The 40,759-nt window shown below is 73.0% G+C and carries 38 protein-coding genes and 1 pseudogene (1 of these 39 only partly in view); 17 read left to right on the top strand and 22 right to left on the bottom strand.

Annotation, left to right across the window (positions count from 1 at the left end):
- Positions 1 to 73 precede the first annotated feature (73 nt).
- The 3 genes and pseudogenes from ABD198_RS11060 to ABD198_RS11050 all read right to left on the bottom strand — a co-directional run bounded on the left by ABD198_RS11060 (position 74) and on the right by ABD198_RS11050 (position 2,584).
- Entirely contained in the window at positions 74 to 583 is a 510-nt protein-coding gene (locus ABD198_RS11060) for a hypothetical protein (RefSeq protein WP_343999878.1), read from the bottom strand.
- Positions 584 to 664: 81 nt separating this feature from the next.
- Entirely contained in the window at positions 665 to 1,090 is a 426-nt protein-coding gene (locus tag ABD198_RS11055) for a universal stress protein (protein WP_343999876.1), read from the bottom strand.
- Between the two features lies 1 nt (position 1,091).
- A pseudogene (locus ABD198_RS11050) lies at positions 1,092 to 2,584 on the bottom strand (APC family permease).
- Positions 2,585 to 2,789: 205 nt separating this feature from the next.
- On the opposite strand from ABD198_RS11050, the gene ABD198_RS11045 reads away from it, so the two are divergent.
- The 3 genes from ABD198_RS11045 to ABD198_RS11035 all read left to right on the top strand — a co-directional run bounded on the left by ABD198_RS11045 (position 2,790) and on the right by ABD198_RS11035 (position 6,113).
- Positions 2,790 to 4,235 (top strand): SpoIIE family protein phosphatase, encoded by a 1,446-nt coding sequence (locus tag ABD198_RS11045; RefSeq protein WP_343999874.1) that lies wholly within the window; start codon positions 2,790 to 2,792, stop codon positions 4,233 to 4,235.
- Positions 4,232 to 4,426: a hypothetical protein gene (locus tag ABD198_RS11040; RefSeq protein WP_343999872.1), complete on the top strand. Its 195-nt coding sequence runs from the start codon at positions 4,232 to 4,234 to the stop codon at positions 4,424 to 4,426. The genes ABD198_RS11045 and ABD198_RS11040 overlap by 4 nt, the downstream gene beginning before the upstream one ends.
- A 124-nt stretch (positions 4,427 to 4,550) precedes the next feature.
- Entirely contained in the window at positions 4,551 to 6,113 is a 1,563-nt protein-coding gene (locus tag ABD198_RS11035) for an MFS transporter (RefSeq protein ID WP_343999870.1), read from the top strand.
- A gap of 29 nt (positions 6,114 to 6,142) precedes the next feature.
- Here ABD198_RS11035 and ABD198_RS11030 read toward each other — a convergent pair whose 3' ends face one another.
- Both ABD198_RS11030 and ABD198_RS11025 read right to left on the bottom strand, forming a co-directional pair.
- Positions 6,143 to 7,021 (bottom strand): DMT family transporter, encoded by an 879-nt coding sequence (locus ABD198_RS11030; protein WP_343999868.1) that lies wholly within the window; start codon positions 7,019 to 7,021, stop codon positions 6,143 to 6,145.
- On the bottom strand, positions 7,018 to 7,563 hold the full coding sequence (locus tag ABD198_RS11025) for a DUF2243 domain-containing protein (protein ID WP_343999867.1): 546 nt from the start codon (positions 7,561 to 7,563) through the stop codon (positions 7,018 to 7,020). The genes ABD198_RS11030 and ABD198_RS11025 overlap by 4 nt, the downstream gene beginning before the upstream one ends.
- Before the next feature lie 348 nt (positions 7,564 to 7,911).
- Between ABD198_RS11025 and ABD198_RS11020 the strand changes: the two genes are divergently transcribed.
- The 6 genes from ABD198_RS11020 to ABD198_RS10995 all read left to right on the top strand — a co-directional run bounded on the left by ABD198_RS11020 (position 7,912) and on the right by ABD198_RS10995 (position 15,954).
- On the top strand, positions 7,912 to 9,465 hold the full coding sequence (locus tag ABD198_RS11020; RefSeq protein ID WP_343999865.1) for an SDR family oxidoreductase: 1,554 nt from the start codon (positions 7,912 to 7,914) through the stop codon (positions 9,463 to 9,465).
- Positions 9,466 to 9,523: 58 nt separating this feature from the next.
- Positions 9,524 to 10,897, top strand: coding sequence for a cryptochrome/photolyase family protein (locus tag ABD198_RS11015; RefSeq protein ID WP_343999862.1), 1,374 nt, complete (start codon positions 9,524 to 9,526; stop codon positions 10,895 to 10,897).
- A gap of 199 nt (positions 10,898 to 11,096) precedes the next feature.
- Positions 11,097 to 12,269 (top strand): polyprenyl synthetase family protein, encoded by a 1,173-nt coding sequence (locus ABD198_RS11010; RefSeq protein ID WP_343999861.1) that lies wholly within the window; start codon positions 11,097 to 11,099, stop codon positions 12,267 to 12,269.
- Complete coding sequence (gene crtI / locus ABD198_RS11005; RefSeq protein WP_343999860.1) at positions 12,266 to 13,906, top strand: phytoene desaturase family protein; 1,641 nt, start codon at positions 12,266 to 12,268, stop codon at positions 13,904 to 13,906. Before ABD198_RS11010 ends, crtI begins: the two co-directional genes overlap by 4 nt.
- Positions 13,893 to 14,909, top strand: a complete 1,017-nt coding sequence (locus ABD198_RS11000) for a phytoene/squalene synthase family protein (RefSeq protein ID WP_343999858.1) — start codon at positions 13,893 to 13,895, stop codon at positions 14,907 to 14,909. Before crtI ends, ABD198_RS11000 begins: the two co-directional genes overlap by 14 nt.
- Positions 14,902 to 15,954: a DUF5914 domain-containing protein gene (locus ABD198_RS10995; RefSeq protein ID WP_343999856.1), complete on the top strand. Its 1,053-nt coding sequence runs from the start codon at positions 14,902 to 14,904 to the stop codon at positions 15,952 to 15,954. Before ABD198_RS11000 ends, ABD198_RS10995 begins: the two co-directional genes overlap by 8 nt.
- 82 nt (positions 15,955 to 16,036) lie before the next feature.
- Here the strand turns inward: ABD198_RS10995 and ABD198_RS10990 are convergent, their stop codons facing one another.
- The 5 genes from ABD198_RS10990 to ABD198_RS10970 form a co-directional block, all read right to left on the bottom strand.
- Entirely contained in the window at positions 16,037 to 17,533 is a 1,497-nt protein-coding gene (locus ABD198_RS10990) for an FAD-dependent oxidoreductase (protein WP_343999892.1), read from the bottom strand.
- A gap of 77 nt (positions 17,534 to 17,610) precedes the next feature.
- Positions 17,611 to 18,378, bottom strand: coding sequence for a class I SAM-dependent methyltransferase (locus tag ABD198_RS10985; protein WP_343999854.1), 768 nt, complete (start codon positions 18,376 to 18,378; stop codon positions 17,611 to 17,613).
- The gene (locus ABD198_RS10980; RefSeq protein ID WP_343999852.1) at positions 18,375 to 19,613 is read right to left on the bottom strand and encodes a lycopene cyclase family protein; all 1,239 of its coding nucleotides are present in this window, start codon (positions 19,611 to 19,613) and stop codon (positions 18,375 to 18,377) included. Before ABD198_RS10980 ends, ABD198_RS10985 begins: the two co-directional genes overlap by 4 nt.
- A gap of 108 nt (positions 19,614 to 19,721) precedes the next feature.
- Positions 19,722 to 20,477, bottom strand: coding sequence for an SOS response-associated peptidase (locus ABD198_RS10975; RefSeq protein WP_343999850.1), 756 nt, complete (start codon positions 20,475 to 20,477; stop codon positions 19,722 to 19,724).
- A 52-nt stretch (positions 20,478 to 20,529) separates the two neighbouring features.
- Positions 20,530 to 20,955, bottom strand: a complete 426-nt coding sequence (locus tag ABD198_RS10970; RefSeq protein WP_343999849.1) for a VOC family protein — start codon at positions 20,953 to 20,955, stop codon at positions 20,530 to 20,532.
- A 206-nt stretch (positions 20,956 to 21,161) separates the two neighbouring features.
- Between ABD198_RS10970 and ABD198_RS10965 the strand changes: the two genes are divergently transcribed.
- From ABD198_RS10965 to ABD198_RS10955, 3 genes are all read left to right on the top strand, one after another.
- A complete protein-coding gene (locus tag ABD198_RS10965) occupies positions 21,162 to 22,583 on the top strand; it encodes a Gfo/Idh/MocA family protein (RefSeq protein WP_343999847.1) in 1,422 nt (473 codons plus the stop codon).
- A gap of 98 nt (positions 22,584 to 22,681) precedes the next feature.
- Positions 22,682 to 23,272: a sugar O-acetyltransferase gene (locus tag ABD198_RS10960; RefSeq protein WP_343999845.1), complete on the top strand. Its 591-nt coding sequence runs from the start codon at positions 22,682 to 22,684 to the stop codon at positions 23,270 to 23,272.
- Between the two features lie 10 nt (positions 23,273 to 23,282).
- Entirely contained in the window at positions 23,283 to 23,846 is a 564-nt protein-coding gene (locus ABD198_RS10955; RefSeq protein ID WP_343999843.1) for a TetR/AcrR family transcriptional regulator, read from the top strand.
- A 115-nt stretch (positions 23,847 to 23,961) separates the two neighbouring features.
- Here ABD198_RS10955 and ABD198_RS10950 read toward each other — a convergent pair whose 3' ends face one another.
- Both ABD198_RS10950 and ABD198_RS10945 read right to left on the bottom strand, forming a co-directional pair.
- On the bottom strand, positions 23,962 to 24,165 hold the full coding sequence (locus ABD198_RS10950; protein ID WP_343999841.1) for a cold-shock protein: 204 nt from the start codon (positions 24,163 to 24,165) through the stop codon (positions 23,962 to 23,964).
- Between the two features lie 196 nt (positions 24,166 to 24,361).
- Complete coding sequence (locus ABD198_RS10945) at positions 24,362 to 24,724, bottom strand: helix-turn-helix domain-containing protein (RefSeq protein ID WP_343999839.1); 363 nt, start codon at positions 24,722 to 24,724, stop codon at positions 24,362 to 24,364.
- A 467-nt stretch (positions 24,725 to 25,191) separates the two neighbouring features.
- Between ABD198_RS10945 and ABD198_RS10940 the strand changes: the two genes are divergently transcribed.
- Positions 25,192 to 25,395 (top strand): cold-shock protein, encoded by a 204-nt coding sequence (locus ABD198_RS10940; protein ID WP_167996684.1) that lies wholly within the window; start codon positions 25,192 to 25,194, stop codon positions 25,393 to 25,395.
- Positions 25,396 to 25,571: 176 nt separating this feature from the next.
- The gene (locus ABD198_RS10935; protein ID WP_343999836.1) at positions 25,572 to 27,104 is read left to right on the top strand and encodes a DEAD/DEAH box helicase; all 1,533 of its coding nucleotides are present in this window, start codon (positions 25,572 to 25,574) and stop codon (positions 27,102 to 27,104) included.
- A gap of 230 nt (positions 27,105 to 27,334) precedes the next feature.
- Here the strand turns inward: ABD198_RS10935 and ABD198_RS10930 are convergent, their stop codons facing one another.
- The 6 genes from ABD198_RS10930 to ABD198_RS10905 all read right to left on the bottom strand — a co-directional run bounded on the left by ABD198_RS10930 (position 27,335) and on the right by ABD198_RS10905 (position 35,767).
- Positions 27,335 to 28,138: a VOC family protein gene (locus tag ABD198_RS10930; protein ID WP_343999834.1), complete on the bottom strand. Its 804-nt coding sequence runs from the start codon at positions 28,136 to 28,138 to the stop codon at positions 27,335 to 27,337.
- An 83-nt stretch (positions 28,139 to 28,221) separates the two neighbouring features.
- A complete protein-coding gene (locus ABD198_RS10925; protein ID WP_343999832.1) occupies positions 28,222 to 28,800 on the bottom strand; it encodes a TetR/AcrR family transcriptional regulator in 579 nt (192 codons plus the stop codon).
- A gap of 151 nt (positions 28,801 to 28,951) precedes the next feature.
- Complete coding sequence (locus ABD198_RS10920) at positions 28,952 to 32,326, bottom strand: pyruvate carboxylase (RefSeq protein ID WP_343999830.1); 3,375 nt, start codon at positions 32,324 to 32,326, stop codon at positions 28,952 to 28,954.
- Between the two features lie 142 nt (positions 32,327 to 32,468).
- Positions 32,469 to 33,674: a S8 family peptidase gene (locus ABD198_RS10915; protein ID WP_343999828.1), complete on the bottom strand. Its 1,206-nt coding sequence runs from the start codon at positions 33,672 to 33,674 to the stop codon at positions 32,469 to 32,471.
- Positions 33,675 to 34,015: 341 nt separating this feature from the next.
- A complete protein-coding gene (locus tag ABD198_RS10910; protein ID WP_343999826.1) occupies positions 34,016 to 35,053 on the bottom strand; it encodes an amidohydrolase family protein in 1,038 nt (345 codons plus the stop codon).
- 111 nt (positions 35,054 to 35,164) lie between these two features.
- Positions 35,165 to 35,767 (bottom strand): DinB family protein, encoded by a 603-nt coding sequence (locus tag ABD198_RS10905; protein ID WP_343999824.1) that lies wholly within the window; start codon positions 35,765 to 35,767, stop codon positions 35,165 to 35,167.
- Positions 35,768 to 35,911: 144 nt separating this feature from the next.
- On the opposite strand from ABD198_RS10905, the gene ABD198_RS10900 reads away from it, so the two are divergent.
- Positions 35,912 to 36,379, top strand: a complete 468-nt coding sequence (locus ABD198_RS10900) for a DUF488 domain-containing protein (RefSeq protein WP_425580451.1) — start codon at positions 35,912 to 35,914, stop codon at positions 36,377 to 36,379.
- Positions 36,380 to 36,496: 117 nt separating this feature from the next.
- Positions 36,497 to 36,574 (top strand): 50S ribosomal protein bL37, encoded by a 78-nt coding sequence (locus ABD198_RS30895; RefSeq protein WP_375256634.1) that lies wholly within the window; start codon positions 36,497 to 36,499, stop codon positions 36,572 to 36,574.
- A 39-nt stretch (positions 36,575 to 36,613) separates the two neighbouring features.
- Here ABD198_RS30895 and ABD198_RS10895 read toward each other — a convergent pair whose 3' ends face one another.
- Positions 36,614 to 37,171, bottom strand: a complete 558-nt coding sequence (locus ABD198_RS10895; RefSeq protein ID WP_343999820.1) for a TetR/AcrR family transcriptional regulator — start codon at positions 37,169 to 37,171, stop codon at positions 36,614 to 36,616.
- Positions 37,172 to 37,266: 95 nt separating this feature from the next.
- Between ABD198_RS10895 and ABD198_RS10890 the strand changes: the two genes are divergently transcribed.
- Complete coding sequence (locus ABD198_RS10890; protein WP_343999818.1) at positions 37,267 to 37,881, top strand: DUF2867 domain-containing protein; 615 nt, start codon at positions 37,267 to 37,269, stop codon at positions 37,879 to 37,881.
- A 48-nt stretch (positions 37,882 to 37,929) separates the two neighbouring features.
- Here the strand turns inward: ABD198_RS10890 and ABD198_RS10885 are convergent, their stop codons facing one another.
- The 3 genes from ABD198_RS10885 to ABD198_RS10875 form a co-directional block, all read right to left on the bottom strand.
- Positions 37,930 to 38,502: a GNAT family N-acetyltransferase gene (locus tag ABD198_RS10885; protein ID WP_343999816.1), complete on the bottom strand. Its 573-nt coding sequence runs from the start codon at positions 38,500 to 38,502 to the stop codon at positions 37,930 to 37,932.
- A 91-nt stretch (positions 38,503 to 38,593) separates the two neighbouring features.
- Positions 38,594 to 39,892 carry a flavin-containing monooxygenase gene (locus ABD198_RS10880; protein WP_343999814.1) on the bottom strand — a complete coding sequence of 433 codons (1,299 nt, stop codon included), beginning with the start codon at positions 39,890 to 39,892 and terminating at the stop codon, positions 38,594 to 38,596.
- Positions 39,893 to 40,013: 121 nt separating this feature from the next.
- Positions 40,014 to 40,759 carry the 3' portion of an ABC transporter ATP-binding protein gene (locus tag ABD198_RS10875; RefSeq protein WP_425580450.1) on the bottom strand. 235 nt of this gene lie beyond the right edge of the window, so the window shows 746 of its 981 coding nt (coding positions 236-981); its start codon lies off the right edge, out of view; it ends in the stop codon at positions 40,014 to 40,016.

Below are 40,759 nucleotides of genomic sequence, written 5' to 3'. Positions count from 1 at the left end.
GCAGTCGGATCGAACGTCACCGTTCATCCAACCGCCCCAACCACCAACCCGGCGAACCTATGCGGTCACAGCACTAGGCGACGTCGTGGATGACGAGTTTGAACTCGGCGAGTGTCAGCCGCCGGGGGCCCGAGTCGTTGTGGGTGACGCGCAGGGCCAGGGGGGTGTCGGGGTCGACGAAGATGCCGTGGCTCTTCACGTAGTACTGGCCGCCGGGCGTGGGCCTGCGATGCTCGGTGGCCGTCGTGTCCTCGGGGTCGGGGGTCAGGCCCAGCGGGTCGCGGACGAACTGGTCGCGCAGCTCGGTGTAGCCGCCGGCCTCCCACTGGAGCATGGCGTACAGGTGTCCCCAGCCCGGCTTGGACGGCCATATCAGTCCGCTGCGGTCGTCGTTCGCCCAGTCGTCCACCACATGGCCGTCGGGCTGCTCGGCCTGGTGCATCCCGAAGCGGTCGTACGGCTCCGCCGACCCGAACGGGAATCTGACGACCTGGTAGGTCGTGCCGGGCCGGATCCGCTGGGGAGTGTGGGCCTTCAGGGAGCAGACGTGGACGCCGGAATCAGCGTTCGCGTTCGTTTGCATGAGGCAAGGCTGCCCGGCTGCGGCGGTCGCGATGCCGCCCGCTCACTCCTCTCCCCCACTCCTCCCCCTCACTCCTCTCCCTCACTCCTCTCCCTCCTCCATCGGCACGCAGATGACCGGCACCGGCGACAGGTGGAGCAGCTTGTGGGGTGTCGAGCCGAGGAGGGCGCCGCGGACCGGGCTTTCCCCCCAGCTGCCCACCACGATGAAGCGGGCGCCGTGGCGCAGGGCGGCGTCCAGCAGGGCCTGGGCCGGTTTCTCGTCGAGCACCTCCACGGTCGTCGGAACGCCCGCGCCCTCGGCCACGCCGACCGCATGGCCGAGCACCTTGCGGCCGGCCTCGTGCAGGGCCTCCAGATGGGTGCGGTACTCCTCCCCCAGCGCGCCCGGCGCGGCGGCGCCGTAGACCAGCACCAGGGGCTCGTGGAGCGCGGCCGCCAGCTCGATCGCGACGTGCAGGGCGCGGACGGCGCCGGGGGACTCGTCGTAGCCGAGGACCAGGGACATCTCAGGACTCCTTGCGGTGGACGAGTTCCGGGTCGGCGACCGTGGGGCGTTCCGACCAGAAGACCGGTGACACGAACCGCATGACGATCATGAGGACGACTCCGGCGAGGGAGATGCCGATGCCGATGACCAGGGGCGGGCCGAGGCCGAACCAGGAGACCCCGCTGTAGGAGTTCGCCGGGTCGGCCATGTCGATGACCGACTCCACCAGCAGCCAGGTGAGCAGTCCTGCGCCCACCACCGGTCCGACGCCGATCAGGAAGAACTGCTTGACGCTCTCGGTGAGATGGCGGAGTAGAAGACGGCGCAGGCCAGTCCGGTGAGGGCGTAGTAGAAGGCGATCAGCAGCGAGAGGGCGGTGAGCGAGTCGAACAGGGCGTTCTCGCTGATCTGGGCGACGACCACGTACCAGACGATGGCGATGGCGGCCACCCACCAGGTGCTGACGTCCGGGGTGCGGAACCGCGGGTGGATGCGCGCGAAGTGATGGGGCAGCGCGTGCCTGCGGGCCATCGACAGGGCGGTGCGGGATGCGGGGATGATCGTGGTCTGGGTGGAGGCGATCGCGGAGGTGGAGACGGCGAGCAGGACGATCCAGTCCCAGCCGCCCATCGCCTCGTCGGCGAGCAGGGAGAAGATGAACTCCTCCTCGTCGGCGTTCTCGGTGAGGAAGGCGGTGCCGGCGTAGGCAACGACGGCGATGGCGACCGACAGGTAGGTCACCAGCAGCACGACGGTCGACCAGACGCCGGCCTTGCCGGGGGCGCTGACGGAGTTCTCGGTCTCCTCGGTCAGATTGACCGCCGACTCCCAGCCCCAGTAGATGAACACGCCCAGCAGCAGCGCGCCCGTCAGTGAGGCGCCTCCGGCGCCGAAGGGGTTCAGCCAGTCGATCGACGGTTCGGTGGATCCCAGGGAGCCGGTGCCGGCGTACACGCGGTACAGGGCGACCACGGCGAAGATCAGCAGGCAGACCACCTGGGCCACGATGAGCACGTTCTGCACCCGGGCGGACACCTCGGTGCCGATCACGCACACGGCCGTCATCACGATGATCAGCAGCACGGCGAGTGTCTGCCGGGCCGCCTCGTTCTCCACCCAGCTGTCCAGGCCGACCGCGAGCAGGGCGAAGGTGACGGCGACGTCGGCCAGTGAGCCGACGACCAGGACGCCGGTCATGGTGATGGCCCAGCCGCCGAGCCAGCCCGCCCAGGGGCCCATGGCGCGGGTGACCCAGGAGAAGGTGGTGCCGCAGTCCTGGTCGACGCGGTTGAGGTAGTAGAACGCCGAGGCGATCAGCAGCATCGGGACGAACGACGCCAGCATCACGCCCGGGGCGTAGACCCCGACGAGCACCGCGATGGGGCCGACGACGGCGGCCAGGGAGTAGGCCGGGGAGGTCGCGTTGAGCCCGATGACGAGTGCGTCGAGGAACCCGATCGCGTCGGGCTTCAGTCCCTCCGGCCGGTCCGCCTCCGCCGTCGCGTTCGTCATGCGCCCTCACTTCGGTCGTGCGTCGGGATGAATCCAACCGGCCGGGCGGGGACTTTCCGCGTCGCGAGCGCCGTTGCGCACCGTGTGTCACCCGAGTGCATGCACCGTTCCTGAGCGCCGGGGGCGGGTGAGGTGCGGCGGCCGAGTTGCCGTGGCGGGACGATGCGAGAAGGTGAGTGCGGGGCGGTGGTGAAGGGAGGACGTCATGGACCCCGATGCCGTGGACGACTCGCTCATACTGGACGCGCTGTTCGGCAATTCGCCCCAGGGGCTGTATGTCCTCGACTCCGAGCACCGGGTGCTGAGGTACAACTCCGCCGGGCGCGGGGTGCGGGACCTCCCGCCCGAGGACATCATCGGGCACACCGTCGACGAGTTCGCCCCCGAGTTCGCGCCGGACGAGATCAAGGAGCTGATGGACGAGGCCCTCTCCACCGGGCGCCCGCTGCGGAACCGTCTGGTGCGGGGGCGTGCGCCGTCGGACCCCGAGCACCCCAAGACCGTGGAGATATCGCTGTTCCCGGTGCGCGACCCGCGGGACGGCACGACGGCCGTGGTGGCGGTGCTGGAGGACGTGAGCGAGCGGGAGGCGGCCGCCGAACGGCTCGCGGTCCTGAGCCGGGTGCACCGCACCGTCGGGTCGACCCTGGACGTCGACAGGACGGCCGAGGAGCTGGTGACGGCGCTGGTGCCGGACTTCGCGGACGCGGCCTGTGTCGATCTGATCGACGAGCCGCCCGCCGGGTGGGGGCACCCCGAGCCGGGTCCGGTGCCGTCGGACACACCGCTGCGGCGCGTCGCGTACGCTCCCGCGACCGCCTCGCGCACGCTGCGCGAGAAGGGCGACAGCAAGGCCTTCCCCTACCCCACCCCGTACACCCAGGCGCTGGCCGACGCCGAGGCCCGGCTGGTCCAGGTGGAGCCGGGTATGTCGTGGCTGGGTGCCGATCCCGGCGGGCTTGCGCCGCTGGTGGAGCCCGGGGTGCACTCCATGATCGTGGCCCCGCTGGTGGCCCAGGAGGCGGTGCTGGGGCTGCTGTCCCTGTACCGGCACCGCTCCGATCCGTTCACCGAAAAGGATCTGGAGGTGGCCCGGCAGGCCGCGTCCGCCGGGGCCGCCCATCTGGCCAACGCGCGCAGCTACCGACGGGAGCACATGGTGGCCTCCGCGCTGCAGCGCCGGCTGCAGCCGGGCACGCTGCCGCAGCTCTCCGCCGCCGAGACCTCCCATGTGTATCTGCCGGAGAGCGCCGGCGGCGACTGGTACGACGTGATCCCGCTGTCCGGCGCGCGGGTCGCCCTGGTCGTCGGCGACGTCAACGGCCACGGCATCGAGGCGGCGGCCACGATGGGGCAGCTGCGGCTCTCGCTGCGCGCCCTGGCCCTGCGGGACCTGGAGCCCGACGAGCTGCTCACCCATCTGGACGAGGTCGCCTCCCTGCTCGACCCGCCCTCGCCGACCTGCGGTTCCCATGTGGCGACCTGCGCGATCACCGTTTACGACCCGGTGTCCCGGCTGTGCACGGCGGTGCGCGCGGGACATCCCGCCCCCGTGATCGTCGATCCGCAGGGCGCGCCCATGGAGCTGGACGTGCCGGAGGGGCCCCGCTCGGCGAGGGCGGGGGGCGCGCCTACACGCCCGCCTCCGTGACGCTGGCCTCGGGCGGACCGCTGGCGCGTTTCTGGTCGGAGACCTGGAGCCGGATGCGGCCCGAACTGGTGGCGACGGGCCGGGTGGACGACAAGGTGGTCGACGAGGCTCTGGCCTATCTGGACTCGCCGCTCCTCGCCGAACTGGGGCCGGGCATGGCGGTGGCGTGGGGGTGGCGGTCGCCCGGGTGAGGGCGGGGGCCGGGCATGGCGGTGGCTGGGGGCCGCGGCTGCCCGGGTGAGGGCGGGGCGAGTGGTGGGGTGTACCACCCGGGCGTAGCGTCGGACGGGTGGACTCCCGAAGGGGCGATTCCGCATGACCGGTGGACCACGTCCGGCACCCGCAGCCCGGCAGACCACCGCCGAGAGGTCCGGCGGCGGCGGGAACGCGATGGCCCTCCTGGTCATCGCCTCGTGTCAGCTGATGGTGGTGCTGGACATCACCATCGTGAACATCGCGCTGCCGCACATCCAGCGCTCCCTGGACTTCTCCACGACCAGCCTGTCGTGGGTGGTGAACGCCTACACGCTCACGTTCGGCGGGCTGCTGCTGCTCGGCGGGCGGGCCGGTGACATCCTCGGCAGGCGGCGGGTGTTCATCTTCGGCGTGCTGCTGTTCGTGCTCGCCTCCCTGCTGGGCGGGCTGGCGCAGAACGGCGGTCAACTCCTCGCCGCGCGCGCCCTGCAGGGCGTCGGCGGTGCCATCGCCTCGCCGACCGCGCTCGCCCTGATCAGCACGACGTTCCGCGAAGGGCCGGAACGCAACCGGGCCTTCGGCGTGTTCGCCGCGGTCTCGGCGGGCGGCGGCGCCATCGGGCTGCTGGCCGGCGGAATGCTGGTGGAGTGGCTCAACTGGCGGTGGGTGCTGTTCGTCAACGTGCCGATCGGCCTGCTGATCGCCTTCGCCGCACCGCGCCGGATCAAGGAGTCCGAACGGCATCCGGGCCGCTTCGACCTGGCCGGTGCGCTCACCTCGACGGCCGGCATGGTGCTGCTGGTCTACGGGTTCATCCGCGCCGCGCAGGACGGCTGGCGCGACGCCCTGACGCTGGCGTCGTTCGGCGCGGCCGCCGTCGTGCTGGCGGTGTTCATCGCGATCGAGCGCAGGTCCCGGCAGCCGATCACGCCGCTGCACATGTTCGCCGACCGCAACCGGGCGGGGACGTACGGGATCATGCTGTGCCTGGCCGCGGCGATGTTCGGCATGTTCTTCTTCCTGACCCTGTTCGTGCAGAACGTGCTGGACTTCAGCCCCTTGCAGGCGGGGCTGGCGTTCCTGCCGGTCAGTGCGGTCATCGCGATCGGGGCCGGGCTGGCCTCGCGGTTCCTGCCGGTGTTCGGGCCCAAGCCGTTCATGGTGCTCGGCGGCCTTCTCGCCGCGGCCGGACTGGCCTGGCTGACGCTCACCGACGTGCACTCCACCTACGCGGGCAGTGTGCTCGGGCCGATGCTGGTGTTCAGCCTCGGCATGGGCATGGAGTTCGTGTCGCTGACGCTGATGGCGCTGTCCAACGTCTCCACGCAGGAGACGGGGGCGGCTTCGGGTCTGCTCAACGCCACACAGCAGGTGGGCGGTTCGCTCGGGCTGTCCATCCTGGTGACCATGTACGGCACGGCCAGCGCCAACGAGGCCGAGCAGCAGATCCCGCTCTTCCTCCAGCAGGCGACACCGGCCGAGCAGGTCCGGTTCCAGCGCACGGGGGAGCTGCCGCCACCCTTCGCCGACGAGATCCTGACCGCAGGGGTGTCGGCCGCGTTCATCATGGCGGCGGTCTTCACCGCGCTGGCCGCGCTGATCGCACTGGTGGCCATCCAGGTCCGCCCGTCCGACCTGGAGCGCCTCCAAGGGGGCGGAGCGGGCCCGGGCGGTCCCGCCTGAGAATGCGTCGGTCGGGCGGCCACATCACGTCAAGGTGCCTCGTCGTGTGCTCCGGCAGGCTGTTCCTCGCTGGTCAGGGTGCGGGTGAGGGGCAGGGCGGCGAGGGCGAGGACTCCGGTGGCGATGAGGGAGACGCCGAGCAGCTGGGGCAGCAGCCACCAGCCGGTGCGGACCGACTCGGCGTAGACGACGATGCCCAGGGTCAGGCTGAGGCCCGCGTCACCGAGCGTGAGGGCGGGCTGGGAGGCGACGAGTGGGCCGGCCTGCATCGCGTGCTCGAGCAGGAACAGCGCCGCGGCGCCGTACAGGGCGAAGCCGTAGGTCTGCCAGGTGGTGAGGAAGGCGGTGATGCCGCCGTCGTCGAGGGTGTGCATGGAGGTCTTCATCAGCGCGGCGGTCGTCGCGTAGGCGACGGCGGTGGCCAGTCCGAAGCAGGCGGCGCGCGCCCTGCCCTCGGGCCGGCGCAGCCCGGCGGCCACCAGGGCGACGAGAGCGGCCGTGCACACCGCGAGCGCGGGGATCCAGTGGTCCATCGGCACCTGGGTGCGGTTGCCGGTCGGTGCCGCGGCGGCGAGGGCCACGGCGAGCCCGGTCACCACGGCGGCGACGCCGGCCCAGCCGGCCGGGGACAGCCGCCCGTGCAACAGCACGGTGGCGATGACCAGGGCGAGCGGCAGTTCCAGCACGAACAGCGGCTGGACGACGGTCAGCGGGCCGGTGGCCAGGGCCACCGCCTGGCAGACGGCCGCCGCCACCACGGCGGCGATCCCGGCGAGCCAGACGGGGCGGCGCAGCAGGTCGAGCAGCAGGTAGCCGGCGGCGCAGATCAGCAGGGCGAGCGCGGGCAGCAGTGTCTCCAGCGGGCCGGTGCCGGCTTCCGGCGCGTGGTGGTGGGCGGGGTGGTTCATCGGGCGTCGGGCCCCGGTGCGCCGGCGGGGAGGGCGAGGGGGCGGCCGCCGCGTTGCAGCAGCAGGCCGCCGGCCACCAGAAGGGCGCCCATGAGGAGGAACGCGAGGTCCCACCAGAGCTGTCCGTCACCGGCGTAGACGTGGTGGATGCCCAGGACGTGGTGGTCCAGGACGCCCTCGACGAGGTTGAACAGCCCCCAGCCGACGAGCATCCAGCCCCACAGCACCCGGGAGGTCCACACCCGCCGCCGGTCCTGGGTGACCCTGGCGTAGAGGATCGCGAGCCCGGTCAGGACCGCCAGCCAGCACACGGTGTGGAAGATGCCGTCCCACACGGTGTTCATGCGCAGCCCGGGAACGGTGTCGGGGTCGTAGTACTTCACGCCGATGCGGTCCTGGTCGGTGCTGGTGAGCATGTGGTGCCACTGCAGCAGCTGGTGCAGCAGGATGCCGTCGGCGAATCCGCCGAGGCCCACGCCCAGCACGATCCCCGGCAGCCGCAGCACGCTCGCGTGCTCACCAGGGGTGTCCGTCTGCGCCATCGGTGCGTCTCCGTCCCTCGGGCACGGCCGGTTCGCTGACCGCCCGTGCGGGTGACCCGTGTGCCCTCCGCGGTGGTTCTCATGTCGCCCGGTCGTTCCCGGGGTTCGCCTGCGTCTCGTGCGTCGGCGGGCGTCAGCGGTGCGTCAGCAGGCGTCGCCCCTTACGGACTATCAGGGCACGGCGACGCCCGCCGCCCCGTTTTCAGCCGTTCTGCCCCCTATGAGGGCCGTCGGCGGGACGGCGGACCGTGCGGGGCGGCCGGGCGCCGCCGACGGGCGGGGTCGCGGTTCGGCGGACATGATCGGACCAGGGGCCATCAGCCGCAGCCCGGAGGCAGACAGGTGGACATGGACGGACAGCCTCACCCGGAGGGACTGCACTGCCTGGTGACCGGCGCGTCCGGGTACATCGGCGGGCGCCTGGTGCCGGAGCTGCTGGAGGCCGGTCACCGGGTGCGGTGTCTGGCCCGCTCCCCCGGCAAGCTCCGCGACCATCCGTGGGCGGACCAGGTCGGGACGGTGCGCGGGGACGTGACGGATGCCGAGGAGGTCGCCGCCGCCATGCGCGGCATCGACGTCGCCTACTACCTGGTGCACGCCCTCGGCAGCGGCTCCGGCTTCGAGGACACCGACCGGCGGGCGGCGCGGATCTTCGCCGAGCAGGCGCATGCCGCGGGCGTCCGCCGGATCGTGTATCTCGGCGGGCTCACCCCTGGGGGCGTGCCGGAGGCGGAGCTGTCGCCGCATCTGCGGTCCCGTGCCGAGGTCGGGCGGATCTTCCTGGACGGGCCGGTGCCGGCGACCGTGCTGCGTGCGGCGGTGGTGATCGGCTCCGGTTCGGCCTCCTTCGAGATGCTGCGCTATCTGACCGAGCGCCTGCCGGTCATGGTGACCCCCGGCTGGGTGCGCACCCGGGTCCAGCCCATCGGGGTGCGGGACGTGCTGCGGTATCTGACCGGCTCGGCCGGCATGCCGGGGGACGTGAACCGGGCCTTCGACATCGGCGGTCCGGACGTGCTGACGTACCAGGAGATGATGCAGCGGTACGCCGCTGTCGCCGGTCTGCGGCGGCGGATCGTGGTGCCGGTGCCCGTGCTCACGCCGAAGCTGTCGAGTCTGTGGGTCGGGCTGGTCACCCCGGTGCCGGCCGGTCTGGCCCGGCCGCTGACGGAGTCGCTGCGGCACGAGGTCGTCTGCCACGAGCACGACATCGCCCGCCATGTCCCCGACCCGCCGGGCAGGCCGCTGCCGTTCGACGAGGCGCTGGCGCTGGCGCTGCGCCGGGTGCGGCAGGCGCAGGTCGCCACCCGCTGGTCCTCGGCCTCGGTGCCGGGGGCGCCCAGCGATCCGCTGCCGACGGACCCGGATTGGGCGGGCGGCAGCCTCTACCAGGATGAACGGCAGGCAGCGGTCGCCGCGCCGCGCCAGGCGCTGTGGCGGGTGATCGAGGGCATCGGCGGCGACAACGGCTGGTACTCGTTCCCGCTGGCGTGGGCGGTGCGCGGCTGGCTGGACCGGTTCGCCGGCGGGGTCGGGCTGCGCCGCGGCCGGCGCGACGCCCAGCATCTGCGGGTGGGCGAGGCGCTGGACTTCTGGCGGGTCGAGGAGATCGAGCCGGGCCGGCTGCTGCGGCTGCGCGCGGAGATGCGGCTGCCTGGCCTGGCCTGGCTGGAGATGCACGCCGAGACGGACGAGGCGGGCCGCACCCGCTACCGGCAGCGCGCCCTGTTCCATCCGCGCGGGCTGCTGGGCCACGCCTACTGGTGGGCCGTCTCCCCCTTCCACGCCGTGGTGTTCGGCGGCATGGCCCGCAGCATCACACGGGCGGCGGCGAAGGCTGTGGACGCGCAGGAACAGCCCGGGCGCATCCAGCAAGCGGGCCGGGCGAGCAGCAGACGGTAGGGGCGCCCGGATCACGGCCGGCCGCCCCGTTCCCCCACGCACCATCTGGAGTCGCACCATGACCGTCGCGGTCGTCCTGTTCACCTCGGATTTGCGTCTGCACGACCATCCGCCGCTGCGGGCCGCGCTGGCGGCCGCCGACGAGGTGGTGCCGCTGTTCGTGCGCGATCCCGCGGTGCACGCGGCGGGCTTCGACGTGCCGGACCGGGCCGCCTTCCTCGCCGGCTGCCTCACCGACCTGGACGCCGGACTGCGCAGGCGCGGTGGCCGTCTGGTGGTGCGCAGTGGCCCGGTCGTCCGGGAGGTCTGCTCGGTCGTCGCCGAGTGCCATGCCGCCGAGGTGCATCTGGCGGCGGGTGTCACCCGGTTCGCGCACCGGCGGGAGGAGCTGCTGCGCAAGGCGCTCGGGGAACGCGGGGTGGCGCTGCGGGTGCACGACGCGGTGGTCACCGCGGTCCCGCCCGGAGCGGTGACCCCGGGGAGCGGCGACCACTACGCGGTCTTCACGCCGTATCTGCGCCGCTGGTCGGCTGAGCGGCTGCGGGATGTGCGTCCGGCGCCGCGCGGTGTGCGCGTGCCCGAGGGGGTGCGGGGCGAGGCGCCGCCGAGCCGCGCGGAGGTGTCCGGTGTGTCGCCCGGCCTGCCGGCCGGGGGCGAGTCGGCGGGCCGGGACCGGTTCGCGCGCTGGGCGCGGTCCGGCCTGTCCGGCTACGCGGACCGGCAGGGCGACCTGGCCGGTGACGCCACGTCACGTCTCTCGCCGTATCTGCACTTCGGCGCGCTGTCCGCGGTGGAGCTGGTGCGGCGTGCCCGCGCGACGGGCGGCCCCGGGGCGGAGGCGTTCGTGCGGCAGCAGTGCTGGCGGGACTTCCACCATCAGGTGCTGGCGGCCCGCCCGGAGTCGTCGGTGCGCGACTACCGCAGCCGCGGCGACCAGTGGCGCACCGAGGAGGACGCGGCGCGGGACATCGAGGCCTGGCGTGCCGGGTGCACCGGCTATCCGATGGTCGACGCGGGGATGCGCCAGCTGCGCGAGGAGGGCTGGATGCACAACCGGGCGCGTCTGCTGGCGGCGAGTTTCCTCACCAAGACCCGGTACGTGGACTGGCGGATCGGTGCCCGGCACTTCCTGGACTGGCTGGTGGACGGCGACATCGTCAACAACCGGCTCAACCGGCAGTGGGTCGCGGGAACCGGCACCGACACCCGGCCGCACCGGGTGCTCAATCCGGTGGTGCAGGGCAAGCGCTTCGACCCGGAGGGCGCGTATGTGCGCCGCTGGGTGCCGGAGCTGCGGGCGGTGGAGGGCCCGCTGGTGCACGAGCCGTGGCGGCTGCCCGAGCGTGAGCGGGAGGGCCTGGGGTACCCGTCGCCGCTGATCGACCTCGGTGAGGGGCTGGCGCGGTTCCGGCGGGCCCGCGACCGGGGCTGACCTTTGCACGGGCCTCGGGCCCCGGCGACCGGGGCTGACCGGGAGGCCCCTCGGGCTCGGGCGGCGGGAACCGGGGTTCGGCCGGTGGAGTGAGGTGTGTCGGGCGGCGCCCGCGCATCGGGCAGGAATCGGCGCATCCGGGAACGGCTCTGCGGAGAACAACGGGGTGCAGGTGACCGGGAGCGAGAGGGGCTTGCCCATGCTGCGACTGCGGACGACCAGGGCGGACGCGGCCGGACGCGCCACCGTGCCGTGCACCGAGGGCACGGGCCCCGGCCGGCCGCGTTCGGCGCTGGACGCGGTGCGGCACCTGGAGGCGCTCCTCGACGAGGTGCTCGACGCGGGGATGCGGCAGGCCGGCGAGGTGGACCCGGTGTTCGCCCGGGACGTGGCCGGCCGGGTCGGCGCGCTGGTGCGGCGCGGCGGCAAGCGGCTGCGCACCGCGTTCGTCTGGTGCGGCTGGCGGGCGGCGGGCGGGACCGGTGACGCCACGGCGGTGCTGCGCACCGGCGCCGCCCTGGAACTGCTCCAGGCCTGCGCCCTCATACACGACGACCTGATGGACGGCTCGCCGCTGCGCCGGGGCGCCCCCGCCGTGCACGTGGACCTCGCCCGCATGCACCGCGCAGCCCGGATGACCGGCGCGCCGGAGTCGTTCGGCGCCGCCACCGCGGTGCTGGCCGGTGATCTGGCGCTGACCTGGGCGGACGATCTGCTCACCGAGACGGCGCTGGAGTCGCCGTACGGGACCCGGCTGCACGGCGAATGGCGGGCCATGCGCGGCGAGATGGTCGCCGGTCAGTACCGCGACCTGCATGCGCAGGCGTCGGGTGACGGCGGCGTCGACGAGGCGGTGTCGATCGCCACGCTGAAGAGCGCCCTGTACTCGGTGGAACGCCCGCTGGCGCTGGGCGCGGCGCTGGCCGCCGCCGAGCCGCGCACCCTGGACGCGCTGCGCCGGGCCGGGCGCTGTGCGGGCCTCGCCTTCCAGTTCCGGGACGATCTGCTCGGCGCCTTCGGCGACCCGGCGGTGACCGGCAAACCGGCCGACGACGATCTGCGCGGCCGCAAGCTCACCTGTCTGCTGGCCGTCGGCCTGCGGCTCGCGGAGGCCTCCGGGGACCAGGAGGCCGCCGAGGCGCTGGCGCCCGGCACGCACCCCAGGTCGGACGCCGACGTGGCGCGCATGCGGGCGGCGCTGGAACGTATCGGCGCCCGTGCCGTGATGGAGTCGAGGATCGCGGAGCTGGCGGCCTCCGGCGTGGAGCACTTCGCGCGCACCGGCGCCTCCGAGGCCGTGCGGCGGGAATTCGCGGCGCTGGTCCGGCGCGCCTCGGGAGTGGCCCCCGCAGGCACCGAGGGGGACGCGTGAGGACCGTACCGGGACGCACCGATCATGTCGTCGTCGTGGGCGCCGGGCTCTCCGGGCTGGCGTGTGCGCTGCATCTGCTGGGCTCCGGGCGCCGGGTGACGGTGGTCGAGCGCGATCCGGGTCCGGGCGGCCGTGCGGGCCGGGTGCGGCTCGGCGGCTACCAGGTGGACACCGGTCCCACGGTGCTGACGATGCCCGAGTTCGCCGACGAGGCCTTCGCCGCCGTCGGCGACAGCCTCGCCCGGCGGGTCGAGCTGCTGGGGCTGCACCCGGCGTACCGGGCGCAGTTCGCCGACGGGACCCTGCTCGACGTCCACACCGACGGCGAGGCGATGGAGGAGGAGGTGCGGCGCTTCGCCGGGCCGGAGGAGGCCGCGGGCTACCGCCGGCTGCGCCGCTGGCTGCGGCAGCTGTACCGGGCGCAGCTGCGGCACTTCATCGACACGAACTTCGACTCGCCGCTGCAACTGCTGCACCCGGACCTGGCGCGGCTTGCGGCGCTGGGCGGGTTCGGCCGTCTGGACCGGCGGATCTGCCGTTTCCTGTCCGATCCGCGGCTGCGCCGGGTGTTCTCCTTCCAGGCGCTGTACGCCGGTGTCGCCCCCGCCCGTGCCCTCGCCGCGTACGCCGTGATCGCCTACATGGACACGGTGGCGGGCGTGTGGTTCCCCAAGGGCGGCATGCACGCCCTGCCGAGGGCCATGGCGGACGCGGCGGCCGACGCCGGTGCCGCCTTCCGCTGGTCGGACGGGGTGGCGTCGCTGGAGCGCCCGGCCGGACGGGTGCGGGCCGTACGGCTGGAATCCGGTGAGCGCATCGCCTGTGACGCGGTGGTGCTGACCTGCGAACTGTCCACCGCCCACCGGCTGCTGGGCGGCGCGCCGCGGCGGCCGGTGCGGCTGCGGCACTCGCCCTCGGCGGTGATCCTGCACGCCGGGACCGACCGCACCTGGTCCCATCTGGCGCACCACACGCTGTCGTTCGGGGCGGCCTGGGAGAGCACCTTCGACGAACTGACCCGAAAAGGGGAGCCGATGAGCGATCCGTCCCTGCTCATCACCCGGCCCACCACGCACGACACCTCGCTGGCACCGCCGGGCCGGCATCTGCACTACGTCCTGGCGCCCTGCCCCAACACCGCGGTGGGCCCGTCCGCGACGGCCTGGCGGGATCTGGGTCCCCGCTACCGGGACCGGCTGGTCGGGGAGCTCGAGCGGCGGGGCCTCGACGGGTTCGCGGCCTCCGTCGAGCGGGAGATGCTGGTGACGCCGTGGGACTGGACGGCGCAGGGCCACGCGGCCGGCAGCCCCTTCTCGGTGTCCCACACCTTCGCGCAGACCGGGCCGTTCAGGCCGCGCAACCTGGTGCGCGGTCTGGAGAACGTGGTGCTCGCCGGGTGCGGGACGACGCCGGGCGTCGGGGTGCCGACGGTGCTGCTCAGCGGCAAGCTGGCGGCCGCCCGGATCACCGGCGGCGTCCCGGCACGGCGTGGGTCCGCTCGGACGGCCGCCTCAGCCGTGTCGTCGGGGCCAGGTCCGGGCTCCGGCCGGAGTGCGCCGTGCCGCCCGTCCGCCGTGCCCGGCGCCGGGGCGGCCGCCGCCGTGTCCACCCGGGAGGGCAGCGATGAGCAGGCGTGAACTGGACGCCGCGGGCATCACGGATCCCGGACTGCGCGCCGACTACCAGTGCTGCCGCAGGCTGAACGCCCGGCACGGCAGGACCTACTTCCTGGCCACCCGCCTGCTGCCGCTGGAGCGCCGCAGCGCGGTGCACGCGCTCTACGGCTTCGCACGCTGGGCGGACGACATCGTCGACGACCTGGACCGGCGGCTGACGCCCGCCGAGCGCGACCGCATGCTGCGGCGTCTGGAGGGCGATCTGGCGCGCGGGCTGCGCACCGGCGGCGGGGACGAACCCGTGGTGCGCGCGGTTGCGGACACCGCCGAGCGGTATGCCATCGACCCCACGCTGTTCGCCGACTTCCTGGCCTCGATGCGCAGCGACCTCAGCGTCACGGACTACCCGACCTACGCCGATCTGCGGGCCTATATGCACGGTTCGGCGGCGGTGATCGGGCTGCAGATGCTGCCGGTGCTCGGCACGGTCGTCCCCCGCGAGGAGGCGGCGCCGCACGCGGCGGCGCTCGGTGTGGCGTTCCAGCTCACCAACTTCCTGCGGGACGTGGGCGAGGATCTGGACCGGGGCCGGGTCTATCTGCCCGCGGATCTGCTGACCGCCCACGGTGTGGACCGGCCGCTGCTGGAGTGGAGCCGGCGCACGGGGCGTCACGACCCGCGCGTCCGGGCGGCGTTCATGGCCGCCGAGGCCCTGACGCGGCGGGTGTACCGGGAGGCGGAGCCGGGCATCGCGATGCTCGACCCGAGGGTCAGGCCCTGCATCCGTACCGCCTACGTCCTGTACGGCGGCATCCTCGACGCCATCGCCCGGCACGACTACCGGGTGCTGCACTCCCGTGCCGTGGTCTCGCGCGGGCGCCGTGCGGTGACGGCCGCGGCAGGGGTCGCGCAGGTGCTGGGAGCGCGGTGCCGCGGGCGGCTGGCGGGGGCGTCGGTGCGCCCTGCGGCCGGGGTCGGGAGAGAGGCGGAGGCGTTCGGCGGAGGGAGTGCGGGCCGTGAGTGACCGGGTGAACGGTGAGCGTACGGGCAAGGAGCGCGCGGGCAGGGCCCGTTGGACGCCTCCGCTGCGCCGGCGGCGCAGCGGGCCGGGATGGTCGGGGCAGGAGCCCACCTGGCGTGCGGCGCGTCCGGGGCTGATCGCCAACGCGCTGAAGCGGGCCGGTGCCCGCCCGTCGGGCAACTGGTTCGTCGTCGGCGCCTCGCGGGACGTACGGGCCGGCGGTCCGCCGCGCGGGCGGACGGTGGGCGGCGTGGAGGTGGTGCTGTGGCGCTCGGACACCGGGGAGCTGCACGCGGGGCCGGGAGCGTGCCCGCACCTGGGTGCGCCGCTGCGTTCCGGGGTGGTGGTGTGCGGGGAGCTGGTCTGCCGCTGGCACGGACTCGCCCTGGACGGTGCCCCGTTCCCGGGCTGGGAGCCGTTCCCGGTCCATGACGACGGGGTGCTGGTGTGGGTGCGGCTGGACGCGGTCGGCGGCGAGGAGCCGCTGGAGCGTCCGGTGGTGCCGGTGCGGCCCGCGCCCGGCCGGATCGTGGACGCGGTGCACACGGCGGTGGGGCGGTGCGAGCCGCAGGACGTGGTCGCCAACCGGCTGGACCCGTGGCACGGCGCCTGGTTCCACCCCTACTCCTTCGTCGACCTGAAGGTGGCGCAGGCGCCGGAGGCCGGTTCCGGCGGCGAGGTGGACGACAGGTTCGTCGTGGAGGTGTCGTTCCGGGTGGCGGGCCGTCTGGTGGTGCCGGTGCGGGCCGAGTTCACCGCGCCCGAGCCGCGCACCGTGGTGATGCGGATCGCCGAGGGCGAGGGGGCCACCTCCGTGGTGGAGACCCATGCCACGCCGCTGACCGCCGAGGGCGCCGCACGGCCCCGGACCGCCGTGGTGGAGGCGGTCGTCGCCGCCTCGGACCGGCGCGGCTTCGCCCTGGCGTCCGCTGCCGCACCCCTCCTGCGCCCGTTGATCCGCCGCGCGTCCGGAAGGCTGTGGCGCGACGACCTCGCCTACGCCGAGCGCCGCTGGGAACTGCGCAGCACCGGGCGCTTCCCGGGATGAGCACGGGGCGCTTGACCGTGGTGAGCGCGGGGCACTTGACCGAGTGAGCGCGGGGCGCTTCCCCGGCTGAACGCGGGAAGGATCAGCGGCCGGCGAGGGCGTTCAGGGCCCGCAGGACCCGGGAGCGGCCCGCTCGGGGCACCGTCCACAGCACCTGGCCCTTGACGTTCCACCGGGCGAGCAGCGCGCCCGCCGCGAGGAAGCCGGTGGTGGCCGCTCGTTCCATCAGCGCCACGGGAAGGTCGCAGCGGATCGCGTCGCCGGCCAGGGTGATCCGGGGATCCGGTGTCCGCACGGCCGGGCGCCGCCGGTAGGCGCCGACTTCGAACAGCGGGCAGTCGTCGTGCCACTCGTGGCGGGCGTCGACGATCCGCGCCGGGCGGGTCTCCGGGTACACCCGGTGCAGTTGCTCGACCAGCAGCCGCTGCATCTTCTCCCGTTCGGTGCCGTCGGGCACCGCGTAGGCGTGCAGTTCGACGACCGAGCCCCCGGTGCGGGCGGCCCAGCGGGCGGCCTCGCCCTCGTAGCGTTCCAGGACGCTGATGTTGTCCAGGCCGTCGTAGCCGCTGGTGCCGAGGAAGCCGGGCCGGTCCTCGCGCACGGGGCGGTCGAGCCACATCCGGGAGACCAGGAACGGCGGCGCGGTGCGCAGCGCGGCGATGTCGTCACGCCAGAACTCGGTACCGAGGTCCGGGGAATGGGCGACGAGGCGGCGCAGGCCTCCGGGGTCGAGCGCGAGGACCGCGGCGTCGTACCGGTGGGTGCCGGTGTCGGTGCGCAGCTCCACTCCCCCGTCCTCGCGGGGCTGTACGGCATGCACGGGTGTGCCGGTGCGCAGGGTCGCGCCGAGGCGCTCGAGGTAGGCGCCGAGCGGGCCCCAAAGTGCCTGCGGGAAGGGTTCGTCGGGCACGTCGAAGAGCAGGCCCTCGGCGGAACCGAGGAAGTAGATGTGGAACATCAGCAGCAGTTCGGCGGCGGACAGCTCCCGCGGGTCGGCGAAGAAGCTGCGGGAGAACACCTCGAAGGCGAGGTGGTGGGCGGCCTCGGGGAAGCGGACGCGTTCCAGGAAGGCGGCGGCGCTGAGGGAGTCGTAGCGGTCGTAGACCTCGGGCACGCGGACGTCGAGGAGGGGCAGCGCCGCGCGGGCGTCCAGGGCGGCGAGGCCGCGCCAGCCGAAGGTGGGGCTCAGCGCGACGAATCCGAGCGCGCTGAGCGGCGGAGTGCGCGGGACGCGGGCGAAGCTGTCGGTGAGGCCGGCGCTGTGGCGGAGCGGGTAGTCGGGCAGCGGTGTGAGCCCGGTCAGGCCGGGGTCGGTGCGCCGCAGCAGGCCCCGCAGGTTGTAGTACTGGCGGAAGAAGGCGTGGAACCCGCGGGTCATGGTCGCCGTGGAGCCGTCGGCCAGCCGGGTGGGTCCCCCGGTGAGCCGTCCGCCGAGCGCGGGTTCGCGCTCGTAGAGGGTCACCCGGGCGCCGCGTTCGGCCAGCAGAGTGGCGGCGGCGAGACCGGCGATCCCGCCGCCGGCCACCGCGATGTGCGGGGCGTCGCCGGGCTCGAACCGGTCCCGGCCGGGGGCGGGCATCACGATCTCCGCCCGGCGGTCCCGGCCGCGGCGGGCGGCGCGCCTGGCTGCGCGCCGAGGGACGCGCTCGGGGGCGCTCACCGCGTCTCCCCGGTCGTCGCGGCCGCGGTGGGCGGCGTGGCCGTTCCGGCGCCGGCCGCGAACCCGTTGCGGGCCAGGAAGGTGTGCACGATGCCCGTCTGCCATCCGGCGACGGGGCCGACGCGCACGCCGGTGAAGCCCGCGCGGCGCAGCCGGTCGGCGAAGGCGGGGGCGGTGTCGAAGCCGAGGACGCTGGCCCACAGGTGCCGGTAGAGCGCCCGGTCCCCGCCGAGCGTGCCCGCCGGGATGATCACTCCTCGGCAGACGGCGTTCCACAGTGCCCGGTGCACGGGCGCGCCGCTGAGGCTGTACTCGTGGACGGCGAGCCGTCCGCCCGGTCGCAGCAGGGTCCGCACGGCCGTGAGGACCCGGTCGGGGTCGGTGACGTTGCGGAAGAGGTAGGCGGCGAGCACCGCGTCGAAGGGGCCTTCGTCGTCGGCCGCGAACTCCTCGGCGGTCATGTGCAAGAAGCGCACCTGCGCAGGCCACGGCTTCTCAAGTGCCCGGCGCAGCATGCCGGAGGAGGCGTCCACGGCGGTGATCCGCGCGCGGGGCGCGGCCCGCAGCAGGGCGCGGGTGGAGGCGCCGGTGCCGCAGCCGAGGTCCAGCACACGCAGTCCGGCCCCGTCGTCCGGCAGACGCAGGCGCCGCGCCGAGCGCAGCAGCTCGGAGCGGTAGCCGGGGTTGAGGGCGGTGAGGCGGTCGTAGGTCTGCGAGGCGTGGTCGAAGGCGCGGGCCAGGTCGCGGTCGCGCAGCAGGGTCATCGTCGGCTCTCTTCGTCTCGGGGGGTGGCGCTGGGCGCGGGCCGGGAGCGGCGGGGCAGGAAGGGAAGTTCGAGCGCGGTCCGCAGCATCGGCCCGACGGGGGTGTGCAGTCCGATGCCGAGGTCCTCCCGGGGTGAGGTGGCGCCGTCGAGGAAGCGCAGCAGGCGCTCGGCGGGGGTGCGGCGGAAGAGCCGGGTGAAGAAGTCGGGTCCGTCGATCCGCCCGGTGTCGAGGGCGCGCAGCAGTACCGCGTCCATGGCCAGCGCCCGTCGGCCGTGCGGGTGCGGCACCCGGTCGCGTCCCTCGCGCAGCGCGGCGGCGATGGCGCGGCTCTGCCGCTGGACGGCGGCGAAGGTGTAGCCGGTCGACGGGCGGGTGGCGCCGCCCGCGGTGCCGATGCGGAAGACGGCGGGCCCGGTGCGGCGGGGGAAGCGGGCGTCGGTCATGGGGATGACGCCCTGCTCGGCTGCCTCCACGGTGTACGGGCCGAGACGCAGGACGCTGCGGCAGTAGTGGTCCAGCGCCGCCTCGTACGCGGTCCGGTCCAGTGGCTCGCGGGAGAACTCGGTGTACTCGACGAGGGCGTGGTCGGCGGCGAGCGGGAGCACGTAGCCGAAGGCGAGGCCGTGGCGGGGCTGCGGCACCCGGAAGTCCATCAGGCCGGCGACCGCCGGGTCGAAGCTGTCTGCCGCGGTGCGCACGAACCAGCCGCGGAAGTGCTGCAGCAGCAGGGTCCTGGCCGCTGGGAGCACGCGGGGTGGGCGGGAGTCGAAGACCCGGGCGGCGCGCAGGGTCAGGGTCCGGCCGTCGGGTGCCGTGCAGCGGACCTCCGCGCCGCCGGGCACCTCGCGCACGGTCTCGGCGGTGGCGCGGAGCAGCGTGGTGCGGGGGTTCCGGTCGAGCGCGGAGTGCACCAGCCGCTCGAACGGCGCGGAGCGCAGCATGCGGTACTGCAGCGGGGCGGGGTCGACGGTGATGCCGGTGCCGTCGGGGCCGTGGACCCGCAGGCGGGACCAGGTGGCTTCGACGGCCTCGGCGAAGTCGTCGGGTTCCGCCGCCCAGTAGCACCAGGTGCGTTCGGGTGGCCGGAGCGGACCGTCGGGCGGTTCGACGACGGTCACGGTGAGCCGGCTCCGGCAGGCCAGCCGGTGGGCGAGGCTCAGCCCGGCCGCACCGCCGCCCACGACCACGACATCCAGCGGGCGCGTGCCGTCGTGGTCCTGCCTGCCCTGCACGTGAGACCCCCGGCGGTGGATCGGTCCTGGTCGTTGGTCGTGTCGGCTCTTCTGCCCCGCTCGGTCCCCGGATGCGGCCGCCGGCGACTCCTGTGCCGCGGGCCTGGGTCACGGCTGCTCTGGCACTTCCACTTCCTCGAGCAGTTCGGGCCCGTTGTTGCGCACGTTGTTGACGGCCGGGGAGACGGGGCGGGCGTCCAGGTGGCCGCCGGCGGGGGTGGTCAGCAGGGCCCGCAGCCGGTCGGGGTCCTGGTGGGCGGGGTCGAGCCATGCGTCGTAGTGGTCGGGGGTGAGGGCGAGCGGCATGCGCGGGTGGATCCGGCCGGCGGCGTCGGTGGCCTCGGTGGTGATGATGGTGCAGGTGATCAGCCAGGCGGCGGAGTCGTCGTCCCGCTCGACGTCCGGGTTGCGCCAGTACTCGTACAGCCCGGCGAGCGCCATCACCTCCTCGTCCTCGGCGTGGATGAAGTACGGCTGCTTGCGCTTCCTGCCGGTGGCCGGGTCGTCGATGCGGCGCCACTCGTAGAACCCGTCGGCCGGCAGCAGGCAGCGGCGCTTGACGAAGGCCCGGCGGAAGGCGGGCTTCTCGTGCACGGTCTCCACCCGGGCGTTGATCAGGCGGGCGCCGATCTTCAGGTCGTCGGCCCAGGACGGCACCAGTCCCCAGCGCAGGGCGCGCAGCTGCCTGCGCACCTCGCCGTCGTCGCCGTCGCGCCGGGGGCGGCGTTCGAGCACGCCGTAGACCTGGTCGGTCGGGGCGACGTTCCAGCTCGGCTCGAGTCTCTCCTCGGCGCGCCAGTCGGTGACCTGGAACAGCTGCACGAGGTCCTCGGGGCTGCGGGTGGCTACGTATCGGCCGCACATACGGTCACTGTGCCACCGGCGCGGCGCCCTTCGGTGCGGCACAGCGGCCGTGTCAGGCGATCGGTTCACCGATGCCCAGCAGGTTGCCCTCGCTGTCCCGGAACCAGACGCCGCGCTCCGCGCGTGCGCCCTTGCTCGGGTAGTTGCCCTCCACCTCGGCGATGCCGTCCACGGTGCGGAATCCGGGCAGGTCGACGTCCTCGAAGACCACGCCCCGCCGCCGCAGCTCGGCCACGGCGCTGTCGAGGTCGTCGACCTCGAAGGCCATCTGGGTGAAGGTGCCGGGCGAGCTGCCCGTGGACCGGAAGACCACGAAGTCGCCGGCCGCGCCCCGGTAGAGGAGCCCGCCGGGGCGTTCGTCGACCGGCTCAAGTCCCAGCTTGTCGGCGTAGAAGCGGCGGGCGCGGTCCAGGTCCTGGGCGGGCAGCCTGGTCGCCACCCTGGCTCGGGCGAGGGTGGCCGGGTCGTCTGCGTTCATCCCCCCACTCTGCCGCGAACCGGCGCCGCCGGCCTCTCCACGCGCGGACCGTCCTCCGAACAGAAGTGACGCCTCCTCATCTTCCACCGGTGCTCAGTTGTGCGCGAAAAGGCTGCCTATCGAGCACATATTGACATGGCCTCACCAAGCCCGCAGAGTCTTCCACCGACAGTGATGCAGGCCGCCCACCGAGGAGTGTTGCCGTCATGTCCGAGATCGCCGCTGTCTCCCGCCGACTTCTGCTGGGCGGAGCCGTCGCCACCGGCGCGCTCGCCGCCGGTATGTCCGCCGCTCCGGCCGCCGTGGCCGCGACCGGCGCGGCGCCGGGCCGCAGACCGGGCCAGAAGTCGATGATCGGCGTTCCGTTCGACGTCCACCGGACCGTCCGGGTCGCCGTGATCGGTCTGGGCAACCGGGGCTCGGGCATGGTGACGGGCTGGGCGGCCGTGCCGGGCTGCACGGTCACCGCCGTCTGCGACATCCGCGCCGATCGGGCCAAGCGCGCCGCCGACCGGCTGGAGAGCAAGGGCGAGCCGCGCCCCGCCGAGTACGGGGGGTCGGCCGAGTCCTACGCCCGCATGCTGCAGCGGGAGGACATCGACCTGGTGTACGTCGCCACGCCGTGGGAGTTCCACTACGAGCACGGCCGGGCGGCCCTGCTGAGCGGCCGGCACGCCGTGGTGGAGCTGCCCATCGCCACCGAGCTGCGCCAGCTGTGGGACCTGGTCGACACCTCGGAGCGCACCCGCAGGCATCTGCTGCTGGCGGAGAACTGCTGCTACGGGCGCAACGAGCTGGCCATGCTGAGGATGGCCCACGCCGGTCTCTTCGGCGAGATCACCAACGGGCACGGCGGCTATCTGCACGACCTGCGCGAACTGCTGTTCTCCGACACGTACTACACCGACTCCTGGCGGCGGCTGTGGCACACCCGCAGCACCGCGTCCCTCTACCCCATGCACGGCCTGGCCCCGATCGCGGCGGCGATGGACGTCAACCGCGGCGACCGCATGGTCACCCTGCGGGCCACCGCGACCGAGCCGCGCGGGCTGGCGGACTACCGCGAGCGCTTCGTCCCGAAGGGGCACCCGTCCTGGAAGGAGACGTACATCAACGGCGATCTGATCACCTGTCTGATCGAGACGGCGAAGGGCCGGATCATCCGGGCGGAGCACGATGTGAGCTCGCCGCGCCCCTACAGCCGGATCAACACGCTCGCCGGGAGCCGGGGCATCGTCGAGGACTACGCGGGCCCGGCACCCACGGGCGCGCGGATCTACATCGAGCCGGATCACAGCGGCCACACCTGGCGGGACTTCGAGAGCTACCGCAAGGAGTTCGACCACTGGCTGTGGCAGAAGGTGGGCGACGACGCGGCGAACAACGGCGGCCACGGCGGCATGGACTACATCCTGCAGTGGCGCACCGTGCAGCTGATGCGTGCGGGACTGGCGCCGGACATCGATGTGTACGACTCGGCCGCCTGGTGCTCGGCGGTGCCGCTGAGCGCCGCCTCCCTGGCCAGAGGTGGCCGGCCGGTCGAGATCCCGGACTTCACCCGCGGCGCCTGGCGCAAGCGCCGGCCGGGTCTCGACTCGGAGCCTACGGACATGCCGCCCGTCGGCTGAGGACTCCGGGCACTCCCCCGGGCCTGCCGAGGCCTCCCCCGGGACCCTCGGGAGCCCGGAGTGTACGTTCGTACGCTCCACGAGGTAGCGTCTCGGGCATGGCGACGGACGACACGGACTACTTCGCGGACGACCCGCGCACCAATCTCGAACGCATGCTGGCGGGCGATCTCTACATCGCCGACGATCCGGAGATCGCCCGCAGCCAGCAGCGGGCCGTCCGGCTGGCCGCCCGCTACCAGGCCGCCTACGCCGAGGACGCGGAGGCCGCCCGCCCGATCCTCGCGGAGCTGCTGGGCCGGCTGGGTGAGGAGGCGCATGTGCGGCCGCCGCTGTATGTCGACTACGGCAGCAACATCACCATCGGGGCGCGTACCTTCGTCAACTGCAACCTGACCGCGCTGGACGTCGCGGCCATCACCATCGGCGAGGACTGCCAGATCGGGCCGGGCGTCCAGCTGCTCACCCCGACGCATCCGCTGGAGCCCCGGCCCCGGCGCGACAAGCTGGAGGCCGCCCGGCCCATCACCATCGGCGACAACGTCTGGCTCGGTGGCGGCGCCATCGTCCTGCCCGGCGTGACCATCGGCGACGACTCCGTCATCGGCGCCGGTGCCGTGGTGACCAAGGACGTGCCCGCGGGTGTGGTCGCCGTCGGCAACCCCGCCCGCCCGGTCCGCACCCTGTGAGGGAGGTGCCATGGCCACCGGGCACACCGACCCCCAGCGGCGCGAACGGATCATCGCGGCCACCCTCGACCTGATCGCCGAGGAGGGCATCGCCCGGGTCTCCCACCGCAGGATCGCCGCACGCGCCGGTGTCCCCCTGGGGTCGATGACCTACCACTTCGACGGCATCGACGAACTGCTGCGCGAGGCGTTCCGCCGCTTCACCGACCACATCGTCGCGGTCTTCGACGCCCACCTCGGTGCCGCGGCCGGCCGCGACCAGGCCCGCACGGCCGTGGCGGACCTGGTGCACACCCTGTCGGAGGGGAGCCGGCGCGATCTGGTGCTGACCCAGGAGCTCTACACCCTCGCCGCCCGGCGGCCGGCCTACCGCGAGCTCACCCACGAGTGGATGCGCCGCAGCCGGGTGCACCTCGAGAAGCACTTCGATCCGGACACCGCGCGCCAACTGGACGCGCTCATCGAGGGACTGACGCTGCATCGGGCGCTGGCGCAGCAGCCGCACGACCGGTCCCTGACCGTCGAGGCGATCGCCCGCATCACCATGCCCGCGGACCGGCGGTCCGGCCCCTGACCACGCCGGTGCATGATGACGCCGGTACGGGACGGCCCTGGAAACGGCAGGAGGCCCGCACCCCAGACGTGGGGTGCGGGCCTCCTGAATGCTCCGTGCGGGAGCGAGACGTGCGTCAGGCGGGAACGATGTTCTCCGCCTGCGGGCCCTTCTGGCCCTGCGTGACGTCGAAGCTCACCTTCTGGCCCTCGTGGAGCTCACGGAAGCCCTGCGCGGCGATGTTCGAGTAGTGGGCGAAGACGTCGGCGCCGCCGCCGTCCTGCGCGATGAAGCCGAAGCCCTTTTCCGCGTTGAACCACTTCACAGTACCGGTGGCCATAATTCATACTCCTAGACAGTTTCAGGCCCACACCGTGCGGGCCCTCACATCGCTGTCGATGATTACCTGCCCGGGATGAAACCGCTGACGCAAAGGGCAACCACAACTGCAACGAGGTCAAGCCTAGCACGGATTTCCGTTCCGCCATTTCCTGATGCGGCGGAGACAGATTTCTGGTGCGGCGAGGACAGATTTTTCACTCGCGCGTTTCGTCGCGGCTGTTCGACGTGTCCCTTGGTCCCGCGTGAGCGCGGTGGGCCGCCTCCAGCTGGTCCTCGAGGTCGACGATGCGGCTGGCGGCCTCGATCGGCGTCCCCTGGTCGACCAGTTCGCGGACCCGGGCCGCGATGCGCAGCTGGTGGCGCGAATAGCGGCGGTGGCCGCCCCCCGACCTGCTCGGAGTGATCAGCCCCGTCTCGCCGAGGGCACGCAGGAAGGCGGGCGTGGCACCGATCAGTTCGGCGGCCCTGCCCATCGTGTACGCCGGGTAGTGGTCGTCGTCGAGCCGGTCGCCGGCCGGCGGCCGGGCATCGGTGTCCGGCCTGTGCTCCGAGGGCATGCGCACCTTTCCGCGAGCCACGGGGGCTGTGACCCGCCGCGGGAGAGCAGGTTCCCTCCCGCACGACAACTCTAGTCGCGGCTGCAGCTTTTCTGCCGGGGCGGGCACGGCCGGGGCACCTCCCGCCCTCCGTACCCACGCACCCACGCACCCACGCCTGCGGCCGGCGGCCGGCGGCCTGCGGCCGGCGGCCGGCGAACGTCCGGGCCCTGACGGTGCCCGGATCGGAAATATTCGGCCACCTGGTGGGGGAATTTTCGGCCGACCTCCGGAATATTCCCCCGCAGCGTCCCCGATCGGTGCCGGACGCAGTGATATTGCCGACCGTGCTTCGGCGATTACCGCGTGATAGTGTCGGGATCAGTTGCAGTAGTGGTTGCCAGAAACGTTTTCCGACGGGTGATCATCACGGCGACCGGGGTTCCGTGCGATATGGAGCTCCGACACCGTTCCGAAGGAGAGAAAAAATGGCAACCGGTACCGTCAAGTGGTTCAACGCGGAAAAGGGCTTCGGCTTCATCGAGCAGGACGGCGGCGGCGCCGACGTCTTCGCCCACTACTCGGCCATCGCCGCGCAGGGCTTCCGTGAGCTCCACGAGGGCCAGAAGGTGAGCTTCGACATCGCGCAGGGCCAGAAGGGTCCCGCGGCCGAGAACATCGTTCCCGCCTGATCCACACGCATACGCACATCGCAGCCGGGCCGCACCTTCGGGTGCGGGCCCCGGCTCGATCCCTTTTCGGGCGCCTCGACGCGCCTTTCACCCCGGTTCGTTCTCGCGAGATTCCGCGCGGCCTCACGCGCGACTTCCTTGATACGTGCCGCATCAAGGAAGTCTGAAGGTCTCGTATGAGCCGAGCACGCACATCCCGCACGTCCGCCCCCTCCGGCAGCACCGCGGCCGGCCGCAGCGCAGCCGGCCGCGCCGGCCGTTCCGGCGCCCCGCGCCGCACGGACGGCGTCGGACGTCAACGCACCGCACCGCAGGCCGAGTTCGCCCAGCCGGTCACCAAGACGCCGGCCCTGCCCGCCGTCGAGTCGTTCGCCGGCCTCGACCTGCCCGCCCCGCTGCTCGACGCCCTCGGCCACGAGGGCGTGACCGTCCCCTTCCCGATCCAGGCCGCGACCCTGCCCAACTCCCTGGCCGGTCGTGACGTCCTCGGGCGGGGCCGCACCGGCTCGGGCAAGACGCTCGCCTTCGGCCTGGCGCTGCTGGCCCGCACCGCGGGCCGCCGCGCCGCGCCCCGGCAGCCCCTGGCCCTGGTCCTGGTACCCACCCGTGAACTGGCTCAGCAGGTCACCGACTCCCTGACGCCCTACGCCCGCGCCATGCACCTGCGGCTGGCCACCGTGGTCGGCGGGATGTCGATCGGCAGGCAGGCCGACGCGCTGCGCGCCGGGGCCGAGGTCGTCGTGGCGACGCCGGGACGGCTGAAGGATCTGATCGACCGGGGCGACTGCCGGCTGGACGAGGTCGCCGTCACCGTGCTCGACGAGGCCGACCAGATGACCGACATGGGCTTCATGCCGCAGGTCACCGCGCTTCTCGACCAGGTGCAGCCAACCGGGCAGCGCATGCTGTTCTCGGCGACCCTCGACCGCAACGTCGACCGGCTGGTCCGCCGCTACCTCCACGACCCGGTGGTGCACTCGGTGGACCCGTCCGCGGGTACCGTCACCACGATGGAGCACCACGTGCTGCACGTGCAGGACACCGACAAGCGGCGCACCACCACCGAGATCGCGGCGCGGGACGGCCGGGTCATCATGTTCCTGGACACCAAGCGCGCCGCCGACCGGCTGACCAAGCACCTGCTGAGCAGCGGAGTGCGTGCCGCGGCCCTGCACGGCGGCAAGTCCCAGCCCCAGCGCACTCGCACGCTCACCCAGTTCAAGAGCGGTCAGGTCACCGTGCTGGTGGCGACCAATGTGGCGGCGCGCGGCATCCACATCGACAACCTGGACCTGGTGGTCAACGTCGATCCGCCCACCGACCCCAAGGACTATCTGCACCGCGGAGGACGCACGGCACGCGCCGGCGAATCCGGCAGTGTGGTCACTCTGGTGACGCCGGATCAACAGCGCGATATGAGCCGTCTGATGGCCATGGCCGGGGTCACCGCGCGGACCACCTCGGTGCGTTCGGGCGAGGCGGAGCTCAGCCGCATCACCGGTGCCCGGCAGCCGTCCGGCGTGCCCGTGGTGATCAATGTGCCGGTCGCGTCGGCCAAGTCGTCGCAGGCATCACAGAAGTCGTCGCCCGGCTCGTCGCGGGGGCGTCGCCGCCGGACCGCTCAGGGCGGGCCCGCGGGTGCGGCAGCCCGACGCGCGGCCCGCTCGCACGCCGGTTCCCGCTCCGGTTCCCGCTCCGGGAACACGTAGCCGCCGCGAGGCGCACGGCCCACGTTGCGAGGCGCGCAGCACACCTCGAGTCCGACCTGGTCGTCCTCGTCGATCCGGAGAACTTCGGCGAAGGCATCGAGGGAGCCGTCGACCACTATGTCGCGATGACGCGCGCCACCCAGCGGCTCGTGATTCTGACCAGCCGTTGAAGATGCGGGGGCCGGGCGGGTGCTCGCGGCTCGCGAGCCGGCCCCCTCGCGGGCGGATGCTCAGCCGTCAGACGGCTTGAGCACCACGAAGTCGGCGTTGGCCCGGTCCAGGCACACCGCCAGCCGGCCCACGCCCTCGGCGTCCTCCGGGCCCATCTGTACGGTGCCGCCGTTCTCGGTGGTGCCGGCGACGGCCGCGTCGCAGTCGTCGACGGCGAAGACCGGGTGCCAGTACGGCCGGCCCTTGTTGACCGACAGGTCCTCCTTGCCGAGCTGCACCATGCCGCCGTGCATGCGCTCCTCGGGCTGCCCGGCCGGGGTGATCATGTGATAGGTGCCGCCACCGCCGGGCATGCCCATCTCGGTGTACTGCCAGCCGAAGACCTGAGTGTAGAACTCCTTGGCCGCGGCGACGTCGGTGGTCATCAGCTCGGTCCAGCACAGTGAGCCCGGCTGGTCCACCAGTTCCATGCCCTTGCTGGTGCCCGGCTGCCAGACGGCGAACTGGCCGCCCAGCGGATCGGTGTACTGGGCCATCCGGCCCCATTCGTCGAGGTCCATGGGCGCGGCCCGGACGGTGCCGCCGGCCCGCTCCACGGCCTGGGTGGTGGCATCGACGTCGGGGACGCTGTAGTAGATCATCCAGGCCGACCGGGCGCCCTTCTCGGTGAGCTTGCCGAGCCCGGCGACGATCTTGCCGTCCTTGCGGAACATCCCCCCTTCCATGTTCTCGTCGCCCTCGGCCTCCATGGCCTCGTAGTCCCAGCCGAACACCGAGCGGTAGAAGGCCGCGGCGGCCGGGACGTCGGGGGCACCGAGGTCGAGAAAACAGGGGGCACCGGGGGCGTAGTCGGTGGTGATCACGATGGTTCCCTTTCGCTGATTGCTCCTCGACTCAGCGTGACACCGGCCACTGACAATCGCCTGTCGCCCGGAGCCGTCCGGGCCTACCCGGCGGCCACGATGCGTTCGACCGCGGCGGTCACCAGCCGCTCCCGCTCGGCCTCCCCGAACACCTCCGGCAGGGTCAGCTGCTCCACGATGAGCCAGTTGAGGGCCAGGTAGAGCAGCTTCACGGCGGTGGCGTCCCCGGGCAGGCCGGACGCCTCGTGGTAGGAGACGTTGGCCTCGACGTCCGCGCGGACCCGCTCGGTGAGCAGCTTGCGCAGGCCGGGCCGGCGGGTGGACTCCAGGCGCAGTTCCAGCAGGGCCAGGTATCCGGTGCGGAAGGAGGCGATGCGGCCGACGAGTTCGCGCATCAGCTGCGCATAGGTCTCGCGGTCCCGTCCGGCGGCCCGCTGGCGGGCGATGGTGGCCTCGTCGGGCTGGAGCCGCTCGTAGACCCGGGCTCCGGCCTGCAGGAGCAGGTCGTCGCGGTTGGCGAAGTAGTTGGACGCCGTCCCGGTGGGGACTCGGGCCTCGCTGTCGACCGCCCGGAAGGTCAGGCCGCGGGCGCCCTCCCTGGCCAGTACCTCGATCGCGGCGTCGACGAGGGCGGCGCGCCGCTGGTCGTTCCGCCTCACCATGGCCCCTCCCGGTCCTGTGCGAGTGCTGCGCGGACTCAGAGTACTTCAGGCACAGTACTACGGCTGGAGTCCTAAGGGGTTACCTGGAGACATGGAGCCGCGCGGGGAGGTGCCGGGCCGGCGCCTCCCCGCGCGACGCGCGGGGGTGTCGTCAGGTGAGTTCGACGAGGAGGTCGCCGCCCTCGACCTGCTGGATGCGGTTGATGGCCAGGCGGCCGACCGTGCCGGCCTTGGGGGCCGTGATCGCCGCCTCCATCTTCATCGCCTCGATGGTGGCGACCGTGGCGCCCGCCTCCACCTCGTCGCCCTCGGAGACGGCGAGGGTCACCACGCCCGCGAAGGGCGCCGCGACATGGCCCGGGTTGTTCCGGTCGGCCTTCTCGGTGACCGGGACGTCGGAGGCCGCCGCCCGGTCGCGGACCTGGATGGGCCGCAGCTGGCCGTTGAGGGTGGACATCACGGTGCGCATGCCGCGCTCGTCCGCGTCGCCCACCGCCTGCAGCTCGATGAGCAGCCGCACACCGGGCTCGAGGTCGACGCCGTACTCCTTGCCCGGACGCAGGCCGTAGAAGAAGGCCTTGCTGTCCAGGACGCTGGTGTCGCCGAAGCTCTGACGGTGCGTCTCGAACTCGCGGGTGGGTCCGGGGAACAGCAGCCGGTTGAGGGTGGCCCGCCGGTCCTTGGCCAGTCCGGCCCGGTCGTCCGCGGACAGCTGCTGGACCCGCTTGGGTGCGGGGCGGCCCTTGAGCGCCTTGGTGCGGAACGGCTCGGGCCAGCCGCCGGGCGGGGTGCCCAGCTCGCCGTGGAGGAAGCCGATCACGGAGTCCGGGATGTCGTACCGGCCGGGGCCGGCCTCGAAGTCGTCCGGGGAGACGCCCGCGCCCACCAGGTGCAGGGCGAGGTCGCCGACCACCTTGGAGGAGGGGGTGACCTTCACCAGGCGGCCGAGCATGCGGTCGGCGGCGGCGTACATCGCCTCGATGTCCTCGAAGCGGTCGCCGAGGCCGAGGGCGATGGCCTGGGTGCGCAGGTTGGACAGCTGGCCGCCGGGGATCTCGTGGTGGTAGACGCGGCCGGTCGGGGAGGCGAGGCCCGCCTCGAAGGGGGCGTAGACCTTGCGGACGCTCTCCCAGTACGGCTCCAGGTCGCCGACGGCCTGGAGGTCGAGCCCGGTGGGGCGCTCGGAGTGGTCGGTCGCGGCGACGATCGCCGACAGGGGCGGCTGGGAGGTGGTGCCGGCCATGGACGCCACGGCCCCGTCGACCGCGTCCACCCCGGCCTGGATCGCCGCGAGGTAGGTGGCGAGCTGGCCGCCTGCGGTGTCGTGGGTGTGCAGGTGCACCGGCAGGTCGAACTCGCGGCGCAGCGCGGACACCAGCTTGGCCGCCGCGGGGGCGCGCAGCAGTCCCGCCATGTCCTTGACGGCCAGCACATGGGCGCCGGACTCGACGATCTGCTCGGCGAGGCGCAGGTAGTAGTCGAGGGTGTAGAGGCGCTCGCCCGGGTCGGACAGGTCGGCCGTGTAGCAGAGCGCGACCTCGGCGATGGCGGTGCCGGTCTCGCGCACGGCCTCGATGGCGGGCCGCATCTGGCTGACGTCGTTGAGCGCGTCGAAGATGCGGAAGATGTCGATGCCGGTGGCCGCCGCCTCCTGCACGAAGGCGTCGGTGACCTCGGTCGGGTACGGGGTGTAGCCGACGGTGTTGCGGCCGCGCAGCAGCATCTGCAGGCAGATGTTGGGGACCGCCTCGCGCAGGGCGGCCAGCCGCTCCCAGGGGTCCTCGGCGAGGAACCGCAGGGCGACGTCGTAGGTGGCGCCGCCCCAGCACTCCAGGGACAGCAGCTGCGGCAGGGTGTGCGCGACCACGGGGGCGACGGCCAGCATGTCCTTGGTGCGCACCCGGGTGGCGAGCAGCGACTGGTGGGCGTCGCGGAAGGTGGTGTCGGTGACGCCGAGGGCGGGCGACTCGCGCAGCCAGCGGGCGAAGCCCTCGGGGCCGAGTTCGGTGAGCCGCTGCCGGGAGCCGGCGGGCGGCTGTCCGGTGGGGCGCGGCGGCAGCTTGGTGAGCGGGTCGGGCAGGTCGGGCCGCTCGCCGTGCGGCTTGTTCACCGTGACGTCGGCGAGGTAGGTGAGCAGCTTGGTGCCGCGGTCCGCGGAGTGACGGGCGGTCAGCAGGTGCGGGCGCTGCTCGATGAAGGAGGTGGTGACGTGTCCCGCCTGGAACTCGGGGTCGTCGAGCACCGCCTGCAGGAAGGGGATGTTGGTGGCCACGCCGCGGATGCGGAACTCGGCCACGGCGCGGCGGGCGCGGTTCACGGCGGTGGCGAAGTCGCGGCCGCGGCAGGTGAGCTTGACCAGCATGGAGTCGAAGTGGGCGCTGATCTCGGTGCCGGCGTGGGTGGTGCCGCCGTCCAGGCGGATGCCGGAGCCGCCCGGCGAGCGGTAGGCGCTGATCCGGCCGGTGTCCGGGCGGAAGCCGTTGGCCGGGTCCTCGGTGGTGATGCGGCACTGCAGGGCGGCGCCGCGCAGGGTGATCGACTCCTGGGAGAGCCCGAGGTCGGCGAGGGTCTCACCGGCGGCGATGCGCAGCTGCGACTGGACGAGGTCGACGTCGGTGACCTCCTCGGTCACCGTGTGCTCGACCTGGATGCGCGGGTTCATCTCGATGAAGACGTGGTTGCCGTCGCGGTCGAGGAGGAACTCCACGGTGCCGGCGTTGCGGTAGCCGATCTGCCGGGCGAACCGCACGGCGTCGGCGCAGATCCGCTCGCGCAGCTCCGGGTCGAGGTCGGGGGCCGGGGCGAGTTCGATGACCTTCTGGTGGCGGCGCTGCACGGAGCAGTCCCGCTCGAAGAGGTGGATGACGTTGCCCTCGCCGTCGGCGAGGATCTGCACCTCGATGTGGCGGGGGTCGACGACGGCCTTCTCCAGGAAGACGGTGGGGTCGCCGAAGGCGGACGCCGCCTCGCGTGAGGCGGCCTCGACGGCCTCCCTCAGCTGGGCGGGGTCCTCGACGCGCCGCATGCCGCGCCCGCCGCCGCCCGCGACGGCCTTGACGAACACGGGGAAGCCGATGTCCTCGGCGGCGCGCAGCAGCTCGTCCACGTCCGTGGTGGGCTGGGAGGAGCCGAGGACGGGGACGCCGGCCTCGCGGGCGGCGGCCACCGCGCGGGCCTTGTTGCCGGTCAGTTCGAGGATGTCGGCGCTGGGCCCGACGAAGGTGATGCCCGCCCGTTCGCAGGCGCGGGCCAGCTCGGGGTTCTCGGAGAGGAAGCCGTAGCCCGGGTAGACGGCGTCGGCTCCGGCGCGGCGCGCGGCGCGGACGATCTCGTCCACGGAGAGATAGGCGCGCACCGGGTGGCCGGGCTCCCCGATCTCGTAGGCCTCGTCGGCCTTGAGCCGGTGCAGCGAGTTGCGGTCCTCGTACGGGAAGACAGCGACGGTACGGGCGCCCAGCTCGTACCCCGCGCGGAACGCCCGGATCGCGATCTCACCGCGGTTGGCGACGAGCACCTTGCGGAACATTGGTGATCCCTTCAGCCTGCCGGTGACGAAGACCATCGTGTCGGTGGCTGGGCGGATACGCCATGTGAGCCGGGCCACTCCATGGGCCGGGGGCCGCGGAGGACGCCCTCCTCCGCGGCCCCCGGCGGGTGCGTGGCGCGGTCTACTCGGTGACCCTCAGCAGCTTGTTGGGGGTTCCGGTGCCCGGGTTGCTGATCTTGTCGGGGGTGGCCTTCCCGGTCAGCGCCTTGGCCACGGCGTCGGGCGTGGCGTCGGGGTTGGCGGACAGGTACACCGCGGCGGCGCCCGCGACGTGCGGGGAGGCCATGGAGGTGCCGGAGATGGTCTTGGTGCCGTCGTCGCTGTCGTTCCAGGCGGAGGTGATCTCGGAGCCGGGGGCGTAGAGGTCCACGACGGAGCCGTAGTTGGAGAAGTCGGACTGGGCGTCGTCCTTGGTGCTGGAGGCGACGGTGAGCGCCTCCGGCACGCGGGCGGGCGAGCCCTGGCCGGCGTCGGTGGACTCGTTGCCGGCGGCGACGGCGAAGGTGACGCCGGAGGCGATGGCCTTGCTGACCGCCGCGTCGAGGGCGGGGTCGGCGGCGCCGCCGAGGCTCATGTTGGCCACGGACGGTCCCTGGTGGTTCCGGGTGACCCAGTCGATGCCGGCGACGACCTGCTCGGTGGTGCCGGAGCCGTTGTCGTCGAGGACTCTGACGGCCACGATCCGGGCCTTCTTGGCGACGCCGTGCCGGGCGCCGGCGATGGTTGCGGCGACGTGGGTGCCGTGGCCGTTGCCGTCGTCGGCGGTGTCGTCGTTGTCGACGGCGTCGTAGCCGTGCTTGGCGCGGCCCTCGAAGTCCTTGTGCGTGATGCGCACACCGGTGTCGATGACGTAGGCGGTGACGCCCTCGCCGGCCTTGTCGGGGTAGGTGTACCTGCTGTCGCCCGCGGTGTCGGTCTGGTCGACCCGGTCCAGGCCCCAGGACGGGGGGTTGTCCTGGGTGGCGGTGGTGTGCAGGGTGCGGTTGGCGACGACGGTGCCGACGGCGGGGTCGGCGGCGAGGCGCTTGGCCTCGGTCTCGGTCAGCCCGGTGGCGGAGAAGCCGTTGACGGCCGAGCCGTAGGTCCGGCTGAGCTTGCCGCCGTACTCGCGGGCCAGGTCCTTCTTCTCACCGGCGGAGGTCTTCTCGTCGAGGAGGACGATGAAGCTGCCGTCGACGGTGTTCTCGGCTCCGAGGCCGAAGACGGTGCCCTGGGGAGGCTCGGCGTGGGCGGCCGGCGCGGTGAGGAGTGCCGCGGAGGTCGCGGCGGCCACCGCTATCGCCGCGGTGGTGAGCTTGCGTGCACCGGTGTGCGTCTGATGCGTCATGAAGAGGGGTCTCCTCGTCAGTGGGGGGATTCACCTCCGGCGCGGCGAGGCGTCGGAGGATGACGAGAAGCGTGACCACTTGTCGCGACCAGATCAATGCCTCCGCTAGCCGACTGACGCTGTGTCAGGTGTCATCTCCACAAGGTCCGCTCATAGTTGAGCCAACCTGAGGGCAAAGCCCCTGCTGGCAGGGCTGGTTGAAGATCAAACGAGAGCCTGGGCGAGATTCGTGACCATCCCCTCACCCAACCCTCACGGACCGGACGTTTTCCGTGCCGGAGCCGCCCGCGGACGGACGTCGTCCGGCGCCTGCCGTGCCGGTCCGGCGAGGCGTCAGGCGATCACCCGGCCGCGCAGGACGATACGGCTCGGGTGCGCGAGCGCCGACGGTCGGCGGTGGGATCGGTGTCGTAGGCGACGAGGTCGGCCGGTGCCCCGTCCACCAGTCCCGGCAGGCCGAGCCAGGAGCGTGCCGCCCAGGAGGCCGCGCCGAGCGCCGCCTCGGCGGGCAATCCGGCCCTCACCAGCCAGTCCGCCTCGGAGCTGACGGTGCCGCAGGGAAAGCCGTCCGTTCCCGCGAGGACCGTGACCCCGGCCTCGTGGGCGGCCCTGACGTTCGGCGGCAGACCGCGCCAGCCGTCCAGCCACCAGTCGCGGCGGGCGCTCGGCTCCTCCGCGCGCTTGCGGTCGACGCCGGCGGCGAAGGCGGTGAGGGTCGGCACGAAGGCGGTGCCCTGAGCGGCCATCCGGTCGATCAGACCGGGGTCGAGATGCATGCCGTGCTCCAGGCCGTCCACGCCGGCCCGCACGGCGTTGCGGCAGCCTCCGGCGGTCTGGCAGTGGGCGGCCACGCGCCCGCCGATCGCGTGCACCGCCTCCACCACGGCGGTGAGAACACCGGCGGGCAGGGGCGGTTCGTCGTGCCTCCGGTCGGCGATCACCTTGCACCAGCCGGACGACGCCCGCGCCTCCTCGACGGCGGCGCGCACCAGGTCCGCCTCGCTCACATCACGTCCGAAGCCCGGGAAGAAGCGGCCCGGTGTGGCCAGCCAGCGCCCGGCCGACCGCACCCGGGGCAGTTCCGGGTCCTCGTCCACCCAGCCGGGGATGCGTGCCGCCGATCCGGGGGTGCGCACGGCCAGGACACCGGCGTCCCGGTGGTCCGTCAGATGACGGCGCAGCGTCTCGTCGCAGAACGGCGTGCCGACGTCCTCGGTGCCCGGATGGGTGTGCACATCGACCAGGCCGGGCAGCAGCCAGCCGCCGTCCACGACGAGCCGGGCACCGGGGACCGGTTCGGTGCGGAGCCGGTCGCCGTCGATCCAGAAGGACCGCTCCTCCCGCTCCGGCAGCACGATCCCGCGCACCTGAAGTGTCACCGGCTCTGGCCCCCCTCGCGTCGGCGCCGTCGCAGCGGCGAGCGTACCGGGCGGGGCGCCGCCCCGGCCATGGGCCGGCGACCCGCGAACTGGCCGCGGCGGGCGCTCCGTTCAGCCGACCCCGCCGGCTTTGCGCGCGGCCTCCTCCACCCGGCGGCGGTGGTTCTCCCACTGCTCGCGGTCGGCCTGCGGCAGGCTGTCGTTGCCCGGGAGCCAGCCCACCGAGCCGTCGATGAGTTCGCGCACGATGTCGGCCTGGCCGGCGTGGCGCTGGGTGTCGGCGAGGACCCGCACGAGGACGTGGTGCAGGGTCGTCTCGCGCCGCCCCTCGGGCCACCAAGGGACCTGCCCCACCGCGTCCAGGCCGAGGGCCGCGACGGTGGCGTCGGCGTGCCGCCACGCCTGCCGGTACAGCCCCACGATCTCCTCGCGGGTCTCCTCCGGCGTGGCCCACATGCCGGCGTTCTCCTCGGCGTCGTCCCGGTACCGGTCGGGCGCCCGTTCCCCGTCGTAGAACGGCCGCCCGAAGGTGTCACCGAAGTACCCCAGCTCCACCCTGGCGAGGTGCTTGACCAGCCCCAGCAGATTGGTGCCGGTGGGAGTCAGCGGACGGCGCATGTCGTACTCGGAGAGCCCCTCCAGCTTCCACAGCAGCGCGCCGCGGGCGTCCTGGAGATAACGGAGAAGATCGGCCTGAGCGTTGGCTTCGGTCATGCCGGGCACTCTGCCATGCGGCACTGACAGCCCGACCGGCGGCCGGAGAACGCCGGCTTCGGGGCCTCGGGCCTAGACTCGGGAAGGGTGAACCGGATCTGCACCGTGGGGCACTCGACCCGGGAGGTCGGGGAGGTGGTGCGGATGCTGCGCCGCAACGGCGTCACCTGTCTGGTGGACGTCCGCTCCTATCCGTCGTCGCGGAAGTTCCCGCAGTGGAACCAGGAGGCCCTCGTCCACGCGCTGCCGCCCGACATCCGGTACCGCTGGATCCGCGCGCTGGGCGGTCGCCGGCACACTCCGGCGGGTGTGCCCAGCGCCAACGGGGCCTGGCGGGTCAAGGCGTTCCGGGACTACGCCGACTACATGGCGACCGACGAGTTCCGGGAGGGCCTCGACGAGCTGCTGGACCTGGCCGGGCACGAACGGCCGGCGATCATGTGCAGCGAGGCGGTGCCCTGGCGGTGCCATCGCCGGCTGATCACCGACGCGCTGATCGTCGCCGGTGCGGAGGTCGTCCACATCATGTCCCCGACGGTGACGAAGCCTGCCGTCCTCAACGAGCACGCGCGGGTGCGGGACGGGCACCTGGTCTATCCGCCGCCTTCCTGAACCCGGTACGGGAGAGCCCGGAGCCTGAGTCGCGGGCGTGCGGAAAGGGTGGTTGCCTGGGGCTGGTCGGATGCCGCCGGGCACGGCGGTGCACGCTCACGTCCGCAGGAGGCCGGTATGTCCTCGAAGCGACGCCGCAAGAAGAAGGCACGCCGCAAGCACGCCGCCAACCACGGCAAGCGGCCCCAGTCCTGAGTGCGGGGACCGCGTCGGTGCGGTCCCGCCGTCCCGCCGCTACCGGAGCAGCCAGCCCCGGGTCATCTCCATGACCTCCGCGCGGCTGCGCGAGCCGTGTTCGGCCGCGATGTAGTGCTGGCCGACGCGCAGGGAGAAGGCGAGCAGACAGCGGACCTCCACGTCGTCGGGGTCGGTGCAGAACTCGGCGAAGAGGCTGCGCAGGTAGTCCATGCGCCGGTTGTCCACGCGCCGGAGGCGTTCGGCGACGGACGGGTCGCGGCGGGCCCAGTCACGGATGGCGAGTTCCACCGGGATGCCCGTGACCGGCTCCTCGGTGGAGGAGGCGATGGTGAACAGCCTCTCCAGCTTGCCCCGGGCGTCCCCGCCGCCGCTCTCGATCTGCTCGATCACGTCGTCGGTGACCGCACGCTCCCAGGTGTCGAGCATCTCGGTGAGCAGCGCGTCCCGGTTGCGGAAGTACCCGTAGAAGCCGCCCTTGGTGACGCCGAGCGACTGGGCCAGCGCCTCGATGCGCACGGCGTCCGGGCCGCCGACGGTCAGCGCCCGCAGTCCCGCCTCGATCCACCTGCCACGGGGCGTGCGGGCCACGGCCATGTGTGTCTCCCCTCACAGCTCCCGAGGCATGTATACGGGAGCGTACAGATCGCGTTAGGGTTCTTCTATACGGCATCGTATAGAAGGGCTCGTCGATGAGACTCGCCAGTACCGCGCACACCTCCCGACCCTGGCGGATCCATGAGATCACCCGTGACTTCCGGCTGGAGGACGTGTGGGCGCTGCCGACGCCGGGTGGTCCGGACGACCTTCCGTATCTGGTCGAGCAGATCGCCCAGGGCTCCGGAAAGCCCCCCTCCCCCGTCTACCGCGCGCTGTTCGCGATCCGCTGGCAGCTGGGGCGGCTGTTCGGCTGGGACAAGGAGAACGACGGACTCGGCGGCCGGGTGCAGTCACTGCGTGACCGCCTGCCGGAGGACCTGCGGGACGCCCCGCGCGGACCGGAGGTGCGCTCCAACCCGTTCACCTCGGTCTATCAGCTGCACGACGAGTGGGTCGCCGAGATCGCCAATCGCACGGTGCACGCGGTGATGCACATCGGCTGGGTCCAGGACGGCACGACCGGCAGGTACCGGGGCCAGATGGCGGTCCTGGTCAAGCCGAACGGGCCGTTCGGCTTCCTGTACATGCTCGGCATCAAGCCCTTCCGGTACGTGGGCGTGTATCCGGCGCTGCTCCGGGCCATGGGCAGGCAGTGGCAGGCGACGGCCGACCGGCGCAAGAGCGGTGGCGTGAGCCCCGTGGCATGAGCCGGTGGCGGAGTTGCTCGCACAGACGAGCACCTCCACTCCGGCTGGTCAGCGCAGATCGCGCCGCATCAGGATCCTGGGGTGACCGGCAAGCACGGAGGTGGTGTCGGCGGCGTGGACGAAGCCGGCCCGTTCGAAGTTCTTGCGGAGCCCGGCGTACGCCATCGTCAGATCGACCTTGGCGTCGCCGTTGTCGAGCGGATACGCCTCGACCACCGGGGCGCCGTGGCTGCGGGCGAACTCGACCGCACCGGCGATCAGCGCATGCGAGATTCCCTGCTTGCGGTGCCCGGGGCGGACGCGGATGCACCACAGGGACCACACCGGCAGACCGTCGAGGTGCGGGATCTTGCGGTTGCGGGCGAAGGAGGTCTCGGCACGCGGGGCCACCGCCGCCCAGCCGACCGGCTCGTCGCCGTCGTAGGCGAGGACCCCGGGCGGAGGCTCCGCAGCGCACAACTTGCGTACGTACTCGCCGCGGGCGGGCCCGCGCAGCTCGTTGTTGAGCTTGGACGGGATGCGGTAGCTCAGGCACCAGCAGACGTTGGCCGCCGGTGACTTCGGGCCGAGCACGGCACGCACGTCCCCGATGACCGTGGCCGGGCGGACATCGATGCTCATGGCACCACGATGGCACGACGTCCGCCCCGGTGCCGTCCCGAAGGACGGACTCCGCCATGCCGTCCCTTGGACGGGCACCGCCACTGAACGTCTAGACGCTCAGCACCTCACGCAACTCCCCCAGGTACGGGCCCACATCGACCTGGATGGAGGCGCCCTGGGTGAGGCCGTACCGCTCGGCGATGGAGGCGTGGTACGCGGCGATCTCCTCGCGCATCTCCTGCGGCGAGGGCAGCACGACCTCGCCCCGCACGATCCGGGTCACCCACTGCGCCTGCGCCTCCACCAGCCGGGTGATCGCGCCCACGGGGCGGACCAGGCCGACGAAGTACAGGCCGGGCCGGTCCGGCGCCACGACCCGCCGGTACAGCTCGACGGGGCCGTCCGGGGCGGCCGGGCAGCCGGCGGGCAGGAACGGGTACGCCATTCGGTAGCCGGTGCAGTACACCACCGCGTCCGCCTCCACGGACGTGCCGTCGGTGAAGACCACCCGGCCGCCGTCGAAGGACCCGACGGCCGGTTTCGGCGTCACCCGGCCGTGCCGGATGCGGCTGAGGATCTCGTCGGAGATCGTCACGGCGGAGGAGAAGATCGGATGGTCCGGCTCGGGCAGCCCGTAGTCCGACAGCCGGCCGCGGGCCACCAGCAGCGCCTGCTCCACGAAGCGGCGCTTCTGGGCCAGCGTCATCTCGTTCCACCACGTGGTGTCGGCTATCTCGTCCAGGGACATGCCGAACAGCTGCTTCGGCACGACGTGCAGCCCGCGGCGCACGGACAGATAGGTCTGCTCGGCATGGCGGGAGAGGTCGGCGGCGATGTCCACCGCGGAGGCGCCCAGGCCCACCACGATCACGCGACGGCCGGTGAAGTCGCTGCCGTCGCGGTAGTCGAGGGAGTGCAGGATGCGGCCGGTGAAGCCCTCCGAGCCGGCCGGGAGCGGATCGGGCAGCGACGGCTCCGTGTGGTGGCCGGAGGCGACGATCACATGCTCGAAGCGCCGGGCCGCCACGGCGCCGTCGGCGTCCCGGCTGACCACCGTCCAGGTGCCGTCGGCCTCCTGGTCGGCGGAGACCACCTCCGTGCGCAGCTCCACATGGTCCAGCACGCCCGCCCACTCGGCGAACGACCGCAGATAGGCGGCCATGTCGCGGTGGCTGGGGTAGAGCGGATAGGAGGACGGCATCGGGAAGTCGCGGTAACCCGTCAGCTGCTTGGCCGTGTTGAGGTGGAGGGAGAGGTAGCCGGGGCCGCGCTCCCCCGCCTGGGGCCGGCGCCAGATGCCTCCGACGCCGGGCGACTTCTCCAGGCAGACGAAATCGGTACCGGCCTCCTTCAGGGCATGTGCCACCGCGAGCCCCGACAGCCCCGCCCCGATCACGCAGACCCGCACGTCCCACTCCCCACGGCCACGGCTTGCTTCCCGGGCAGCGGCTCGCTCCCGGGTCAGCCTTTGACTGCCCAGCGGAAACACGCCGCACACCAGTACCCACGCCGAACAGGCGTGGTACTCGTCACGGTTCGGCGTGCGGGCGGGTCGCGGCGTCCGGGCCGTCGTCCGGGTCTGCCGGGGCGCGGCCGGGCCACACGCCCACATGGTCCGGCTCCGGGGTGAGGCGCACCCTGCCCCGCAGGCCGTACCGCTCCACGTCGTCGCGAGGCAGCTGGAGCCGTCCGGCACGGTCCAGGACGGTGAACTCCTCGGACGTGTCGGCGTCCGGGCCGCGCAGCGTCTCGGTGGAGGTGCGGCCGTCGCGGATGCGGACGGTGCGGCGGACCTGGCCGGAGACGAGCGGGTCATGAGTGACGATCAGTACGGTCGCGCCGAGCTGCTCGTTGGCGCGGCGCAGCGCCTCGAAAACCAACTCGCCGCTGATGGTGTCGAGTTCGCCGGTGGGTTCGTCGGCGAGCAGGACGCGCGGGCCGTTGGCGGCGGCCACCGCGACGGCCACGCGCTGCTGTTCGCCGCCGGAGAGCTGTGCGGGCAGCCGGTGCCGGCAGTGGGCGATGCCGAGCATGTCCAGGAGTTCCGCGGCCCGGTCGCGGCGCTTGCGGCGCGGCACGCGGGTGTACTTCATCGGCAGGGCGACGTTCTCCTCCGCCGTGAGGTACGGCACCAGGTTGCGGCCGGTCTGCTGCCAGACGAAGCCGACGGTGCGCCGCCGGTAGTCGAGGCGTTCGCGGCGGCGCAGCGCCAGCAGGTCGTGTCCGGCGACCCGGGCGCGGCCGGCCGTGGGCAGGTCGAGGCCGGAGAGGATGG

It is taken from the genome of Streptomyces thermocarboxydovorans (assembly GCF_039524635.1).
In the GTDB taxonomy this organism is placed as follows: Bacteria; Actinomycetota; Actinomycetes; order Streptomycetales; family Streptomycetaceae; genus Streptomyces; species Streptomyces thermocarboxydovorans.
Note: the sequence above shows the minus strand (reverse complement) of the source record. Positions and strands in the feature narration are given on the sequence as shown.

Excerpts from the sequence above, each read along its gene's own strand:
- ABD198_RS11060 (WP_343999878.1), bottom strand. The coding sequence starts at position 583 with ATGCAAACGAACGCGAACGCTGATTCCGGCGTCCACGTCTGCTCCCTG.
- ABD198_RS11055 (WP_343999876.1), bottom strand. The coding sequence starts at position 1,090 with ATGTCCCTGGTCCTCGGCTACGACGAGTCCCCCGGCGCCGTCCGCGCC.
- ABD198_RS11045 (WP_343999874.1), top strand. The coding sequence starts at position 2,790 with ATGGACCCCGATGCCGTGGACGACTCGCTCATACTGGACGCGCTGTTC.
- ABD198_RS11035 (WP_343999870.1), top strand. The coding sequence starts at position 4,551 with ATGACCGGTGGACCACGTCCGGCACCCGCAGCCCGGCAGACCACCGCC.
- ABD198_RS11030 (WP_343999868.1), bottom strand. The coding sequence starts at position 7,021 with ATGAACCACCCCGCCCACCACCACGCGCCGGAAGCCGGCACCGGCCCG.
- ABD198_RS11025 (WP_343999867.1), bottom strand. The coding sequence starts at position 7,563 with ATGGCGCAGACGGACACCCCTGGTGAGCACGCGAGCGTGCTGCGGCTG.
- ABD198_RS11020 (WP_343999865.1), top strand. The coding sequence starts at position 7,912 with ATGGACGGACAGCCTCACCCGGAGGGACTGCACTGCCTGGTGACCGGC.
- ABD198_RS11015 (WP_343999862.1), top strand. The coding sequence starts at position 9,524 with ATGACCGTCGCGGTCGTCCTGTTCACCTCGGATTTGCGTCTGCACGAC.
- ABD198_RS11010 (WP_343999861.1), top strand. The coding sequence starts at position 11,097 with ATGCTGCGACTGCGGACGACCAGGGCGGACGCGGCCGGACGCGCCACC.
- ABD198_RS11000 (WP_343999858.1), top strand. The coding sequence starts at position 13,893 with ATGAGCAGGCGTGAACTGGACGCCGCGGGCATCACGGATCCCGGACTG.
- ABD198_RS10990 (WP_343999892.1), bottom strand. The coding sequence starts at position 17,533 with ATGCCCGCCCCCGGCCGGGACCGGTTCGAGCCCGGCGACGCCCCGCAC.
- ABD198_RS10985 (WP_343999854.1), bottom strand. The coding sequence starts at position 18,378 with ATGACCCTGCTGCGCGACCGCGACCTGGCCCGCGCCTTCGACCACGCC.
- ABD198_RS10975 (WP_343999850.1), bottom strand. The coding sequence starts at position 20,477 with ATGTGCGGCCGATACGTAGCCACCCGCAGCCCCGAGGACCTCGTGCAG.
- ABD198_RS10970 (WP_343999849.1), bottom strand. The coding sequence starts at position 20,955 with ATGAACGCAGACGACCCGGCCACCCTCGCCCGAGCCAGGGTGGCGACC.
- ABD198_RS10965 (WP_343999847.1), top strand. The coding sequence starts at position 21,162 with ATGTCCGAGATCGCCGCTGTCTCCCGCCGACTTCTGCTGGGCGGAGCC.
- ABD198_RS10960 (WP_343999845.1), top strand. The coding sequence starts at position 22,682 with ATGGCGACGGACGACACGGACTACTTCGCGGACGACCCGCGCACCAAT.
- ABD198_RS10955 (WP_343999843.1), top strand. The coding sequence starts at position 23,283 with ATGGCCACCGGGCACACCGACCCCCAGCGGCGCGAACGGATCATCGCG.
- ABD198_RS10950 (WP_343999841.1), bottom strand. The coding sequence starts at position 24,165 with ATGGCCACCGGTACTGTGAAGTGGTTCAACGCGGAAAAGGGCTTCGGC.
- ABD198_RS10945 (WP_343999839.1), bottom strand. The coding sequence starts at position 24,724 with ATGCCCTCGGAGCACAGGCCGGACACCGATGCCCGGCCGCCGGCCGGC.
- ABD198_RS10940 (WP_167996684.1), top strand. The coding sequence starts at position 25,192 with ATGGCAACCGGTACCGTCAAGTGGTTCAACGCGGAAAAGGGCTTCGGC.
- ABD198_RS10935 (WP_343999836.1), top strand. The coding sequence starts at position 25,572 with ATGAGCCGAGCACGCACATCCCGCACGTCCGCCCCCTCCGGCAGCACC.
- ABD198_RS10925 (WP_343999832.1), bottom strand. The coding sequence starts at position 28,800 with ATGGTGAGGCGGAACGACCAGCGGCGCGCCGCCCTCGTCGACGCCGCG.
- ABD198_RS10920 (WP_343999830.1), bottom strand. The coding sequence starts at position 32,326 with ATGTTCCGCAAGGTGCTCGTCGCCAACCGCGGTGAGATCGCGATCCGG.
- ABD198_RS10915 (WP_343999828.1), bottom strand. The coding sequence starts at position 33,674 with ATGACGCATCAGACGCACACCGGTGCACGCAAGCTCACCACCGCGGCG.
- ABD198_RS10905 (WP_343999824.1), bottom strand. The coding sequence starts at position 35,767 with ATGACCGAAGCCAACGCTCAGGCCGATCTTCTCCGTTATCTCCAGGAC.
- ABD198_RS10900 (WP_425580451.1), top strand. The coding sequence starts at position 35,912 with ATGCTGCGCCGCAACGGCGTCACCTGTCTGGTGGACGTCCGCTCCTAT.
- ABD198_RS30895 (WP_375256634.1), top strand. The coding sequence starts at position 36,497 with ATGTCCTCGAAGCGACGCCGCAAGAAGAAGGCACGCCGCAAGCACGCC.
- ABD198_RS10895 (WP_343999820.1), bottom strand. The coding sequence starts at position 37,171 with ATGGCCGTGGCCCGCACGCCCCGTGGCAGGTGGATCGAGGCGGGACTG.
- ABD198_RS10890 (WP_343999818.1), top strand. The coding sequence starts at position 37,267 with ATGAGACTCGCCAGTACCGCGCACACCTCCCGACCCTGGCGGATCCAT.
- ABD198_RS10885 (WP_343999816.1), bottom strand. The coding sequence starts at position 38,502 with ATGAGCATCGATGTCCGCCCGGCCACGGTCATCGGGGACGTGCGTGCC.